This window comes from Kitasatospora sp. NPDC032757 (assembly GCF_055579305.1).
Map to the genome: position 1 here is coordinate 1 of NZ_JBVINN010000045.1, position 54,638 is coordinate 54,638.

Consider the following 54,638-nt stretch of genomic DNA (forward strand, 5'->3'; position numbering starts at 1 on the left):
GAACGGCAACTGCATCTGCCCCGAACCGAACAGCTCACCGACCACCTTCATCCCGGCCAGCAACGTCCCGTTGACGATCTCCAACGCCGGACGGAACGCCAACGCCTCGTCCAGATCCCCCTCCAGGCCACCCCGCTCGCCGTCGACGATCCGGCGCCGCAACCGCTCCTCCAACGGCAGCGCGGCCAGCTCCTGCGCCTTGGACGCCCTCACCGACGCCGAGGAGACGCCCTCGAAGAGCCGGAGCAGCCTCTGCAACGGGTCATAGCCCTCACTCCGGCGGTCGTAGACCAGATCGAGCGCCACCTCACGCTGCTCCTCGGGGATCCGCGCCATCGGCAGGATCTTGGAGGCGTGCACGATCGCCGAGTCCAGCCCGGCCTCCACACACTCGTTCAGGAACACCGAGTTGATCACCACACGGGCCGCCGGGCTCAACCCGAAGGAGATGTTGGACAGGCCCAGGGTGGTCTGCACGTCCGGGTGGCGGCGCTTGAGCTCGCGGATCGCCTCGATCGTCTCGATGCCGTCCCGGCGGGACTCCTCCTGCCCGGTGCCCAGGGTGAACGCCAGGCAGTCGACCAGGATCGACCCCTCGTCGATGCCGTACTCACCGGTCAGCTGCGCGATCAGCCGCTCGGCGATGGCCACCTTGGCCTCGGCGGTGCGGGCCTGCCCCTCCTCGTCGATGGTCAGCGCGACCAGGCCGGCGCCGTGCTCGCGGGCCAGCGACGCGATCCGGCCGAAGCGGCTGTCCGGACCGTCACCGTCCTCGTAGTTCACCGAGTTCAGCAACGCCCGGCCACCCAGCGCCTCCAGCCCCGCCCGCAACACCTCCGGCTCCGTGGAATCCAGCACAATCGGCAGCGTCGACGCGGTGGCCAGCCGCCCGGCGATCTCCCGCATGTCGGCGACGCCGTCGCGGCCGACGTAGTCCACACACAGGTCCAGCAGGTGCGAGCCGTCCCGGATCTGCTCACGGGCGATCTCCACGCAGGCCTGCCAGTCCCCGGCCAGCATCGACTCACGGAACTTCTTCGACCCATTGGCATTCGTCCGCTCACCGATCGCCAGATACGACGTGTCCTGACGGAACGGCACCGCCTGGTACAACGACGCCGCCGACGGCTCCGGACGCGGATCACGGCCGACCACCGGACGGCCCTGCACGCGCTCCACCACCTGCCGCAGATGCTCGGGCGTGGTGCCGCAGCAGCCGCCGACCAGCGACAGCCCGTACTCGCGGGTGAACACGTCGTGGGCGTCGGCCAGCTCGGACGGGGAGAGCGGATAGTGCGCGCCGTCCCTGCCCAGCACCGGCAGACCCGCGTTCGGCATGCACGACAGACCGACCCTCGCGTTCTTCGCCAGGTAGCGCAGATGCTCGCTCATCTCCGCCGGGCCGGTCGCGCAGTTCAAACCGATGTAGTCGACACCGAGCGGCTCCAGCGCCGCCAGCGCCGCACCGATCTCCGAGCCGAGCAGCATCGTGCCGGTCGTCTCCACCGTCACCTGCACCAGCACCGGCAGATCCAGACCCGCCTCCGCCAACGCCCGCTTGCAACCCAGAACAGCCGCCTTGGTCTGCAGCAGGTCCTGACTCGTCTCCACCAGCAGCGCATCCGCACCACCCGCGATCAGGCCGGCCGCGTTCTGCCGGAAGCCGTCGCGCAGCACCCCGTACGGGGCGTGGCCGAGCGTCGGCAGCTTGGTACCGGGGCCGATCGAACCCAGCACCCAGCGGGTGCGGCCGTCGGCGGCGTACGCGTCCGCCGTCTCGCGGGCGATCCGGGCGCCGGACTCGGACAGCTCGAAGACCCGCTCGGAGATGTCGTACTCCCCCAGCGCCGAGAAGTTGGCGCCGAAGGTGTTGGTCTCCACACAGTCCACACCCACCGCGAAATACGCGTCATGGACCGAACGCACGATGTCGGGCCGCGTCACATTCAGGACCTCGTTGCAGCCCTCCAGGTCCTGGAAGTCCTCCAACGACGGATCCTGCGCCTGGAGCATCGTGCCCATCGCACCGTCGGCCACCACCACCCGGGTGGCAAGCGCCTCACGCAACGCATCTGCGCGACTCTGCTGCTGTGCCGTTCCGTTCCGCGGCGTCATCAGGCGCCGACCGGGGTGTCGTCGGTGCGGCCGATCAGCTCCGCGGCCGAGACGCGGTACTCCTGGGTGCCGACCGTCTGCAACACCTCGGTGGCGAGGGCGCAGCCGAGGCGGGCCGCGCGGGGCATCGGCCACCGGCGGGCGAGGCCGGCCAGGAATCCGGCCCGGAAGGCGTCGCCGACACCGGTGGGGTCGGCGACGTGGTCGGTGGGCACGGCGGGGACGAGCAGCGGTGCCGCGTCGCTCCGGAGGATGCGGACGCCGTCGGCACCGAGTGTGGTGATCCAGGTGCCGACCTCCTCGAGGATCTGCCGCTCCGTCCAGCCCGCGGTCTGCTGGAGCAGTGCGGCCTCGTACTCGTTGGTGAAGAGCAGGTCCGCGCCCTGGACGAGGTGGCGGACCGCTGCCCGGTCGAGCCGGGCGAGTTGCTGGGACGGATCGGCCGCGAAGGAGAGGCCGAGGGTGCGGCACTCCTCGGTGCGGCGGATCATCGCCTGGGGGTCGTCGGGGGCGATGACGACGAGGTCGAGCCCGCCGACGCGGTCCACGACGGGGGCGAGGCGGATGCCACGGGCCTCGCTCATCGCCCCCGCGTAGAACGTGGCGATCTGGTTCTGGTCGGCGTCGGTGGTGCAGACGAATCGCGCGGTGTGCCTGGTCCGGCTGATCAGCACGGACTCGGTGTCGACGCCGGCGGCCTGCAACCAGGCGCCGTAGTCGGCGAAGTCGGCACCGGCCGCGCCGACCAGGACGGGACGCAGGCCCAGGCTTCCCAGCCCGAAGGCGATGTTGGCCGCGACCCCGCCGCGCCGGACCTCGAGGTCGTCGGCGAGGAAGGAGAGCGACACCTTGGACAGCTGGCCCTCGATCAACTGGTCCGCGAACCGCCCTGGGTAGACCATCAGATGGTCGGTGGCGATCGAACCGCTGACAGCGATACGCACGGCGGTGCCTCCTCGGGGCAACGGTGGGGCGACGGGTTCGGCGGGGCTCGGTTCGGCGGGGCTCAGGCCAGGGCGACGGCCCGCAGCTTCTCCACCCGGTCGGCGCGCTCCCAGGTGAAGTCGGGCAGTTCCCGGCCGAAGTGGCCGTACGCGGCGGTCTGGGCGTAGATGGGCCGCAGCAGGTCGAGGTCGCGGATGATCGCGGCCGGTCGCAGGTCGAAGACCTCGCTGACGGCGTCCTGGATCCTGGCCACCGGAACGGTCTCGGTGCCGAAGGTCTCCACGAACAGGCCGACCGGCTCGGCCTTGCCGATCGCGTACGCGACCTGCACCTCGGCGCGGCGGGCGAGGCCGGCGGCGACGATGTTCTTGGCCACCCAGCGCATCGCGTACGCGGCCGAGCGGTCCACCTTGGACGGGTCCTTGCCGGAGAAGGCGCCGCCGCCGTGGCGTGCGTAGCCCCCGTAGGTGTCGACGATGATCTTGCGGCCGGTCAGGCCGGCGTCGCCCATCGGGCCGCCGATCTCGAACCGCCCGGTGGGGTTGACCAGCAGCCGGTAGTCGCTGGTGTCCAGGGCCAGGCCGGCCAGCACCGGTTCGACGACGAACTCGCGGATGTCGGGGGCGAGCAGCGAGTCGAGGTCGATGTCGGCGGCGTGCTGGGTGGAGACCACCACGGTGTCGAGGCGGACGGCGCGGTCGCCGTCGTACTCGATGGTCACCTGGGTCTTGCCGTCGGGGCGCAGGTAGGGGACGGTGCCGTCCTTGCGGACCTGGGTGAGGCGCTGGGCGAGCCGGTGGGCCAGCGAGATCGGCAGCGGCAGCAGCTCGGGCGTGTCGTCGCAGGCGTAGCCGAACATCAGGCCCTGGTCGCCGGCGCCCTGTCGGTCGAGTTCGTCGGCCTCCTCCTGACCGGCCCCCTCGACGCGGGTCTCGTAGGCGCTGTCCACGCCCTGCGCGATGTCGGGCGACTGGGAGCCGATGGAGACCGAGACGCCGCAGGAGGCGCCGTCGAAGCCCTTGGCGGAGGAGTCGTAGCCGATCTCCAGGACGGCCTCCCGGACCAGGGCGGCGATGTCGGCGTAGGCGCTGGTGGTGACCTCACCGGCGATGTGCACCTGGCCGGTGGTGATCAGCGTCTCGACGGCGACCCGGGACGTCGGGTCCTCCCGTAGGAGGGCGTCGAGGATGGTGTCGCTGATCCGGTCCGCGATCTTGTCGGGGTGGCCCTCGGTCACGGACTCCGAGGTGAAGAGACGGCGGGACACGCTTCCTCCGAAGGGTCGGCTGCCATGGGCTGGCGGGGCCCGCACAGCCTGGGAGGGCGTTCTTCAGCTCGGCTCGAGCCCGGCTGGAAGGGCCGCCGCGGGCAGGGGCCTCGAGCCGGACCTGAGCGGTGCGGCGCATCGTGCGGGTGTCCCGTACACGGCGGTGAGGAGAGGTGTCCATGGCGACGACGACGGGCCGGCCGGCCTTCCGGGTGCTGGTGATCGGCGGTGGGATCGGCGGTCTCAGCCTGGCGCAACGGCTGCGGCAGGCCGGGGTGGACGTCCGGGTGTACGAGCGCGACGAGTCGGCGGACGGCCGCCGGCAGGGCTACCGGCTGCGGATCAGCCCGGAGGGCGAGGCCGCGCTGCGGGCCTGCCTGCCGGCCCGGCTCACGGAGCTGGTGGCGGCGACGGCCAACACCCGGGACGATGCCGGGCTGGCCGCCTACGACGAGCAGCTGACGGAGCAGTGGGCGCCGAGGTTCGAGGATCCGCGGGCGGACCGGGCCGACAAGATCGACGCCGTGGACCGGGTGACCCTGCGCCGGATCCTGCTGGCCGGACTGGCGGACACCGTCCACTTCGGCAAGAACTTCGAGCGGCTCGCGCACACGCCCGACGGCCGGGTGACGGCCTACTTCGCGGACGGCACCGAGGCCACCGGCGACGTGCTGGTGGCGGCCGACGGCACCAACTCCCGGGTCCGGGCGCAGCTGCGGCCGGGGGACGCTCCCCAGGACCTCGGCATCCGGACGGTGTTCTCCCGGATCCCCCGGGACGCGGCGATCGCGGCCGGCCTGCCGGCGGCGCTGCAGGACCGGTTCTCCTATGTGATCGGCACCGACGGCCATCACCTCGGCCTGATGCCGATGCTGTTCCGCGAGCGCCCCTCCGCCGCCGCCGCGAGGCTGGCGCCCGAGGCGGAGCTGGCGGACGGCGAGGACTACTACATGTCCGTGTTCAACGTGCACCAGCAGGACCTCGGCCTGTCGGAGGAGGAGTTCTTCGCGCTGGACGGCGAGGAGCTGTGCGCGCTGGTCGTCGAGCGCACCCGGGCCTGGCACCCGGACCTCCGCGGGATCTTCGGCTTCGCCCAGCCGGAGACGACGTTCGCCGTCGCGCTGCGCGCCACCCGCCCGGTGGAGGCCTGGGAGACCGGCCCGGTGGTCCCGTTGGGCGACGCGGTGCACGCGATGCCGCCGTCCGGGGGCGTAGGGGCGAACACGGCGCTGCGGGACGCGCAGGCGCTCGGCGCGCTGCTGGCCGAGGTGGCGGCGGGCCGGCGGGAGCTGGCGGACGCGGTGGCGGAGTACCAGAAGGGGATGATCGAGTACGCCACGGAGGGGGTCGAGATGTCGCTGAGGATCGCCGACTGGTCGATCAAGAAGGCCGCGGGCTGATCCGGGGCCGGACGACGCGGGAGGGGTGGGCCGGACGATCCGGCCCACCCCTCCCGTTCTATCCGGCCCGCCGGTCGCTCCCGGTCAGGACACCGTGCCCTCGTAGGCGCCGATGTTCGGCGCGGCGTCGGAGGGCACCGGGGCGCCGCCGCAGTCCCGTCCGCCGTTGAGGGCGATCCGGACGCCGGCGCGGACGGCCGGGGACCCGCACGTCAGCCGGTAGCCCTGCGGGCCCGTGCCGGGCGCGGCGAACAGCGGGTCGGCCTTGACCGCGTGGAGGTCGCCGGCGGGGACCTGGTCGATGTTGAAGTACAGGTTGTGGTCGAAGGTGCTCACCGGGTCCGTGATGGTCGAACCGCCCGGCCGGCCGTAGAAGATGTTGTTGCGGTAGGAGACCACGGACTGGCCGTAGTTGCCGATCAGCGCCTTGGCGACGGAGGAGTACACCACGTTGTTGTAGAAGGAGAGGTTGGTCATGGTGACGCCGCAGCCGTTGAAGACCACCGGGAAGACGGCGCCGTTGTAGACGGCGTCGTGGTCGTTCTGGCTGATGTTGTAGCGGACGGTCACGCCGTCGCTGAACTGGCCCGGGGCGGTGCAGAAGGCGAGGAAGCCGCCGCCGTTGTCGTGGCTGTAGTTGTACTGGTAGACGACGTCCTGGTTCGAGCCGTCCGCGTCGAAGGCCATCATCGGCGGCGAGCTGGCGCCGTGCGAGACGTCGTTGTACTCCATCACGGAGTGGTCCGCGTTCCACACCCAGACGCCGGAGTGGTAGGCCGTGGCCCGCAGGCCGAACCCGTCGACGACGTTGTGGTCGATCAGCGGGGAGACGGCGTTCTGGACCACTATGCCGTCCCCGCCCATGTCGGCCAGGCGGTTGCCGGTGACCCGGACGTTGGTCATCGGCACGAAGTGGTTGGTGCCGGTCGGGAAGAGGTCCCGCTTGGACCACTGGGAGACGGTGGCGATGCCGTAGCCCTCGGTGGTGGTGACGGTGCTGTTCGCGACCCGGATGCCGTCGAAGGTGGTGGGCGTGGTCGAGCCGGCCGCCTTGAAGACGATGCCGCCGCTGGCCTCGTCGATCGGACCGGTGCTGTCGATGCTGGTCACGTCGTGGACGTTGACGTTCTCGACGACGTAGTGGCTGCCGGTGCCGTAGTCGGTCAGCAGCACGTAGATGCCGGTGCGGACGGTACCGTCCTGGGCGGCCTTGTTGGAGACGTCGAGGTTGCGGATCTCCCAGCCCTGGCTGTTCTGCAGGAAGACCGCGGCGCGGGCGCCGCCGCCGGTGATCGCGGCGCGGGCGGTACCACCGTACGAGCCGATGGTGACCGGCCGGTCCGCGGTGCCGGAGCCGAGCGGGGCCAGCTGCCCGGCGCAGGTGGTGCCGCTGCGCAGCAGGATCGAGTCGCCGGGCCGGAAGGTGGCGCCGTTGACCTTGGCGAGGCTGTGCCAGGCGGCGGCGGCGGTGGTGCCCGCGGCCGCGTCGTTGCCCGCCGCGCAGTCGACGTAGTACTGGTGGCCGGTGGTGTCCGCGTGGGCGGCCGGCGCGGCGACGACGGCGGGGGCGGCCGCGAGGGCCAGACCCACGACCGCTCTGAGGGTGCCACCGAGGAAGCCGGGGCGCCCTGGCGGCCGGCCGCGCCGGACGCCGGTCCGGTCTCCGGCCAGCGGGTTGCGGATGCTCATGACTGTTCCTTCCGATCGGGAAAACGCGGGACCGCCGGCGGTTTTCCGGCCGGCGGCGCTGCCTGCGAGGATGTGAGGGACCGCCCGACGCGCGCTCGGGCGGCGCTCGAGCGCGCGTCGGGCGCGGGTGGGGCCGGCCGTCAGCGGCCGCCCGCGGGGTGGATGACCTGCCCGCTGATGTTCCCGTTGGCCGCCGAACCGAGGAAGACGATCAGCCGGGCGACCTCGTCGGCGGTGCTCAGCCGGCCGCTCGGGGTCTCGGCGACGGCCTTCTCCAGCAGCGCCGGGTCGACCGCCTCGAGGCTCTCGGTGATGGTGCCGCCGGGCGCGACCACGTTGGCGAGTACGCCGTCACCGGTCCACATCAGGCCGCGCACGAAGCCGTGCAGGGAGGCCTTGGCCGCGCTGTAGATCTCCGAGCCCGGATTGCCGTGCATCGCGGTGACGGAGGAGAGCAGCACGATCCGGCCGAAGCCGCGTTCGCGCATCCCGCCGAGTGCCTGGCGGACCGTCCACAGGTGACCCTCGACGTTCTCCCGGTACCGGCCGAGCCAGAAGTCCATCGGGAACTCCTGGTAGGGCACCATGTCCTCGGGATTCATCCACACCCAGGTCTGGGCGTTGGCGACCAGGACGTCGACCCCGCCCCAGGCCTCCTCGACGGCGGCGACCGTCTCCGCGATCGACTGCGGGTCGGCCAGGTCGTAATGGTGGGCGGACGCCCGGTCGGCGCCGCCGAGTTCCTCGACCAGCTTGTCGGCGGCCTCCTTGGACTTCAGGTAGGTGACCGCGACCCGCGCCCCCTCCGCGGCGAACGCCTTCGCCGTTGCCCGGCCTATCCCCCTGGTGGCGCCGGTGACCAGCACCCGCTTGTCCGCCAACCCCAGATCCATGACATGTCCCCTCGTGCTCTGGCGGCGTGGCCCCACAGCCCCGCCGGCACCCCACCCTCGGCAAGGGCGCTCGAACACCGCTCGGGACTCGGTGGAGCGCGGCTCGAGCGGGTCGCCGGCCGTACTCCCCCTCGTGGGTTCCTCGAGTGCTTCTGGAGCGGTCGGGCGCACTGTTCGCGCCGTCCGGCCGTTCCTCGTCGAAAGGCACCACGATGGCCACCTCCGCACCGCCCCTGACCACCGCGCCCGCCCCGGACCGGCTCCGCTGGTACGCCCTGGCGGCGATCCTCACCACCCACTGCATGGACCTGCTCGACGGCATGATGGTGAACACCGTCGCGCCGTCGATCCGCACCGGACTGCACGGCAGTTACGCGGACCTCCAGTGGATGGCCGCCGGCTACACCCTCGCCTTCGCCTCGCTGCTGATCACCGGCGGGCGGCTCGGGGACGTCCTCGGCCGCAGACGGATGCTGCTGGTCGGCACCGTCGGCTTCACCCTCGCCTCGCTGCTGGCCGCCTTCTCGGTCAACCCGCAGATGATCATCACCGCCCGGATCCTCCAGGGAGGCTTCGCCGCGGTGATGGTCCCGCAGGGGCTCGGCATCATGCGCGACCTCTTCCCCGGCCGTGAACTGCCCAAGGCCATCGGCATGATGGGCCCGGTCGTGGGTATCGCCGCGATCGTCGCGCCGGTGCTCGGCGGCGCCCTGGCCACCGGGGACCTCTTCGGTCTCGGCTGGCGCACGGTCTTCTTCATCAACGTGCCGCTCGGCGTCCTCGCGACCGTCGGCACCCTGCGGTACGTCCCCGCCGGGCAGCCCGTCGAACGGGCCGGGCTGCGCCGGCTGGACGGCGTCGGCACGGTGCTGGCCGCCGGGGCGATGGTCCTGGTGGCCTACCCGCTGATGCAGGGCCGCGGCGAGTCGTGGCCCGCCTGGTGCTTCGTCAGCATGGCGTCCGCGCTGCCGGTCCTGGCCCTGCTCGGGCTGCACCAGCTCCGGCGGGCCCGGGCCGGGCGGGTCCCGCTGATCGAGCCGGCCCTGGTGCGCAACGGTCGGTTCGTCGCCGCCCTGCTGGTCGGGATGTTCTACTACATGGCGCTCAGCGGCATGATGTTCGCCCTGCTGGTCCAGTTGCAGACCGCGCACGGCTTCTCGTCGCTGGGCGCCGGACTGGCGATGGTGCCGTGGACGCTCGCCTCGGCGGTCGGCTCGGCGCTGGCCGGCACGGTGCTGGCACGCCGCTGGGACGGCCTGCGCACGCTCCAGGGCGGGCTGGCGCTGCTGGCCGTCGGAGCGGTCGGGGTGATCGCCGTGGTGTCGGCCGGGCCGGACGTCTCCGGCTGGCAGCTGGCGGTTCCGCTGGTGCTGCTCGGGCTCGGCATGGGCGGGGTCCTGACCCCGTACTACAACCTGGCGCTCACCATGGTCGCGGTGCCGGAGACCGGTGCCGCGTCCGGACTGCTCAACTCGGTGCAGCAGTTGGGCAACAGCATCGGGTACGCGCTGCTGGGCACGGTCTTCTTCAGCTACCTGACGGAGGACCCGGCCAGTGCCGACGACGCGCTGCGGGTGACGTTCTGGCTCGCCGCCGGCCTGCTGGTGGCGGCCGGGGCGGCGGCCTTCCTGATGCGCGGACGGACGCTGCGGGCGCCGCGGGCGGGGCTCAAGGCCCAGCCCGAGGTGCCGGCGTAACGGGCCGGGCCCGGGCCCTCCGTGGGGAGGACCCGGGCCCGGCCGGCGCCGGCCGCGCGGTCGGCGCAGCGCGGGGCGGTCAGCGCAGCGCGGGGCGGCTCATCCCGCCGTCGATGGTGTAGTCGGCGCCGGTGATGCTGGGGACCGCGCCGGAGGCGAACAGCACCACCAGGGTGGCGATCTCCTCCGGCTCGATGATCCGGCCGGTGGCCAGCCCGGTCATCCTGGGCACCGCCTCGATGAACTGCTCCGGGGTGAGCCCGGCCTTCTCGGCCGTCGCCGGGTTGGTCCAGACCCTGGTGCGCACCGGGCCGGGCGAGATGGTGTTGACCCGGACGCCGCGCGGGGTGAACTCGGCGGCCAGCGACTTGCCGACGCTGGCGAGCGCGGCCTTGGCGGCCGAGTAGTGGCCGAGCCGCGGGTCGGCCAGGGTGGCGTTCACCGAGCCGATGTTGACCACCGCCCCCCGGCGCTCGACCAGGCTGGGCAGGGCCTCCCTGGTGGTCCGCACGGCGGTGAGGACGTTCAGCCCGAACGCTTCGAGCCAGGTGTCGTCGTCGATGTCGAGGAAGCCGTCGGCCAGCTTCACCCCGCCGCCGACGTTGTTGACCAGGATGTCGATGCCGCCGAACTCGGCGAGCGCGTGCTTCACCAGACGCCGCCCGCCGTCCTCGGTGGCGAGGTCCACGGCGAGCGTGTGGGGTGTGGCGTCGAGCAGCTCCGGACCGACGGTCCGGGAGCCGCCGAGCACGTCCGCGCCGGCGGCTGCCAGGGCCCGGACGCAGGCCAGCCCGATCCCGCTGCCGGCACCGGTGACGACGGCCTTGCGGCCGGTCAGGTCGAATCGCATGGGGTCTCCTACGAGGTGGGTCGGCGTTGTTCGGCGAAGAAGCGGCCGCTCGGGCCGGCGGCCGGGAGGTCGGCCAGGTCGGCGATGAACCGGGCCGCCTCCTCGGGCAGTTGCTGCTGACCGGGCATCATCCGGGTCCGGACCCGCCCGGGGTTGACGGCGTCGACCCGCACACCGGTGCCCTCGGTGTGGCCGGCCAGCAGCGTGGTCAGCCCGTTGAGGGCGCTCTTGGAGAGCGAGTAGCCGGGGGCGCCCGCGAACAGCCGGCCGCCGAACTCGGCGGTCGTGCCGCTGGAGAGCACCAGCACCTGGCCCCGGCCCCGGCGGACCATCGCCGGGACGAACGCCTGGACCACCCGCCAGGTGCCCAGCAGGTTGACCCGCAGGGTCTGTTCGACCAGGTCCAGCGGGACGCTCAGCGGGTCGGTGCGGGCGTCCAGCAGCACCCCGGCGTTGCAGATCAGCAGGTCGACCGGGCCGGCCGCCGCGGCGGCGCGCTCGACGCTCTCCGGGTCGGTGGTGTCCAGGGCCTGCCAGCGGGTGCCCAGCTCGGCGGCGGTCGCGCGGGCGTCCTCGGCGGAGCGGGCGGTCAGCACCACGTCGGTGCCCCGCCGGTGGAGTTCGGCGGCGACGGCCCGGCCGATGCCCCGGTTGGCGCCGGTGATCAGCGCGGTGCGGCGCGCGGGGCCGTCCGGTCCGGCGGTCACGGCTTCACGTCCATGTCACGGTCTCCAGTCCCCGCCGGGTCAGCGGAAGCGCAGCGGCAGGTACTTGACGCTGTTCATGAAGTTGGTCGCCGGCCGGACGGGGTCGGCGGTGAGTTCCAGGCGGGGCAGCAGGTCGACCACGCCGTCCAGGAACTGGCGCAGCTCCATCGCCGCCAGGCCGTTGCCGATGCAGACGTGCGGGCCGCCGCCGCCGAAGCTCACGTGCTGGTTGGGGGTGCGGCCGACGTCGAAGCGGTCCGGGTCGGCGAAGACCCTCTCGTCGCGGTTGGCGGAGCTGTACCAGAGCACCACCGTGTCGCCGGCCGCGACGGGCTGCCCGGCGATCTCGGTGTCGGTGACAACCCGGCGGGCGAAGTGGGTCACCGGGGTGACCCAGCGCAGCACCTCGTTGGCGGCCGACGGCACCAGGCTCCGGTCCGCGCGCAGCCTGGCGAGTTCGCCGGGTGCCTCCAGCAGGGCGAGGACCGCGCCGGTGACGGAGCAGTAGGTGGTTTCGATGCCCGCGGTGATCAGTGTGGAGGCGAAGAGGCCGACCTCGTCGGCGGTGAGCCGGTCGGGCAGGCCGAGCCGGTCGGCGCCCTGGAGCCGGGCCGCGAGCAGCAGCGAGAGGCAGTCGTCGGCGGGGTGCGCGGCGCGGTGACGGGCGAAGTCCAGCAGGTACTCGTGGATCAGCTGGAACGGGTTGCCCCCGCCGCCGTCCGCCTCGCCCCCGCCGGCTTCGCCCTCGCCCTCGCCCTCGTCGCCGAGGTTGACCGTGCGCCGGGCCCAGCCGAGCATCATGGCGCGGTCCCGGTGGGGGATGTCCAGCAGTTCGAGCAGCACCTCGAAGGGCAGCCGCAGTGCGATCGTCTCGGCGAGGTCGAAGGTGCCCTGCTCGCGGGCCTCGGCGAGCAGGCTGTCGACGATGCCCCGGACCGGCCCTTCCAGGGCGGCCAGCCGGGCGGGGGCGAAGGCCTTGAAGGTGAGTTTGCGGATCCTGGTGTGGTCGGGGCTGTCGAGGAAGGTGATGATCGGCGGGCTGGGGTCGACCTTGCGGATCGAGGTCATGGTGGTGGGGCTGGAGGAGAAGGTCCTGGCGTCCCTGGAGACGGCGGCGACCTCGCCGTGGCGCACCACGTGCCAGAGCGGTTCGCCGTCGGTGTCGACGCCCTTGACCAGGCCTTCGGTCTGCCGCAGCCGGCGGAAGTACGCGTGCGGGACGCCGTCGGCGAAGGAGGCCGGATCCATCAGGTCGAGGTCCTGGGCGGTCATCGGGCTGCCTTTCCGGCGAGACGTGCCGGCGCGCCGGCGCAGCAGTCGGCGAACGCGATCTCGTGCCCGACGCCCTCGGCGAAGTGGTCGATGAGCAGGCGGCGCTGCGCCGGGGTGGCGGCGGCGCCGGCGCGGTCGGCGAGGTCGCGGAACGCCTGGACGGCGTACCGGTAGGACTCGCCGGGGTGGTAGGCGGTGATCCACGGCAGGTAGCGGGTGCCGGGCTCGGCGTGGTCGCGCAGATGGTCGGAGACCTCGGCGTTGAACCAGACCATGGGCAGCAGGGCGCCGAGGCCCGCGTGGAAGGAGTGCGCGGCGGAGGTGGTGAAGAAGGCGGCGTGCGCGGCCACGGCGGGTTCGGCGGGGCCGTCCCCGCCCGGGGCGGGCAGCCGCAGCTCGTCCGCGAGCGCGCCGTAGGCGGCGCGCAGCCCGTCCCGGGCCTCCAGGGTGCCGAGGACGGACTGCGCGAGCAGCGCGGTGTCCGCGTCGTCCCGGGCGGACGCGGCGCAGCGGGCGAGTGCGCGGGCGTAGGCGGGCAGCAGGTGGCCGGTGTCCTGGCGGACGAAGCGGGCCAGGGCCTCGGCGGGCAGGGTGCCGCGCCGCAGGCCGGTCCAGAACGGATGGTCCAGCACCCGGCGCAGGGCCGGTGCGCTGATCTCGGCGAGTTCCCGGTGCAGCATCGCTCTCCCTCTCGGCGTCGTCGGCCCTCGGGTGGGGACGCTAGGCAGACGCGCTCGAAGGAGCCTGGGGCCCGCCTCGACGGCGGGTGGTGCGCGGCGGGTCAGTCGAGGTCGGCGGCGGGGCCGGCGAGTGCGGTGAGCTCCTCCCAGGACCAGGTGAGCCGGCCCGCCTCGATGTCCTCGACGACGGCGGTGAGCCAGGCGAGTTCGGCGGCGGCCATGGTGCGCTGGTAGTCGGTCTCCAGCAGGACGACCCGGCCGAGTCCGTCGTCGCTCTCCTCGGCGAGGGTGGCCTCCAGCTGCTCCAGGGTGCGGGTGACGGCCCGGACGCGGCGTTCCAGGACGGCGCGGGTCTCGTCCGGGGTGAGCATCAGCGCGAACGAGAGCGCGACGGGGAACTGCGGGAACTCCTGCTTGGGGGTGCCGAGCATGTCGAGCAGCCAGGCCCGGGTGGTCTCCCGGCCGGCCTCGGTGACCTTGTAGAGGGTGCGTTCCGCGTACTGCTGGTCGCGTCCGACCTCGTGCACCTCGACCAGGCCGGCGGCCTGGAGCCGCTCGATGGTCCGGTAGATGCCGGCCCGCTGGTTGACGTTGACGACCTGGTCCTTGCCCCACTGCTTGATCAGCCGCTGCATGCCGTAGGGGTGCAGCGGCTGGTAGTGCAGCAGCGACAGGACGGTCAGGGCGAGCGGGGAGCTGCGGAGTGCGGTGTCGGCCATGGGCGCATCGTACGGCCGCGCCACCGTCCCCCGGCAACTAGTCATCGCAGAACCAGTTGACATGGAACTAGTTGCACTGCAACTATGAAGAAGTCAGCACGGAAGCTCACCCGGACAGGAAGGACCCACCGAGATGACCGCCACCGAGCGCATCCTCGCCGACCACACCGTGACCAAGCGGCTGGGCAACTGGACCGGCGCGGACAGCTTCGACGTCCGCGGCCGCGACGCCAGCATCGTCCTCGACCTCCGCTCCCCGGACGTCCCGGACGACCTCCAGTTCCACCTCGACCTGCACCGGACCACCGTCAAGCTGCTGGTCTCCGACGGCGACACCCTCGACCACTGGGACGTGACCTGGCCCGCCAAGGGCCGGCTCAAGGACGCCCAGGGCCCGACCGGCAAGACCGGCCGCCGGATCCACCTGTACGGCACCGCCGTCAACAGCGAGATCCGGGTCCACCGCGGCGGCGTCGCGATCGTCTCGGCGATGCTCTCCCGGGAGTACCTGGACGACGCGCTGGCCGCCCGCCGCGAGGGCCGGCACACCACCGTCGACGACCCGTCGCGCGCGGTCTGACGGCATGCCGAAGGCCGGCCCGTGGCGGGAGGGGATGCCACGGACCGGCCTCGAATCGGCGTGCGGAACTGCCTGGGGAACGGCGGAACGGCGTTGCGGAACTGCCTGCGGAACAGCGGAACGGCCGGAGGGAACGGCGTACTACCAGGTGACGGGAAGCTCGTGCGCCCCGTGGAACACCTTGGACTCGCCGGCCGTGCGGACCTTCTCGGCCGGCACCGCGAGCCGCAGGTCCGGCAGCCGGCGCAGCAGCGCGCGGAACGCCAGCTTCATCTCCACCCGCGCCAGCTGGGCGCCCAGGCACTGGTGGACGCCGTGGCCGAACGCCAGGTGCGGCGCCTGCGCCCGGGTCAGGTCCAGCCGGTCGGGGTCCGGGTACTGCTCCGGATCCCGGTTGGCGGCGGCCAGCGAGACGATCAGCGTCTCGCCGGCCCGGACGGTCCGGCCCCCCACCTCGAGGTCGGCGCGCGCCGTCCGGGTCAGCCCGAACTGGACGATCGTCAGGTAGCGCAGCAACTCCTCCACCGCGCCGTCCAGCAAGGACTCGTCACTGCGCAGCAGCTCCGCCTGCTCCGGGTGGCTCAGCAGCGCGAACGCCCCGAGGCCGAGCATGTTGGCCGTCGTCTCCAGCCCGGCGATCAGCAGCAGGGCCGCGATGCCCACCACCTCGTCGTCCTCGAGCGGGGTGTCACCGTGCAGCAGATCGCTCAGGATGTCGTCGCGACGGTCGGACCGCCGCTCGCGGACCAGGTCGGCCAGCCCGCCGTAGAGGCCGTCCCGGGCCTCCCGCAGCGGATCCTCGGCGACGTCGAGCGAGAGCATGGTGAGGATCCACCGCTGGTAGTCCGGCCGCTGGTGCTCCGGAATGCCCAGCATGCCGGTGATCACCCGGGTCGGAACGGGCTGGGCGAACCACTCGACCAGGTCGGCGGGCGCGCCGTGCGCGATCATCGCGTCCAGCTGCTCGTCGATGATCCGTTCCAGTTCCGGGGTGATCTCGCGGCACCGCTTGCGGGTGAAGTAGCGGCTCACCAGGCGCCGGTAGCGACTCTGCTCCGGCGGGTCCAGCGCCGAGAAAACCCCGGGCGGGACGTCCAGTTCATCCTCGGGGAGCGGCAGTTCGGTGGCCGGCGTGACCTGGATCAGTGGCGGACTGGTCCTCGGGTCGGCGAGCGCGGCGCGGACGTCGTCGTACCGGGTGGCCAGCCAGCCGACCCGGCCGCCGGGCAGCCGGAGCCGGCTCACCGGCCGCTCGGCGCGCAGCCTCGCGTACTCCTCGGGCGGGTCGAACGGGCACCCCCGCCGCGACGGCAGGGTCATCGGGTCGGGAAGCGGTCTCTCCATCAGCACACCTGTGTCTCGAATCGGCCGGCTCAAGGGGCCGGACGCGTCTCAAGGGCCTCGTCCGGTCGGCCCGCCGTCAGACCGGCCGGTACTCCAGCAGCGCGACGTCGCCGGGGACCGGCTCGTTGGCGCGCGCGAACCCGGCCGCACCGGCGATCCGGTCCCACTCCGCCAGACCCCGCTCGCGGCCGCCGAGCACGGCCAGCGACTCGACGTCGATCAGCTTGCCCACGTCCCACTCCCCCGGGCCGCGCAGCAGGTTCTCCACGATCAGCAGCCGGGCGTCGCCCTCGCCGACGGCGGCGCGGACGGAACGCAGGATCAGCTCGGCCTTGGCGTTGTCCCAGTTGTGCAGGGTGTTCTTGATGAAGTAGGCGTCACAGCCGCCCGGCACCTCCACGAAGAAGTCCGTCGGCACCACGCTGATCCGGTCGCCCACCCCCGATCCGTCCAGCACCTCCTTGGCCTCGGCGACGGTGTGCGGCTGGTCGGCCAGCACACCGGTGGTGCCGGGGAAGCGCCGGAGCAGCTCGACCAGGAAGTGGCCGCGGCCGCCGCCCACGTCGGCGATCCGGCGGAACCGGCCGAAGTCGAACTCGTCGAAGATCCGGTCGGTGCCCGGGTAGCGGTTCTGCAGCATCGCCCGGTCCAGCACCGCGGCCTTGTCCGGATTGGCCTGGGTGTACTCGTAGAACGGCGCTCCGAAGGCCTCGACGAACGCGGCCTCGCCCGTCCGCAGGGAGTGCGCGACGTTCTCGTACGGGCGCCAGAGCATCGGGTCCGAGGCGAACAGGAACATGTCCCGGATACCGCCCTCGGCGTCCGAGACCAGGCCCTCGGAGACCGGCCGCAGCGCGAACCGGCCCTCCCGGTCCTCGTCCAGGACACCGGCGGCGGCGACGGCCCGCAGGACGCGGTAGAGCGCGTCGGCGTCGGTGCCGGTGGCCGCGCTCAGCTCGGCCGCCGTGCGCGGGCCGCCGGCCAGCGCGTCCGGCACGCCGACCTCGACGATCGCGCGCAGCGCGCCGATCGCCCACTTCGCATAGATGAATCCGAGTACCTGCTGGCGCGGTGGCAGGCCCTGGTCGAACCAGCCGGCCATGCCCGGGGTCTCGGGTGTGCTGCCCTGCGCGTTCATCGTCGTACACCTCTCGGTCGGCGCTCCGGCCGCCCCAGAGTCCGGCCGCCCGCTCGAAGCGGCGTCGCGCAGCGGTCGAGCGCCGGACGGGTCCACCGGCGGTCGAGGGGTTCTCGAAGCGCCGCCCGCACGCTGCCGGGGCTACCCCTACCGACGGAAGGAGACGCCCGTGTGCGGTATCACCGGCTGGGTGGACTTCGGGCAGGACCTCGCACAGCGGCGGCCCGTACTACGGGCGATGACCGCGGCGCTGGCCGACCGTGGTGTCGACGGCGAAGGCCTCTGGCTGGGCGGCGCCGCCGCCCTCGGTCACACCCGTACGGCCGTCATCGACCTCGACGGCGGCGCGCAGCCGCTGGCCGCCGAGGAGGACGGCCGGACGGCCGCCGTGATCGTCCACAACGGCGAGATCTACAACTTCCGGCAGCTGCGCGACGAACTGACGGCCCGCGGCCGCCGGTTCCGCACCCGCTCCGACACCGAGGTGGCCCTCCAGGCGTACCTGGAGTGGGGGCCCTCCTTCGCCGAACGGCTGGAGGGCATCTTCGCGTTCGCCATCTGGGACGTACGCCGGAACGAACTGGTGCTGGTCCGGGACCGGTTGGGCGTCAAGCCGCTCTTCTACGCCGAACTGCCCCAGGGCGTGCTGTTCGGCTCCGAGCCGAAGGCGCTGCTGGCGCACCCGCAGATCCGCCCCGTGGTGGACGGCGACGGGCTGCGCGAGCTGTTCTCGGTCGCCAAGCAGCCCGGCCGGGCGGTCTTCCGCGACATGCGGGAGCTGCTCCCCGGCCACACCCTGACGATCGGCCGCGGCGGCGCCCGGCTGCGCCCCTACTGGACGCTGACCGCCCGCCCGCACACCGACGACCTCAAGGACACCGTCGCCACCGTGCGCGACCTGCTGCACGACATCGTGTCGCGCGAACTGGTCGCCGACGTGCCGCTGTGCACCGCGCTCTCCGGCGGCCTGGACTCCAGCACCGTCACCGCGATCGCGGCCGGCCTGCGCCGGGACCGGGACGGCGAGCGCACGCGCACCTTCGTGACCACCTTCGACGACTACGTCGAGCGATTCCAACGCGACGACGTCCGCTTCTCCCCGGACGAGCCCTACGCGATCGAGGTCGCCCGGCACGTCGACTCCGACCACGTCAACATCCGGCTGGACCCGAAGACCCTGATGGACCGCCGGACCAGGCTCGACGTGGTGCTGGCCCAGGACGGCCCCTCCACCCTCGGGGACATGGACACCTCCAACTACCTCACCTCGCGCGAGATCAAGCGGCACTCCACGGTGGCGCTGGTCGGCGAGGTGGCCGACGAGATCTTCGGCGGCTACAACTGGATGTTCAAGCCCGAGTGCATCGCCGCCGACACGTTCCCGTGGGTGGTCAACGAGGGCCTGCACCCCAGCAACCGGGGCGGCCAGGGCCGTGACCTCTTCGGCACCGGCTTCCTCGACAAGCTGGACATGGCCGGCCACTACGCCGACACCTACCGCGAGGCGGCCGCACAGGCCCCGCACCAGGACGGCGAGAGCCCCGAGGAACACCGGATGCGCACCATCGGCTACCTCACCCTGACCCGGTGGCTGCCGATGCTGCTGGACCGCGGCGACCGGCTCTCCATGGCGAACGGCCTGGAACTGCGGGTGCCCTACGCCGACCACCGGCTGGTCGAGTACCTCTACAACACGCCGTGGAGCCTCAAGACCCACGACGGCCGGGAGAAGTCCCTCCTGCGGGACGTCGCCCGCGACCTGCTGCCCGTCTCGGTCCTGGAGCGCAAGAAGAGCCCGTGGCCGGTCACCCAGGACCCGGCGTACACCCGGATGCTGCACGCCGAACTGGCCGCGCTGGTCGCCGACGACAGCGCGCCGATCCTGCCCTACCTCAACCTCGACGCGGTGCGGCGCACCCTGGCCGCGCCCGGTGAGGCGCACGACTGGCCGAGCCGGATGCACCTGGAGATGGCGCTGCAGTTCAACACCTGGCTCACGCACTACGACATCGAGCTGGCGCTCTGAATGGAGACCGAGATGACCGACCCCGCCGGCGGCCCGATCGCCGACGAACGCCTGGACCCGCGGATCGCGCACGCCCAGGAGGTGTACACCAAGGGCAAGCTGGCCATCTACGACAAGTGGGTGCTCGGTCTGTTCTGCTCGGCGGTCTGGCGCTGCCCGGCGCACGTGATGCGCCGGCTGTACGACACCGAGGCCGGCCGGCGGCACCTGGACATCGGCCCCGGCACCGGCTACTTCGTGGACCGCTGCGAGTTCCCCGTCCCCGACCCGGAGATCACCCTGCTCGACCTGAGCGAGGAGTGCCTGACCATGTCGGCCCAGCGGCTGGCCCGCTACCGGCCGCGGACCTGCCAGGCCAACCTGATGAACCGGCTGCCGCTGCCCAAGGGGCACTTCGACTCGGCGGCGATGAACCTGGTCTTCCACACCATCCCCGGCGGCTGGGACACCAAGGGCGTCATCCTCGGGCACGTCGCCGAGACGCTGCGGCCCGGCGGGGTGCTCTTCGGCACCACCGTGCTCGCCGAGGGGGTGCCGATGAACCGCTTCACCCACAAGCTGCTGCTGGAACAGCACCGGCGCGGCAACTTCCAGAACCAGGGCGACGACCCGCAGGGCCTGGAGCGCCAGCTCGCCAAGTACTTCCCGGACTACACGGTGCGGATCCGGGGCGCGGTCGCGGTCTTCAAGGGCATCGCCGGCTGACGGCGCCCACGCCGAAGGCGCCGGCCCCCGGAAGGGGACCGGCGCCTTCGGCGTCCGCCGGGCCGGATCAGGCCTTGGCGGACAGCACCTCGCGCAGCGCACCGGCCAGCGCGGCCGCCGGATCGGCCGGCAGCTCCTCGCTGCGCCAGGCCACGTACCCGTCGGGGCGGACCAGCACCGCGCCGCCGTGCCCGAGCCGGTAGCGGGCGGCCCAGTTGGCCTCGACGTCGACCAGGTCGGCACCGGCCGAGGCGGGACCGACCCGGTAGGCCCGCACCGGGACGGACGTGTGCGCCGACGCCTCCGCCGCCGCCCGCGTCCACTCGTTCCCGGCCGGGCCGGTGACCAGCGTGAACGCGTCGTGGAAGAGGTCGTGCACGCCGATCCGGCGGCCCTCGTGGTCCAGCCACAGGTGCGGTGCCCGGGAGCCGGGCCGCGCCCGCTGCTCCACCTGCTCGCCGATCACACCGGTGTGCTCGGCCCCCAGCGTCGCCGAGGAGCTGTACAGCTGCGCCAGGATGCACAGCGTCGGCTCCAGCGGGTCCTCCTGCGGGGTGGGCCCGAAGCGGGACTCCTGGCTGCGCACCGTGAGGTCCGCCAGTTCGACCGCCACCGCGCGCCGCTCGGCCTCGTAGCTGTCGAGCAGCGCGTCACCGGCCTGGCCCTTGACCACCGCGGCGAGCTTCCAGGCCAGGTTGTGCGCGTCCTGGACGGCCGAGTTGGCGCCCAGCGCGCCGGCCGGCGGCCAGACGTGCGCGGCGTCGCCGACCAGGAAGACCCGGCCCGCCCGGTAGGCGTCGGCGACCGCCACCGCCTCCTCCCAGGCGGCCTTGTCCAGCACCTCGACCGGCTGGTCCCGGCCGATCAGCGCCTTCGCGGCCTCGGCGCACCGCTCGACGGTGTAGTCCTCCGGGGACTCCACCGCCGGGTCGTAGGTGAGCGCCACGCCCCACTGGCCGGGCACCGCGTGCGTCACGAAGCCGCCCGACGCGCCCGCCCCGCCGATGATCCAGAACAGCGCGGTCTTCGTCATCAGGTCCGACAGGTCGGCCTTGATCACGAAGGAGACGTAGGAGCGGATCGCTCCGCGGCCGGAGCGGGCGATGCCCACCTGCTCCCGGATGGTGCCCCGGTAACCGTCGCAGGCGACCAGGTACTGGGCCCGCACCGTGCGCCGGTCGCCGGTCGCCCGGTCCTCGACCACCGCGGTGACGCCCTCGTCGTCCTGCTCGATCTCCACGCACTGGGTGTAGTGCCGGATCTCGGCGCCCTTCTCCCGGGCGGCGCCGGCCAGCACCGGCTCCACGGTGCTCTGGTCGGCCATGCCGAACTCGCCCGCGGTGAACTCGGGCAGCGCCCGCGGCGAGTCCTGCTGCATGATCCAGTTCCACTCGGAACTCAGGTTCGCGCAGCGCACCACGCCGGAGTCGGCGTCGAACGGCCGGCCGGCCTCCTTGACCAGCGGCTCGATGCCGAGCGGACGGTAGATCTCCATGGTGCGCGGGTTGATGCCGCGCGCACGGCCCTGGACGGCGACGCCAGCGTGCCGGTCGACCAGGAGGGAGCGCACGCCGTGGTGCGACAGGAACAGCGAGGTCGCCAGACCCGCGTACCCGCCGCCGACGATCAGTACGGGCACGGTGTCGTCGTAAGAGCTCACGTTCGTCATTTCCTTTCCGATGGGATTTCGGCCCAGCTCTGCAACTGCCAGGCCGCCTCGCAGAAGGCCAGCTCGTAGCGCGCGCCGTGCAGAAAGCTGTCCACGAGGACGGACACCTCGGCGCCGGACGCCCGGCGGCCGAAGTCGTCGATCACCCCCAGGTAGGCCTCCACGTAGCCGTGGAAACCGTCCTCCGGGCAGTACTGGTCGATCCACTCGGCGTAGCGGGCCCCGGGGACCGCCCGCGCCCGCAGATCGAGGCACACCTTCTGGTGGAACCAGATCATCGGCAGCAGACCGCCGAGGCCGGCGGCGTACGAGGCCGTCGAGACGGAGGTCAGGAACGACGTCTGCGCCAGCGTCGCCGGTCCGATGCCGCGCACCGGCCCGAAGCCCCCGAACCGCTCGGCGAGCGCGGTCAGTTCGCGGTCCATCCGGGTGAGCGACCCGAAGGTCGCGGCGGCGGCCCCGGCGAGCAGCTCACCCGCTCCGGCCGGCTCCGCCAGGGCTGCCGTCCGCGCCAGCGCCCGCGCGTACGCGGGCACGGCCCAGTGGAAGTCCTGCTCGGCGAAGTGCCACAGGACGGCCGGCGGGAGGCTCCCCTCCCGCAGCCCGGCCCAGAACGGATGCTCCACCACCTGCGTGACCAAGGGCTCGGCGCAGCGCCACAGTTGCTCCCGCAACGCCACCGGCACCGCCCCCGTCGTACCGCTCTCGCCAGCCGTCAGCGGATTCGTACCAGTCATCGTCAACCTCGAAACTCGACCATGGCGCTAGAGCGCCGCTTGAGCGGTCCTCGAGCCGCGCCGGGAGCCCCGCCCCGGCGGGGCGCGCCACCGGGCCGGCGGACCGCGGGACACCCGGGCGGTGCGGTCAACGGGTCGTGAACGCCGCCCGGTGGCGCGCCAGCCAGGCGTCGAAGGTGCCCGGCGGCCGGCCGGTGAGGTCCTGGACGGTGGGCAGCGGCGTGCCGCCCCGGGCCGGGTCCGGATCGGCCAGCGCGTCCAGCAGCCCGTCCGCGAAGGCGGGCGGCAGGCCGCCGCCGGTCATCGCCTCGAAGGCGGCCCGCCGGGGCGCCTCGACGTACCGCAGCGGGTGCCCGAGCAGCGCGGAGAGCCGCTCCGCCTGCTGCGGCGCGGTCAGGGCCTGCGGCCCGGTGAGCCGGTAGACCCGGCCGCCGTGGCCGGCGGTGGTCAGGCAGACCACCGCCGCCGCCGCGACGTCCGCCGGGTCGACGACCGCCCTCGGGACACCGCCGTACGTCTGGTGGACGGCCCGTTCGGCCAGCACCGAGCCCCGCCACTGCAGGACGTTGGACATGAAGCCGGCCGCGCGCAGCGCCGTCCACTCGGCGCCCGTCCGGGCGAAGTCCCGTTCGGCCGTGGCGTGGGCGAGCCCGTAGGAGCCCGCCGCCGGGCGGTCCGCCGCCACCGAGGAGAGCTTGACCACCCGGCGGACCGGGCGGCGGCGCAGTTCGGCGGCGAGCAGGGCCTCGTGGCGCGGGGCGTCCGGCCCGGCCGTCAGGACGAAGAGGGCGTCGACGCCGTCGAGCGCCGCCCGCACCGACTCCGGCCGGTCCAGGTCCCCCTCGGCCACCTCCACGCCGGGGCCCAGGCCCGCCCGGGCGGCGTCGCGAGTGAAGGCCCGGACGGGCCGCCCGGCGGCGGCCAGGCCGGCCGTCACCAGCCGGCCCACCGTGCCGGTCGCACCGGTGACCAGGATCATCGCGGTTCGCCTCCCGCCACGGGCGTCCGCCCCGGGACCGCCGGCGGGTGCCACCCGCCGACCGCGGCCAGGCCCCGCTGGCTCTCCCGGGGCTCGGCGCGGCGCAGGCCCGCGTTGCGCCGGAGCAGCCGCCAGCGGCTCTCGGTGAGTTTGAACTCGCCCATCCGGCGGGAGGATTCGGCGATCGACTGGGACCGCGGGCGGCGCTGCGCGTCGTACTCCGCCAGCGCCGCACCGGGATCGTCGGCGCCGGCGAGCAGCGCGCTGAGCACGGCCGCGTCCTCCAGCGCCTGGCAGGCGCCCTGGCCGAGGTCGGAGGTCATCGCGTGGGCCGCGTCGCCGAGCAGGGCGACCCGCCCGCGGACGTAGCCGGGCAGCGGCCGGGCGAGTTCGAAGACGTCGTGGTGGAGCACCCGGCCGGGCGGGGTGGCCCTGATGAGCCGCGGGATCGGCCGGTGCCAGGAGCCGAAGCGCCGGGCCACCTCCGCGTGGTTGTCCGGGTAGCGGGCTCCCTCGGGGGTGTTGGCGACGGCGAACCAGTAGACGCGGTCCGGGCCGAGCGGCATCCGGCCGAACTCCAGGCCGCGCCCCCAGGTGCTGCCGCCCGGCTCACCGCCGCCGTCCACGCCCTCCGCGATGCCGCGCCAGACGCTGTGCCCGCTGTAGACGGGCGGCGGCACCTGCGGCCAGAGCTCGGCGCGGATCCGGCTGAACGCCCCGTCGGCGGCGATCACCACGTCGCCGGCGGCGGTCCGTTCGCCGTGCGGGGTGCGGTAGACGGCGGCGGCGCCGTCCCCGAGGCCGACCACGCCGGTGACCTCCGCGCCGGTGTGCAGCGCGCCGTCCGGGAGGGCCGCGCGCAGTGCGCCGTGCAGCTCGGGCCTGGTCAGCACGGCCAGCGAGAGGCCGTGCTCCCGCAGGAAGTCCGGGTCGGCGGGCGGCTGGAGGCGGCGCCCGGAAGCGAGCCGCAGGCCCTCGCCGCCGGGCGCCATGGTGGCCGCCGTGCGCAGGACGTCCCCGGCGCCGAGTGCGGTCAGGGCGCGCTGGGCGTTGCTGAGCAGGGAGAGCCCCGCGCCCGACTCACGCGGCTCGGGGGCGCGTTCCAGGACGGTGACGTGCCATCCGGCCCGGTGGAGGCCGACGGCGGCGGCGAGGCCGCCGATGCCGCCGCCGACCACGACCGCGGTGCGGCCGGTCCGGGCGGACGTCACCGCAGGACCGCCTCGGCGAGCAGGTCGAGCTGCCCCGGGTCCGCGGTGACGGGGAGCAGGAACAGTTCGTCGCAGCCGGCGGCGGTGTAGCCGTCGACGACGGCGCGCAGGGTCTCGGCCTCGGTGATCGCACCGGCCGCGAGGTGCTCGGCGAGCTTGCCCATGTAGGCGTAGTAACCGAGCATGTGCTCGCGGGCGTGCTCCTTGCCGCCGGGCCCGAGCGCCACGTAGCAGTTGGCGCCCATCCGGGGCGTGCCGGTGCGGCCCTCCTCGTCCCAGAGCGCGCGGAAGCCGGCCACCTGGTCGGCGAAGCGCTGCGGCGGGCCGCCGGGCGAGATCCAGCCGATGGCGTGGCGGGCGGCGCGGCGAAGGCCGGCCGGCGAGTGGCCGCCGCCCCAGAGCGGGATGTCGCCGTTGACCGGGCGGGGGCCGACGCCGGGGGTGGGGCCCTTGCCCGCCCAGATCTCGCGGAGCTCGTCGAGCATGGTGTCCAGCCGGCGGCCGCGGGTGGTGAAGTCGGTGCCGGTGGCGGCGTAGTCGTCCTCGCGCATGCCGGCCGAGACGCCGAGCACCAGGCGGCCCTCGGAGATCCGGTCCAGGCTGGCGAGCTGCTTGGCGAGTTCGACGGAGCTGGGCCGGTAGGCGGGCAGCAGGATGGCGGTGACCAGCTTGATCCGGGTGGTGACCGCCGCGGCGGCGGAGAGCGCCACCAGCGGGTCGTAGCTGTCGTACACCACGCGGTCGGTGACGGTCAGGCTGGAGAAGCCGAGGCTGTCGGCGCGGCGCGCGTACTCGACCAGTTGGCTTCCGGCGGCGCCGGGCACGCCGGTCGGCAGGCAAACCCCGATGTCCACTGTTGTTCTCCTCTGGCTGTGGGCGGGCGGGTCAGTCGTCCCGGTCCGCGCTGCGGTAGGCGTGCATGGCGTCGGCCATCCGCTGTCTGCGGGCCGGCACCCTGGCGGTGAGGGCGAGTTGGGCGCGAAGCCCGGCGAGCACCAGGCGGCCGAGGTAGGGGCGGTGGATCGGCTGGTCCCCGCCGGTCTGCCGTTTGGAGGCCAGTACGGCGTCGAAGCCGTACCGGATCATCCTGGTCTCGTAGCCGCGGACGGCGTCGTGCAGGCTGAGCCGGCCGTCGCGGAAGGCGGTGAGCTCACGGGTGAGCAGGGCGGCGTCGCGCAGCGCGGTGTTGGCGCCGACGCCCTGGCCGGGCGTCATGGTGTGGATGGCGTCGCCGAGCAGGGTGACGTTGCCGGTGGGCCACTGCGGGACCGGCACCGAGGTGCGGATGTTGATGGGGAAGCAGGTGCTCGGGTCGGCGCGGCGGAACAGCTCGCGCAGGTCCGGGTGCCAGCCGCGGGTCATCTCCAGGACGAGGCCGATCAGCTCCTTGCCGTCGAGCGTGAGCACGTCGGCGGGGAACTTGTCGGTCGCGGCCCAGAAGCCCCAGTTGAGGTAGTCCCGGGTGTTGTCGAAGAGCAGCCCCGGCCACTGGGCGACGAGTTCGGCGTCGTTGCCGCCGATCCCGTCCTTGGGCCGGCCCTCGCGGTCCCAGGGGAACTCCATGGTGTGCAGGATGCAGGTGTGGCCCTTGGGGGCGAGGACCAGGCCGATGCCCTGGCGGACCGGCTCCGGGAGCAGGGCCAGCGTCTCCGGGGTGGCGGGCACCTTGGCGGCGATCGAGATGATCCCGGCGTCCTCCACCCGGGCGTGCGGCAGGAACTGCCGGCGCACCCGGGAGCCCGCGCCGTCGGCGGCGACCAGGAGGTCCCCGGTGTCCTCGTCGCCGCCCTCGAAGTGGGCGGTGATCCGGCCGTCCGGCCGCTGCTCGTAGCGGGTGAAGGCGTGGTCGAAGGTGACCACGTCCTCCATGCCGGTGAAGAGCACCTGACGCAGCGTCATCCGGCTGACCGAGCGCTCGCCGCTCTCCTCGTCGACGGCGGGACGCACCGGCAGGTCGATGCTGGTGCGCAGCTTCTCGGTGAGCATCACGAAGTGGCCCGGCGGACGGGCGCAGGTGGCCTTGAAGGTCTCGTACAGCTCGGGGGCCAGCAGCCGCTTCAGTGCGGTGCTGCCGTCCGGGCCGATGCCGACCCGGTAGCCGTGCAGGCCGGCCGAGCGGGTGCGGTCGCGTTCGTGGACGGCGACCTCGAAGCCCGCCCGGCGCAGGCCGTGGGCCAGTGCCATGCCGCCGGTTCCGGCGCCGATGACCAGGACCTTGAACGGTGCCGCGGTCACCTCGCCCCACCGCCCCCGGGGCCCGTTCCGTCCTCGTCGTCCACGCCGGGCCCCTCGACCCGGATCGAGCGGGTCGGGCAGCCGCGCCGTGCGCGCAGCAGCTCCCGGCGCAGCCCGTCCGGCGGCGTCCCGTCCAGGACCACGACACGGCCCTCGGCGTCCTGGTCGAACACCTCGGGGAGCCGGTAGACGCACAGGCTGCTGGTGACGCAGCTCTCCCGGTCGGCGGTGACCCTCAGCGTGCCCATCGCCGTCACCAGCTGACCGGGATCTCGGTGTACCCGGCGAGGAAGCCGCCCTCGGGGCGCTTCAGGTCCTCGCCGGGCACCGCGAGCCGCAGTCCGGGGAAGCGCCGCAGCAGCGCCTCGGTGGCCTCCTGGAGCTCCATCCGGGCGAGCGCGGCGCCGGCGCAGAAGTGGATGCCGGCGCCGAACGTCAGGTGGTGGTTGTCGGTGCGGCGGATGTCGAGGGTGAGCGGGTCCTCGAACTCCTCGGCGTCCATGTTGGCCTCCTGCGAGAGCAGCACGGTGGAGTCCTTGGGGATGACCGTGCCGTCGAGCAGTTCGATGTCCTCCTCGGCGTAGCGCAGGGTGCCGAGCGAGGTGCCCATCATCTGGTAGCGGAGCAGCTCCTCGACGGCGGAGGGCACCAGCGACAGGTCGGCCTTGAGGTCGGCGGTGACCTCGGGCCGGTGCAGCAGGACGGCCATCCCCGTGCCCAGCTGGGAGGCGGTGGTGACGTAGCCGGCGATGAGCAGGGTCTTGACCCAGTGCTGGAGCTGGTAGTCGGTGAGCTTCTCCGGGTCCTCGCGGCTGATCTCGATCAGCTCGCTGATCAGGTCGTCCCCGGGGGCGCTGCGCTTGGCCTCGATCAGCTCGGAGAGGTAGTCCCAGTACTGCCGGCGGCACTCGTCGACCTGGTCCTCCGGCAGCCGGGAGACGGAGAGGAAGCCGTCGATCAGGCGGCGGAACTTCGCGCGGTCCTGCGGGGGGACGCCGAGCATGTGGCAGATGACGAGGATCGGCAGCGGGTAGGCGAACGCCTCCATCAGCTCGGCCGGCCGCGGCCCGGCCTCCATGCCGTCCAGCAGCTCGGCGACGATCTGCTTCACCACCGGGCGCAGGGCCTCCAGCCGCCGGGCGCTGAACGCGCGCATCACCACGGCGCGTTCGGTGAGGTAGCGGGGCGGGTCGTTGTCGATGTTGGGGTCGCCGAACAGGTCGTTGCTGGCGGAGACCCGGGAGGCCCGGCCGAAGGTGTTGCGGCTGAGCCGCACGTCCGCGAAGAGCCGTCGGACGTCCTTGTAGCGGGTGACCAGCAGGGCGGGCTCGCCGCTGGGCAGCTCGATCTCCAGCAGCGGCCGCTCGCGCAAGGTCGTCCACGACGCCGGGATCTCCGGTGCCGGGGCCCACGCAAGGGGATACCCGACGGGGCACGACTCGGTCATGGCTGAACCGCCCTCTCCTGCACGATTGTTCGGACCGGGCCAGCGTGCTGACAGGCCCTGGGGGGAGGCTCGAACGCCGGTCAAGCGGCGAGGTGACCGGGGGTGCTCCGACGGCGGCCCAGCGGCGGTCGAGCGGTCCTCCATCGGGCGCTGCCAGATTCCGGCCGGTATCTCCGAACGGAATCCAAGGGAGCGCTATGACCAGCCAGATCCCCACCCAGCCGGCGACCGCGGCGGAGTACCTGCCGCTGGCCTTCGGGTTCGCCCTGCACCAGATCGGCGCCACGGTGTCGAGTCTCGGCGTCCTGGCCGCGGTCGCCGAGCGGCCCCGTACGGCCGAGGAGCTGATCGAGGCCACCGGCGCCCACCCGCGCAGCCTGCGCCGGTTGCTGCACGCCGCCGTCAAGGCCGGGCTCCTCGCCCTGGACGGCGACGGCTACCGGGCCACCGCGGTGGCCGCGCACTTCGGCCCCCTCTCCGACATGCACTCCGCGCCGCCGGTGTGGCGGGCCTGGGAGGTGCTGGAGGAGTCGGTGCGCACCGGCCGGTCGGCCTTCGACATCGCCAACGGCGCGCCGCTGTTCGACCACTTCAAGACCGATCCGAAGCTGGCCGCCACCTTCCACGCCGCGATGACCGGCGGCAGCGACGTGCAGTCCCCGGCGATCGTCGACCACTTCGACTTCTCCCGGTTCGAGCACGCGGTGGACGTCGGCGGCGGGCGCGGGACCCTGCTGGCCGCCGTGCTGGGTGCCAACGCCGGTCTGCGCGGCACCGTGTTCGACACCGCGAACGGCGTGGTGGAGACCGCCGGGGTGCTCGCCGAGGCCGGCCTGCAGAGCCGCTACGGGATCACCGTCGGCTCGTTCTTCGAGTCCGTCCCCGCGGGCGGCGACGTCTACCTGCTGAAGAACATCCTGCACGACTGGAACGACGAGGAGTCGGTGCGGATCCTGGGCAACATCCGCGAGGTGCTGCCGGAGGGCGGCCGGGTCGTGGTGTTCTCCTCGGTCCTCTCCGAGGGCGGCGCGGACGAGGACCCGGCCGACGCGCTGGGCGCGGCCATCTCCGACATCGAGATGCTGGTGATGACCACCGGCCGGGAGCGCACCCTGGCCGAGTACCGGGCCCTGTTCGAGGCCGCCGGGCTGGAGCTGACCGCCGCCACCCCGCTGCCCTGCCCGTACCAGTACCACGCGCTGGAGGCCGCGCCCGCCGCGTCCTGACGGCCTCCCGGCGCCGCCCCACGCCGCGCCCCGCCCCTCACCGGGCGGGGCGCGGCCGTGCCGGGCGGCGGCCGGGCTGCTCGACCGCCGCCCTAGCCGGTCCTGCCAGCATCGCCCCGGTTGCGGGAGCCCCCGGAATCCGGCCCACGGCCCCTCCGGCGCCGACACCCGTGGGCCCGGCCAGCGGCGCCGGCGGAGGGACCACATGACGACTGCTTCCGAGGACGCCGAGGGCCTCGACCCGAGGCGCTGGCGCGCGGCGGTCTTCGTACTGGCCGCGATGGCGCTGGACCTGATCGACACCTCCATCGTGGTGGTGGCGCTGCCCGGGCTGCGGGACCGTCTGCACGCGGACGGCGCCGAGCTGCAGTGGGTGGTGGAGGCGTACACCCTGAGCTTCGCGCTCTGCCTGGTGACGGCCGGGCGGATCGGGGACCTGCTGGGCCGCAAGCGGGTCCTGCTGACCGGCATCGTGGTGTTCGTGGCCGCCTCGGTGGCCTGCGGCCTGGCGGCGGACCCGGCCATGCTGATCGCCTCGCGGGCGGTGCAGGGCGTGGGCGGCTCACTGGTGGTGACGCAGGGCCTGTCGACCTTTCAGGTGGCCTTCCCGGAGCGCGAACGGGCCCGGGTCTTCGGCCTGTTCGGCGCGCTCTCGGGGCTCGCGACGGTGCTCGGGCCGGTGCTCGGCGGGCTGCTGATCAACGCGGACCTCTTCGGCCTGTCCTGGCGGCCGATCTTCCTGATCAACGTGCCGGTCGGGCTGGTGGCCCTGCTGGGCGTCGCCCGCAACACCCGGGAGTCCCGGGCCCCGGACGCCCGCCGGCTGGACGTGCCGGGTGTGCTGCTGGTGACGGCAGCGCTGCTGGCGGTGCTCTACCCGCTGGTCGAGGGCCGGGAACTCGGCTGGCCCGGCTGGACGTTCGCCGCGATGGCCGGCTCCGTTCCGCTGTTCGTGCTGTTCGCCCGGTACGAGCGGGCCAAGCAGCGCCGGGACGGCTTCGCCCTCGTCCAGCCGGCGCTGTTCGCCGGCCGGCAGTTCACGGTGGGGCTGGTGCTGCTGCTCTTCTTCTTCGCCGGGGTCGCCGGGTTCTTCTTCCCGTTCACCTTCTACCTGCAGAGCGGCCTGGGGTTCTCCGCGGCCGGCGCCGGTCTGGCGCTGGTGCCGTACTCGCTCGGTGCGATGGCCACCTCCTCGTTCTCCCCGCTGGCGGTGAAGCGGCTGGGCCGCTCGGTGCTGAGCGGCGGCATCGTGGTGATGATCGCCGGCACCGTGGCGCTGCTGCTGACGGTCGGCCACTACGGCGCCGCCGTCTCCACGCCGGTGCTGGCGCCGTGGCTGGCCCTGACCGGGCTCGGGATGGGTCTGGTGGCCTCGCCGATGATCGGCCTGGTGCTGTCGGACGTCCCGCCCGAGGACGCCGGCTCCGCCTCCGGCATCCTCAACACCGTCAACCAGCTGGGCGCCGCGGCCGGGGTCGCGGTGCTCGGGGTGCTGTTCTTCGGGCTGCTCGGCGGCTCGGACCCGGCGGGCGCCGGAGCGGTGCGGTCCGCGTGGGCGCTCTCCCGGGTGCTCTGGTACGAGACCGGCATCCTCGCGGTGGCCCTGGCGCTGACCCTGCTGCTGCCGTCGGCGCCGGACGGCCCCCGCGGGGCCGACGCCGTGCCCGACGGCCTCCCGGAGCCGGCCGGAGCCCCGGGGGCGCCGTAGGCGCGCCCGCGGGACGGGGTGCCGCCCTGCCGAGGCCGGGTCGAGCCGTCCTCCATCCGGTCCTGCGAGATTCCCGTGCTCAGACCCGTCCCGGACGACAGAGGAGACCTGGCCATGACAACAACCGCATGGGACGTCGGAACGGCGGGCGGCATCCTGCGCCTCGGCAACCGGTTCTGCGACGCCAAGGCGCTGCTGACCGCCGTCCGCCTCGACCTCTTCACCCTGCTGGACGAAGGCCCCGCGAGCACCGAGGAGCTGCGCGACCGGCTCGGGCTGCACGGCCGGGGCCTCGCCGACCTGCTCGACCTGCTCACCGCGCTCGGCCTGCTGCACCGCGACGCCGGCCGCCGCTACCGCAACGCCGAGGGCGCCGACCGCCACCTGGTGGCCGGCCGCCCCGGCTCCGTCACCGGCTTCCTGCGCGGCTCCGACCTCAACCTCTACCCGGTGTACGGGCAGCTCGCCGAGGCCCTGCGCACCGGGCGGCCGCAGGGGTACACCGACTACCTCGGCATGCTCGAGGACCCGGTCGCCACCGGCCACTTCGCCCGGATGATGGACGGCCTCACGCAGGGGCTCGGGGTCCGGCTGCTCGACGCCCTGGACGGCACCGCGTTCGGCTCGGTGCTGGACGTCGGCGGCTGCCGGGGCCACCTGCTCGGGCAGCTCCTCGCCGCCCGGCCCGCCCTGACGGGCCACGTGTTCGACCTGCCGCAGCTGGAACCGTTCTTCCACGCCTACCAGGCCGAACTCGGGCTCACCGGCCGGTCCGCCTTCCACGCCGGCGACTTCTTCACCGACCCGCTGCCCTCGGCGGACGTGGTGATCCTCGGCCACGTCCTGCACGACTGGGACCAGGGGCAGCGGCAGCTGCTGCTGGACAAGGCGTTCGACGCGGTGAACCCGGGCGGCACCCTGCTGGTCTACGACCGGATGCTCGGTGAGCGGGCGGACGACACCGAGAACCTCGTCGCCAGCCTCAACATGCTGCTGGTCACCGACGGCGGCGCCGAGTACACCGTCGCCGAACTCCGGGAGCAGGCCGGGGCGGCCGGCTTCACCGGGCTCACCCAGCGGCCGCTGGCCGACTTCGACACGCTCCTGGTCTGCCGCAGGCCGTAGGACGGTCCTGCCGGCCGGGGCCGCCCCGGCCGGCAGGACCCACACCGGCGCCACGACGCCGACGCGCCCCCGGTCCGCCGCAGCGGACCGGGGGCGCCGTCGTACCACCCGTCAGGACGCCTTGTGGCAGGCGACCAGGGTGTCGTAGTCACCGAGCGGGGTGACCTCGGTGCGGGCGAATCCCGCCCGGCCCGCGTACTCCACGATCTCGGCCGCCGGGTACTCCGAGCCGCCGTCGGTGACCAGCAGCATGTCCAGGCTGATCACCAGGTTCTCCGCGTGCTCCGGCTCGTCGTCCAGCATCCGGTCGTAGACCAGCAGGGTCCCGCCCGGGTTCACCGCGTCGAACGCCTTGTGCACCAGCAGGCTGCGCTGCTCCGGGTCCCAGTCGTGCAGGACGTGGCCGAGGATCACCACGTCCGCCGAGGGCAGCGGGTCGGTGAAGAAGCTGCCGCCGTGGAACTCCAGCCGGTCGGTGAGGCCGAGGCCGGCGATCAGCTCCTTGGCGAACGGCTCCATCTCCGGCAGGTCGAAGACCTTCCCCGACAGGTGCGGCCGGGCGCGGACGATCTGCGAGGCGAGGTTGCCCCGGGCGCCGCCCACGTCCACCACCGAGGCGTGGCCGGACCAGTCGTACGCCTCGATCAGCTGGGCGCCGAGCACGTTGGTGAAGGCGTCCATGCTGCCGATGAACTGGCGCAGGATCTCCGGGTTCTGGGTCACCTCGTCGTAGTGGCTGCCGGACTGCTGCTGCCCGGTGCGCAGCGCCTCCTCCAGCCGGCCCCAGGCCGGGTAGAGGTTGCGGCTGGAGCGCAGCAGGAAGCCGCCGACGTACTCCTCGCCGCCGCGCACCAGGTGCCGGGTGGTGCCGGGCGCGTTGCGGTAGCGGCCGTCCGGGCGCTCCAGGATCCGCAGGGCCACCAGCAGGTCGAGGAAGTCGCGCAGCCCGCGGCCGTGCAGCCCGAGCAGCTCCCTGACCTGGTCGGCGGAGGCGGTGCCGCCGGGCGCGTTGTGCAGCTGTGTGAACAGGTCCAGTTCCACAGCGGTCAGCAGAGCCTTGGCATCGCAGAACGCGTTGCCGAGGCGAAGAATCCCGGCGGCGGTGCCGACGTCCGGGGCCTTGGTCGTCATCGGTGAGACTCCTTCCTGGACGCCTGCCAGCCAGGCGGCCAACCTGTCGCGCTGTGACGCTGTCAGGCGGAGATGGAGCACCCCTCGAACGTCCCTGGAGGACGGCGGACGCATCCCGGTCCGACCGGGATGCCAGGAATCCTCGAGGCGGCGTCGGTACCCCTGACGCAGTGCCGCGGACCGACCCCCGTCACTGTCCATCCGTTCATGAGGGGACACGCATGTATGACGTGAACATCCCTGTGCTGATCGTGGGAGCGGGGCCGGTCGGCCTCTCCACCGCTCTTTTCAGCGGTCGCCACGGGATCCGCACGATGGTGCTGGAGAAGCGCGACGGCACGTCGCTGCTGCCGCGTGCCCCGGGTCTCCAGGCCCGCACGCTGGAACTGTTCCGGGCGGCCGGCATCAGCGCCGACATCCGGGCCCTGGAGATGGGCGACTCCCACCCGTACTTCGAGGGCGGGATCATCCAGACCAGGACCTTCGCCGAGATCGACGACGCCGTGGTGCTCGAGGCACCCTCGCTGGACGGGCCGACCGTCAGCCCGGAGCGGGTGATGGGCTGCGGGCAGGACCGCTACGAGAAGGTGCTGGTCGCCAAGGCCCGCGAGTTCGGCGCGGACGTCCGCTTCGGCACCCGGCTGATCGAGTTCAGCCAGGACGAGGAGGGTGTCACCGCCGTCGCCGAGTCCAACGCCACCGGCGAGCGCTTCACCATCCGCGCCCGGTACCTGGTCGGCGCGGACGGGGCCAACAGCAGCGTGCGCCGGCTGCTCGGGGTCGAGCGGGAGGGCCGCGGCACCGTCTTCAACGCGCTGAGCATCTACTTCAAGGCTCCGGAGCTGGAGACCCTGCTCAAGGGCCGCAAGTTCATCCTCTGCTACGCCAGTGTCAACGACACCCTGATGGGCCTGTCCCGGCTGCACGGCTGCGACCCGTACCTCGCGGCCCCGATCTACCACCCCGAACTCGGCGAGAAGCCCGAGGACTTCACCGACGAGCGCTGTGTGGAGATCGTCCGGACGGCGGCCGGCAAGGCCGACCTCGCGGTCGAGATCGTCGACAAGGTGCCGTGGCAGGGCGCCCAGCTGGTCGCCGAGCGGTTCCGCACCGGCCGGGTCTTCCTGGCCGGCGACGCCGCCCACCTCCACCCGCCGGCCGGCGGCTTCGGCGCCAACACCGGCATCCACGACGCCCACAACCTGGCGTGGAAGCTGGCCGCTTCGGTCAAGGGCTGGGCGGGCGACGCGCTGCTCGACACCTACGACGCCGAGCGTCGCGCGGTCGGCTCGGCGATGGCCGCCCAGGCGATGGTCCGCAACCGGATCCGGCACGGCTACGCCACCGACCAGGACCGGGCCGAGATGGTGGACGACATCATCATCACCCTCGGGTACCGGTACACCTCCACCTCGATCACCGGTGAGGGCACGGGGCCGGTGCTCACCCCCCGGCTGCAGCTCACCGGCGAACCCGGCACCCGGGCCCCGCACGTGTGGCTGGAGCGGGACGGCGAGATCATCTCCACCGTCGACCTGTTCTGGGACGCGTACGTGCTGCTCACCGACGCGAGCGGCGACGCGTGGGCGGAGGCCGCCCACCGCGCCGCCGGTGAGCTGGGCGTGCCCCTGCGGGTGCACCGGGTCGGCCCGGAGAGCGAACTGCGGCCCAAGGACCGCGACTTCGCCGAGGCGTACGGGATCGGCGCGGGCGGTGCGGTGCTGGTGCGGCCGGACGCCTTCGTGGCCTGGCGCACCGGCGGCCCGGCCGGCGCCGACGGCGCCGCGGCGCTCACCGGCGCCCTGCGCCGGGCGGCGGGGCTGACGGACTGACGGCACCCGTGCCGGAAGGGCGGCCCGCTCCTCGTCGAGAGGAGCGGGCCGCCCTTCCGGTGGTGCGTCAGAAGCTTCCGGTGGCGCGCCGGAAGCTCCCGCTGGCGCGTCAGAGCGCGGCGTCCGCCAGCAGGCCGACCTGCTTGAGATCCGCCGTGCAGGGCAGCAGGATCAGCTCGTCACAGCCGGCCTCCCGGTAGGCCTCGACGGCCTCCCGGATGCTCTGCGGCTCGACCAGCACCCCGGAGGCCGTCCGCTCCGCCTTCGGGCCGACGAACGAGTAGTACGAGCGCAGGTACGAGCCGGCCACGCGCGCGGCGTCCGGGCCCAGGTGGGCGTAGAGGATCGCCACCATCCGGGGGCGCTCGGCGCGGCCCTCGTCGGCCCAGACCTGCCGGGCCCGGCGGACCAGCTCCGCGTACGCCGTCACCGAGTTGCCGCCGGCGATCCAGCCGGTGCCGAACCGGGCCGAACGCCGCATCGCCCACTCCGAGTGCCCGCCGACCAGCAGCGGCACGCCCTCCGGGCGCACCGGCGCGGGCCCGATCCCGGGCACCCGGCCGCGGCCCGCCCAGATCTCCCGCAGCTCGGCGAGCTGGGCGTCCAGCCGGGCGCCCCGGTCGTGGAACCCGGTGCCGGTGGCCGCGAAGTCGTCCTCGCGCCCGCCCGCCGCGACGCCCAGGACGAGGCGGCCCTCCGAGATGGCGTCGATGGTGGCGGCCTGCTTGGCGAGCAGCGCGGTGTCGCTGCGGTAGCCGGCGATCAGGATGGTGGTCACCAGCCTGATCCGCTCGGTCACCGCCGCCGCGGCCGCGAGCGAGACCAGCGGCTCGAAGTTGTCGTACACCAGCCGGTCGAGCACCCCGAGGCTGGCGAAGCCGCACTCCTCGGCCCGCCGCGCCCACCGGGGCACCGCGGGACCGAAACTGTCGGGCACGGTGGTGGGCAGCCCCACTCCGATCTCCAAGGCTCTCTCCTTCGTCTTCGTCGTCGGTGCGGTGGTTCGGTGTCGGTGTGTCGGTGTCGGTGGTTCCGCGTAGCCGCCGCCGCGGCGGTACCGCTGTGGTGCCGGCGGACGGTCAGCGGACCCCCGCCGCACGGCGGTCGGCGAGTTCCTCCAGCTCCGCGACCAGCTCCGCCGGGGCTGGCCGCTCCCCGTTGAGTTCGGCCAGCCGGCCGGCCGCCGCCCGCTCCGGGGCGGAGTCCAGCAGCCGGCGCACCTCGTCCCGCAGCCGCTCCGGCCCGGCCTCGTCACGGCTGAGCACCTCGCCGCAGCCGGTGGCCAGCACCCGCGCCGAATGGCCCGCGTGGTCCGGGAGCTGCGGCACCAGCAGCAGCGGCACCCCGGCCGCCAGCGCGGTCAGCACCGTGCCCGCGCCGCCGTGCGACACCACCAGCGCGGCGTCGTCGAGCAACCGGCAGAGCGGGGTGTCCACGGTGACCGTGACGTCGCCCGGCAGTTCGCCGAGCAGCGGCAGCTGGGCGGCCGAGACGGCGAGCACGACCTCGGTGCCGCCGTCGCCGCCCGCCTCGTGCGCGGCCAGGGCGGCCTGCGGGGCGAGGAAGTGTGCCGGCGAGAGCTTCGCCATGGTGTGGCCCCAGGTCACCACCACCCGCCGACGGCCGGCGGCCGGGCCGGGCAGCGGGGTGCCGGTGCCCGGGCCGTTGAACGGCAGGTACCGCATCGGGAGCCGCCGGTAGTCCACCGGCACCTGGAACTCGTCCGGGCACGGGTCCACCGTGACGGCCCCGAACGGGTCGACCGGCCCGGCCACGCCGTTGCGCTCGGCCAGCGGCGCCAGCACCCCGGGCAGCACGCCCCGGGCCCGCAGCAGCAGGTCCGTGCCGTAGAGCAGCCGGACGGCGGGCACCCCGGCCGCCGCCGCGGCGATCGGGCCGGCCAGCGCGGTCGGCTCGAACACGACCAGGTCCGCCCGCCAGTCCCGGGCCAGCGCGGTGAGCCCGTCCACCATCGAGTCGGCGTGGGCGTGGAACATCTGCATCGCCCGCGGCCCGCGCCCGGCCGGCACCGCCGGAGCCACCGGCGCGGGCACCGCCTCGGAGGACAGGAGATAGCCGCGGACGAGTCCGGCCGCGTCCACGTCGTGCCCCACCCGGGCGGCCGGCAGACCGGTCCGGACGATCTCCTCGTACAGCTCCGGCTGACTGGCGATCAGCACCTCGTGGCCGGCCGCCCGGCAGGCCCAGGCCAGCGGCACCAGCCCGTACAGGTGCGAGGGCCACGCCCAGGTTGTGAACAGTACCCGCATCGATCCGCCCCACCCTCCTCGGGAACGACAGTCCATCTGCCGCCCCGAAACGTCCCCGACGCTCCTCACGCCCCGATCGCGCCCCACTCGAACCGGCGCCGAGCACCCCTCGGCCGCACCCCGCCCGCCCCTGCGCCGGTGGCGGGCCCGGCCGCTCCCCCGTACCGCGACCACCCCGGCGCCCGCCGCGCCGCCCCCTCCGAGCGGGCGTCGAGGGGGCGTCGAGGGGGCCGCGAGCCGGGCACGGGAGGGTGACCCGGCCGATGTCCGGCGGCGGAGAAGGAGAGGCAGCGATGGACCAGGGACTGCACGGCAAGCGGGTGCTCGTCACGGGCGGCACCAAGGGAATCGGACGGGAGACCGTGCTCGCCTTCGCCCGGGCCGGGGCGACGGTCGCGGCGTGCAGCCGGGGCAGCGGCGCCGAGGCCGACGCGCTCGCCGAGGATCTGAAGGAGACCGAGGGGAACCACCTGCTGGTCCAGGCCGACGTCACCACCAGGGCCGGCGTCACCGAGCTGGCCGAACACGTGCGGGCGACGCTCGGCGGCCTGGACGTGCTGGTCAACAACGTGGGCTCGGACGGCCAGGTCTGGTTCACCGACCTGCCCGAGGACGAGTGGTACCGGGTGATCGACCAGAACGTGACCTCGGCGTACCTCGTGACCCAGGCCGCCCTGCCGCTGCTGCGCGACGGCGGCTCGATCGTCAACGTCGGCTCGTCCGTCGCCCTGCGCGGCCGGGTCCGCGGCGTCCACTACACCACGGCGAAGGCGGCCCTGATCGGCTTCACCCGGGCGCTCTCCAAGGAGCTGGGCCCGCGCGGGATCCGGGTCAACACGGTGGCACCCGGCCTCACCGAGACCGAGCCGGGGGCCGGGCTGCCGCCCGAGGCGGTGGAGCGGATCGTCGGGATGACGGCGCTGGGCCGGATCTGCCAGCCCTCGGACGTCGCGGGCGCGGTGCTGTTCCTGGCCGGTGACACCTCCGCCTACATCAGCGGCGTGACCCTGAACGTCGACGGCGGCGTCTGAGACCGAGGCGGGCGGCCCCGGACCTCGCGTCCGGGGCCGCCCGCGTGCTCCGCCGCCGGCGGAAACCGGTCAGTCCACGGCCGCGGCCCGCAGGTCGTGGACGATCCGGGTGACCGTCATCCCGCCGCCGGCCCGCAGCGGCCCGAGCCGGCGCCGGTGCTCCACGTGCGCCTCGCTGAGCTCGAACTCACGGAAGCTCGCCTCGTCGGCCCAGTCGGTGAACACGTGGTAGACCTCGCCGCCGCCCTCCTCGGCGTCCCGTACCAGTACCTGCCCCCGGTTGGCCGGGTGGGCCGCGATGAGCGTGCCGATCTCCAGCCAGACCCGTTCGAACTCGCGCTCCCGGCCCGGAACGATGTCCATCCGCAGGATCACCCGGACCGGTCCGTCGTGCTGCGCCATCCCCGCCGCCTCTCTTCCGGTCGCCGGGCCGGGCGGCCCGGACCGGGCCAGTGTGGCCGGGCGCGCTCGAATCCCGGTCAATGGGGCCCGTCTTGAGCCGGACCCGATGCCCGGTGGCGATCCTCTGCCTCCAGCCACCGCAGCAGAGGAGTACGGGATGACCGAACATCCGCACGTTCCGGTCCTGATCACCGGAGGCAGTCTGGTGGGGCTCTGCACCGCGCTGTTCCTCGCCCGGCGGGGGGTGCCCTGCCTCGTGGTGGAGCAGCGCACCGGGCTCTCGTCGCATCCGCGCACCCGGGGCGTCAACCCGCGTTCGATGGAGCTCCTGCGGGAGGCGGGGCTGGAGGAGGAGCTGCGTGCGCTGCCGTCGGCGCGCGCGCTGGCCCGCAACAGCGGGATGCTGCTGGCGACGTCGCTGGCCGGCCGGCAGCTGGGCGCCTTCCAGGAGGAGTACTACCGCGAGGTGGCCTCCGACCTGAGCGCGCTGTCGCCGACCACCTGGTGCCTCTGCCACCAGAACGAGCTGGAGGCGGTGCTGCGTTCGGCGGCGGCCCGGGCCGGGGCCGGGTTCCGGTTCGGCTCCGAGCTGGTCGGGCTGGAACAGGACGACACCGGGGTGACGGCCCTGCTCCGGGACGGTGCGGGCCGCACCGCCCCGGTCCGGGCGGACTACCTGGTCGGGGCGGACGGGCCGCGCAGCACCGTCCGGCGGGAGCTGGGCATCCCGTTCGGCGGCACCGGGCAGCTCGGGCGCTTCGTCGCGATCCACTTCCGGGCCGACCTCTCCACCGAGCTGGGCGACCGCCGGTTCATCATGTGCTACACCTTCAACTCCCGTGTGCGCGGCGCGTTGATCCCGCTGGACAATGCGAGCGAGTGGCGCCTGGACGTCATCGTCGACCCGTCGGTCGCCGACGACGTGGCTGCCGCCTTCCCGCCGGAACGCTGCCTGGAGCTGATCCGGGCGGCCTCGGGCGTGGACGGCCTGGCGGCCGAGGTGCTCGGGGTCGTCCCGTGGGAGGCGGCGGCGAAGGTCGCGCTCCGCTTCGGCTCGGGCCGGGTGTTCCTGGCCGGGGACGCCGCCCACGTGATGCCGCCGAGCGGCGCGTTCGGCTCCAACACCGGGGTGCAGGACGCCCACAACCTGGCCTGGAAACTGGCGGCGGTGCTCGCCGGGCAGGCCGCGCCGGAGCTGCTGGACAGCTACGAGGCGGAGCGGCGGCCGGTCTGCGCGGCCACCGTGCGCCAGGCGGTGCTGCGCCAGCAGGACCGGCCCCGGGGCGGGGACCGCCACGGCCGGCGCGGGGTCCCGCCGGGGGTCGTGGAGGACGTCACGCTCTGGTTCGGCTGGCGCTACCCCTCGCTCGGGCTCCCGGCCGCGGCGCCGGACGGGCCGGTGACGGCGGACGGGGCGCCGGACGGACCGGTGACCGCGGACGGGGCGCCGGAGGTGTGGGCCGTCGACCCGCGCGGCCTGCCGGGAAGCCGGGCCCCGCACGTGCGGCTGAGGCGGCCCGGCACCGGGGAGCTCTCCGCCCTCGACCTCTTCGGCCGCTCGGCCGTGCTGCTCACCGGCGCCACCCCGGGCCGCTGGCCGGCCGCGGCACGGGCGGCCTCCCGGCTGCTCGGCGTCCCCCTGGCGGTGCACGGCATCGGCGGCGTGGGCGAACTGTCGGACCCGGACGGCACCTGGGCCAAGTCGTACGGGGTGAGCGAGGCGGGCGCGGTGCTGGTCCGGCCGGACGGGGTGGTGGCCTGGCGCTCCCCCGGTGTGCGGGAGGACGCGGAGCACGCACTGGGCGCGGCGCTGGCCCGCCTCTACGCCCGGAGCGCGTAGCGCCGGCGGGCGGGACGCACGGAACGGGCCCGCGCCGGCTCGGCGCGGGCCCGTCGGGGGATCGGCGGGACCGGGGCCACCGGGAGGACCGGTGGCCTGCCGGCCCGTCGGGGGCCCTCAGATGTGCTCGATCACGACCGAGGCGTCCTTGTCGCCGTCGCCGGCCTCCACGACGGCGGCGAAGCGGGCCCGGACGGTCTCCAGCACCGGCATCGCCACCCCCGCGTCGGCGGCGTCGGCGACGGCGAGGCGCAGGTCCTTCTCCATCAGCTCGGAGCGGAAGAAGGCCGGCCGGTAGCTGTTCTTGCGCATCAGTTCGGCCCGGAAGCGCATCACCTGGGAGCTGAAGCCGCTGCCCGCGATGGAGGCGAGCAGGCGGTCCCGGTCGAGGCCGGCCCGTTCGCCGTAGGTCACGGCCTCGGCGAGCGAGGCGACCTGGGCGCCGAGCAGCAGGTTGAGGATGAGCTTGGCGGTGGCGGCGGAGCCGGGGGCGCCGAGCGGGACGAGTTCGGAGCCGATGGTCTCCAGGACGGGCCGGACGGCCTCGACGTCGCGGTCCTCGCCGGAGAGGAACACCCGCAGCTGCCCCTCCCGTGCCTGGATCGGGTTGCCGACGACGCACGCCTCGACCCGCCGGAGCCCTCCGGCGGCCAGCCGGGCGGCGGCCTGCCGGGCGTACTCGGGCGAGACGGTGGAGGTGTCGATCACCAGGGCGCCGGGGGCCAGCACCGGGACCACCTCGCCGAACAGCACCTGCTCGACGGCGGCCTCGTCGCTGAGGCTCAGCAGCACGGTGCCGGCACCGGCGGCGGCCTCGGCCGCCGTCGCGGCCACCACCGCGCCCTCGGCGCGCAGCGACTCGGCCCGGCTCGCGGTCCGGTTGTGCACGGTCAGCGGGTGTCCGGACCGGAGCAGGCGGTGGGCCATGCCGCCGCCCATGCTGCCGAGTCCGATGAACGCCAGTCTCGCGCGGCTCATAGTGCTGCCTTCCTTCATCCGTCGTGCTGGTGGGAACGTGCGGGCAGAAGGCTGTCCCCGGCACCGGGGGTGAGCGCCGGGGACAGCGGTTCGGGGCGGCGGTCAGTACGCCGCGTCGACCTGGTAGATCGCGAAGGGGGTGCCGGTGCGGTTGTCCCGGAAGGGCCGCAGCGGCGCGGTGTCGTCGCGGTGGCCCGCACCGCGCTCCCACGCCTCGAACGCGGACCAGCTCTCCCAGCGGCTGACCACGACCAGCGAGGACGGGTCGTGGTCCTGCCGCAGCAGTTCGTTCCCGAGCATCCCGGGCACCGCGGCCAGTCGCCGGCTCACCTGGTGGTAGGCGGCCCGGACGGCCGCCAACTCCTCCTCGTCGCGCGCGATCTGGTACACCAGGACACGCACCTCAGGCATGGGCGGCCGCCCGGCCCCGGATGTGCGAGACCACCTCCATGGTGTGGAAGGACGCGCCGCTGCGGTACGGGTACAGCCGGGCCCGATGCTCCAGGTGGGCCTGGCTCTCCTCGAACTCACGGAAGCGCGGCTCGTCCAGCCAGTCGCTGACGATCCAGTAGACCCTGTCCTGGTGACTGTCCTTGGAAAGCCACTGGCCGAGGTTGGCGGGGTGGCCGGTGACGGCTTCGGTGCCGCGGTGCCACTCCTCGACGAACGCGGTCTCGGCCTCGGGCCAGATCTCCATCCGCAGCATGACCCGGAACGTCATCAGGAGATCCCCCCGTCCACGCTGACGGTCGAGCCGGTGACGTAGCGGGAGAGGTCGCTGGCGAGCCAGAGGACCGCGCCGGCCACCTCCTCCGGGGTGCCGAGCCGGCCGAGCGCGGTCTTGGCGCTGTACCGCTCGACCATCACCTGCTGCTGCTCCTGCGGCATCCGGTGCAGGTTCTCGGTCTCCACCACGCCGAGCGCGACCACGTTGAACCGGATGCCCCTGGCGCCGAACTCCTTGGCCAGCGAGCGGTTCAGCCCGACCAGCGCGGCCTTGGTGGCGGTGTAGTGGGAGCGCAGCGGGATGCCCGCGTCGACCGCCTTGGAGCCGATGCTCACCACCGAGGAGCCGCCGTGCAGCAGCGGCAGCGCGTGCTGGATCACCAGGTGCGCGGCGGTGACGTTGGTGGTGAAGACCCGCTGGAACTCCTCCAGCGGCAGCTCGGCGTACGGGATGTGGCTGATCGCCCCGGCGTTGTTGACGACCAGGTCGAGCCGGCCGTACGCCTCGCCGGCGCGCGCCACCAGGTCGGCGACCTCCTCGGGCCGGGTCACGTCGGCCCGCAGCACCAGGTGGTTGCCGCCGGTCTCCTTCAACTCGCGCTCCAGCGAGCCGACGTAGTCGCTCTGCTGCTGGTAGCAGGTCACGACATCGACGCCGGCCCGGGCGAGGGCGAGCACGATGCCCCGGCCGACGCCTCGGGTACCGCCGGTGACGAGGGCCTTCTTGCCCTCCAGGGCCAGATTCATGGTCTTCCTCCGTGTGGCTGTGGGGGTCGGTGGTCAGAGCAGGGCGGCCAGCGCTGCGCAGTTGGCGACGAAGGCGAGGATGGCGAGCAGGCTGCGCCTGCGGTTCCACGGCCCCCAGACCGCGCGCGGGTCGAGTTCGGCGAAGTTCTCCGGCAGGTTGTCCGGGTCGATGCCCTGGATCCACTTGTTGACCGGGACGTTCTTGGTGAGCGAGATGGCGATGGTGACGGCGGCGAGCGCCGCGGCCGCCAGGCAGAGCAGCCGGGCGGCGGTGCCGGAGCCGCCGGCGGCCAGCACCAGGTCACCGGCCAGGGTGCCGACCAGGCAGATCGGCATCAACGGGTCGTAGCGGGTGGCGAAGAACGCGTGGGCGTGCACGTAGCGGTCCGGTGGCAGCGCGGCCAGCAGCGGCCAGCCGCCGAGCTGGGTGCCCAGGAGCACCCCGGCGGCGAGGCCGTTGAGCAGTACCACCAGCGGGGCGAGCAGTGCGGTCACCGGAGGTCCCTTCCCGGGGTGTCAGGCGCGGGCGCGGGCGGCTGCCTCGACCTTGTCCTTGATCAGGTCCATCTGGACGGCGGTGTTGCGGTTGAGCCGGTCGGTCATGGCCGCGTCGTCGACCGGGGCCTGCGGCTTCATGTGGAAGTCCTGGATCCAGCGCATCCGGACGCCGGCCACCTCCTCGGTGTACTCCCAGCGGATGTCCATGTACTCGAACGGACCGGTCTCGACCCGGTGCGCCGTGACGGTGCGGGTCAGCGGGTCGGGGGTGCGCCGGGAGACCCAGCTCCACACCGCGCCGTTCTCGTCGGGGTGCATGGTGAGCCGGAAGGTGACGGTGGCGCCGTCGCGTTCGAGCACTTCGGCGGAGGCGTACTCGCTGAACAGCCGCGGCCAGTTCTCCAGGTCGTTGGTGATCTCCCAGACGGTCTCCAGGGGGGCGTCGATGACGATCGAGTTGTCGGTGTGACCGGCCATGGCGGGTCTCCTTCCGTCAGCGTCCGAGGATCAGGGCCGAGGCGAACCCGCCGTGGCCGCGGGCCAGCACCAGGGCGTGCCGGAGCGGGCCGGTCCGGGGTTCGTCGGTGACGAGGTCGAGGTCGCAGCCGGGGGCGAGCGCCTCGACCCCGGGGGTGTGGGGGATGACGCCGTCGCGCAGGGCGAGCAGTGCGGTGGCGACGTCCAGCGGCGCGCCGCCGCCGTAGAGCCGGCCGGTGAGCACCTTGGGGGCGGTGACCGGTACGGCGCGGGGGCCGAAGACCCCGCTGATCGCCCGGGCCTCGGCGAGGTCCTCGGCCGGGGTCCCCGCGGCGTCGGCGAAGACCACGTCGATGTCCCCGGCGGTGAGCCGGGCGTCGGCGAGCGCGGCCTCGACGGTGCGGCGCAGCGCGGGCGGGCGGCCGGAGCCGGGCGCGGGGTCGAAGCCGGCCGCGTAGCCGAGCACCCGTCCGTAGCGCTGTCCGGCGCCGCGCTCGTCGGCCGTGGCGGCCCGTTCCATGACGAGGATCGCACCGCCCTCGCCGGGCAGGTAGCCGGCTGCGGAGCGGTCGAACGGCAGGTAGGCGCGGGCCGGGTCGGGCACGGTGGAGAGCTTGCCGGTGGAGAGCTGGGCGGCGAACCCGTACGGGCAGAGCGAGGCGTCGGTGCCGCCGGTGACGACCAGCCGGGCGTCCCTGCGGGTGAGCCGGCGGGCCTGGCCGATGACGTCGAGCCCGCCCGCCTGTTCGGCGCAGAGCACGCCGCACGGGCCCCGCAGCTTGTGCCGGATGGAGATCTGGCCCGTCGTGGCGGCGTAGAACCAGGCGATCGACTGGTACGCGCCGACCCATTCGGGTTCGTGCTGGTAGAGCGCCTCCATCTCGTGCTGGCCGAACTCGGTACCACCGGAGGAGCTGGCGGTGACGACGGCCATCTCGTACTCGGGGAGCGCGGCCGGGTCGACGCCGGCGTCGGCGAGGGCGGCCTCGGAGGCGGCGAGCGCGAGGTGGGTCCAGTGGTCGGTCTGCGGGATGAGCCGGCTGGACACCGTGTCGGCGGCGCTGAAGCCGGTGACCTCGCCGGCGAACCGGACGGGGTAGGGCTCGGGGTCGAAGCGGGTGATCCGTTCGATGCCGGACTTGCCGGCCAGGACGGCGGCCCAGTGGGCCTCGACGCCGATGCCGGTGGGGGCGGTGATCCCGATGCCGGTGATCACCGGGGGCTGGTCGTCGGCGGGCATGGTCAGCTCCTCCCGTGGCCGGCCGCGCCGGGCCGGGCCAGGACCATCGCGCTCTGGAAGCCGCCGAATCCGCTGCCGACGGTGAGCACCACGTCGGTGCGGTGCTCACGGGCGGTCAGCGGGACGTAGTCCAGGTCGCAGTGCGGGTCGGCGTTGTGCAGGTTGGCGGTGGGCGGCACGACCTGCCGGTCCAGGGCCAGTGCGCAGGCGGCGACCTCGATCGAGCCGATCGCGCCGAGCGAGTGCCCGATCATCGACTTGATGGAGCTGACCGGGATGTCGTAGGCGTGGTCGCCGAGTGCGCGCTTGAACGCCGCGGTCTCGTGCCGGTCGTTCTGCTGGGTGCCGGAGCCGTGCGCGTTGATGTAGTCGACGGCGGTGGGGTCGAGCCGGGCCCGGTCGAGGGCGACCGAGATGGCCTCGGCCATCTCCCGGCCGTCCCGCTTGAGGCCGGTCATGTGGTGGGCGTTGCTGCGCCCGGCGCTGCCGGCGATCTCGCCGTACACGTGGGCGCCGCGCGCCTCGGCGGCGGCCTTCTCCTCCAGGACCAGGACGGCGGAGCCCTCGCCGAGCACGAAGCCGGCCCGGTCCCGGTCGAACGGCCGGGAGGCGTGTTCGGGGTCGTCGTTGTGGGCGGTGGTGGCCCGGATCGCGTCGAAGCAGGCGGCGCTGATCGGCGAGATCGGCGCGTCGGTGGCGCCGGCCAGCGCGACGTCGGCGCTCCCCTCCTCGATCAGCTGGACGGCGTGCGCGACGGCGTCGATGCCCGAGGTGCAGCCGGTGGAGACCAGCGAGACCGGGCCCTCGGCGCCGGCCGCCCAGGCGACCTCCACGGCGAGCGTGGACGGCACCATGTAGCCGTAGAGGTGCGGGACGCCGTAGGTGTGGTCGACGAGCCACTGCCGGCCGCGGTCGCTGAGGACGAGGTACTCCTCCTCCAGGCCCATGGTGCAGCCGACGGCGCTGCCCACGCCGACGGCGATCCGCTCCGGCCGGACGGTGGCCAGGTCGAGGCCGCTGTCGGCGATCGCCTCGCGGGCGGAGACGACGGCGAACTGGGCGGCCCGGTCCATCCGCCGGATCTCGCGGGCCTCCAGGCCGGCCGCGGCCGGGTCGAAGTCCACCTCGGCGGCGACCTTCGAGCGGAACCCGGCCGGGTCGAAGAGGCTGAGCCGCCGGGTGGCGGTGCGGCCCTCGGTGAGCAGCTGCCAGAACGCCTCCCGGCCGACCCCGCCGGGCGCCACCACGCCGATCCCCGTGATCACCGCCCGCCGTTCGGCGGTCATCGGGAACCGCCCACCTGCGGGTTGGCGGCCGCCGGGTGCTGGGCCGGCTCGGTGTCCACGTGGCCGAGTTCGGGGCGCGGCGCGAGCGGCGACAGGTGGAAGGCGCAGTTCGCGGTGGTCTCACCGGTGTTGACGAGCCGGTGCCGGACGCCGATCGGCACCAGCAGCGAGTCCCCGGCGCCGAGGGCGACCGTCTGGCCGTCCAGGGTCATCTCCAGCACGCCGGAGACGACGTGGATGAACTCCTCGGAGTAGGGGTGGTAGTGCTCGGTGACGTGGTCCCCGGGGGCGAGGCGCAGCACGCCGCCGAAGCCGGAGGTGCAGCCGACGGTCTTGGGGCTGAGGGTCACCCGGATGTCGCCGCCGCGCTTGACGTTGGCCTCGACCTGGTCGGCGGAGACCTTGACGGTGCGGGTGATGGTGGCGCGGTCGGTCTCGGTGGTCACTGGATCCGCCCCTCGTCCTTGGTCCACACGTAGAAGGGGGTCGCCATGGCGTCCTTGGGCTCCTTCCAGTTCGGGTCGTACGGGTTCACGCAGGCGGCCAGCCGGGTGTTGATCTCCTCGTAGAGCGGGTGGCTGCGGGCCCGGTAGAGATCGGGCGTGATGTCCTGGTCGGCCTCGACCAGGTGGAAGTAGAGGTCGTGGAACCGGAACAGGGTGCGCCGGGAGACACCGACCAGGTGGGGCAGTTCGGTGGCGTCCGAGTCGCCGAAGATGCCCGCGATGTCGTCCGCCTTGCCCGGCTGCAACTTCGCCACGATGAGGGTTCGGTGCATTGCTGTCCTCCTGCCGCTGGGTGCCCTTCCGACACGCCGGACTGTTGCAGCGGCAACTGGAGCCAGGCTCAAGAGGCCGTCCAGACAAGGGACTTGAGGAGAATACGAGCCGCCGGTGGTGGCCTTGGGGGGTTCACCGCCCACCGCACACGCAGGAGCCACCCATGCCGTTCGCCGCCATCACGTACGACATCAAGCCGGGCTTCGAGGCCGAACTCACCGAGATCTTCGGCAGTTTCCGCCGGGTGAGGTCGGACCGGGTCCGCACGGAGAGCGGTGAGGAGGCCGGCCGGATCCTGGCCACCGCCGTGTTCATCCGGGACGACACCCTGGTGCGGGTGATCGAGTACCAGGGTGATCTGGACGCGGTGGCCCGGCACATGGCCGGCCAGCCGGGGGTGCGCGAGGTGGAGCTCAGGCTCAAGCCCTACCTGAGCCGGCCCCGGGACACCGACACGGTCGAGGGGTTCGTGGCGACCTTCCGGCGCAGCCTGCTGCGGACGGTCGCGCAGATCTCGGTCCGGGACGCGGCGCCCGCGTCCTGACCGGGCGGCGCCGCGCCGCACCGGAACAAGGGCCGGGCCGGTCTCCCCGTGGGGAGGCCGGCCCGGCCCTTCTCCGCTCATCGTCCGAGTGCCGCGACGGTGTTGGCGATCAGTGCGGCCACCGCGAGGGTGGTGCGCAGCAGGTGCCAGCGCCGCCAGAGCGGGCGCGGGTCGGTCCAGTCGGCGGGGAGTCGCTGCGGGTCCTCGACCGCCTTGACCCGCCGGTTGATCGGGACGTTGCACAGGTGGGACACGGCCGAGACGCCCAGCAGCAGGACCGCCGCGGTCACGGCCGCGGCCCGGACGGCGGAGCCGCCGAGGACCGCCCAGAGGACGTCCGCCAGGGTGGATCCCAGCACGATGGCCGGCATGGTCGGATCCCAGTTCCGCCCGAGCAGCTGATGGGCGTACACGTAGGTGCTGGTGGGCATCGCGAAGAGCGCGGGGAGCACGCTCAGCGCGACGGCGAAGAGCACTCCGGCGGTGACTCCGCTGCCGAGCAGCGCGAGGACGCCCAGTGCCGTGGTCATGGTGGGGCCGCCTTTCCTCGGGTGACCGGGGCGGTCAGGCCCGGTTCGGGTGGGTGTCCACGGTGAGCTGGGAGATCGAGCGCATCAGCGCGTTGCGGAAGTACGCGGCGAAGCCCTCGGCGCTGGTGGTGTCCCGCTCCTCGGCGAGGTAGGGGGCGAGCTTCTCCTCCAGCAGGTGGACGCCCCGCTGGGCGGCCATGTGCCGGCCGACGGCGGCGAACTCACCCTCGTAGTGGATGACCCGGATCAGGACGTCGTCCTTGATGAAGACGCCGGTGCCGAGCAGCCGCCCGGCCTCGCTGCCGTCGGCGGCGGCGTAGTCGGGGGTGTCGACCCGCTGGAACGAGGCGAAGATCGCGGCGATCTCGTCCTCGTGGCCCGGCTTGACGCGGTAGGTGATGGCTGCGTACGGCATCAGGCGGCCCGCGTGGCGAGGCTGTGGTTGATCAGGTCGAGGAGCACCCGGGGGGTCTCGGCCGCGATCACCTCGTCGTCCGGGATCACGATCCCGCGCTCGCGCTTGAGCACTCCGGTGACCTGGAGCAGCGCCAGCGAGTCGTAGCCGAGTTCGAGGAACGGGACGTCGGTGACGTCGTCGGTGTCCAGGTCGTAGCCCTCGGCCTCGCCGGCGCAGTCGCGCAGCTTGCCGGTGAGCTCGGACAGGGAGAACTCGCTCATCGTATGCCTCTCTCGTGGGGTGGTGACGGTCGGTCAGATGGCGCGCAGCAGCCGGCCCGGGGTGACGGTGCCGACCAGGTCGAGGCCGGGGTCGGCGTCCAGCAGGGCGCTCTGGAGTTCGCGAAGCTCCGGGGACGGGTCCAGGCCGAGTTCGCGGCTGAGCACGGTGCGCAGCCGCTGGTAGGCCTCCAGGGCGGTGGAGCGGCGCCCGGAGCGGTAGAGGGCGATCATCAACTGGCCCTGGAGCCCCTCGTGCAGCGGGTATTGGGCGCAGAGGCCGGAGAGCTCCCCGACCAGTTCGTGGTGGCGGCCGAGCCTCAGGTCGGCCTCGATCCGGCGGCCGAGGATGCTCAGCCGGGACTCCTCCAGGGAGCGCGCCTCGGCCTCCAGCAGCAGCCCGCACTGGACGTCCACCAGGGCCGGCCCGCGCCAGAGTTCGAGCGCCTTGCGGAAGGTGGCGGAGGCGGTGACGTGGTCCCCGACGTCCATCGCCCGGTGTCCGCGGCGGCAGAGCAGGGCGAATTCGGTGCTGTCCAGGGTGCCGCCCTGGGTGTCCAGCAGGTAGCCGCCGGCCTCGGTGACCAGGACGCTCTTGGCGCCGAGCGGCAGGCCGACGGGGGCCGGCCCGTCCAGCGCGGCCGCGATGCAGCCGCGCAGCTGGAGGACGTAGGTCTGGAGGGTGGTCTGGACGCTGCGCGGGGGGTGTTCGCCCCAGACCTCCTCGATCAGTGCTTCCACCGACACCAGCCGGTCGGCCCGGCAGGCCAACAGGGCCAGGACCTTCCGTGGCTTGCCGGCCGTCGGAACGATGGACACCCCCGACTGGTCGACCCTCAGCGGGCCGAGCAGGCCGATATCCATATCGCCTCTCCCTTCAGAGTTGGGATGCTCTGTTCACTCACCGGCGCCGCGGAGGCCGCGGATGCCGTCCCGGGCGGTGCCGGCACCGAGAGGTTCGAACGTGCGTGGCGCTTCCCGGTGCTCGGCCGCGAGTACCGCCGACGGGTTGAGCAACTCGCCCAGCAGCCGCGGCAGTTCGCCGTCGCGGACGAAGAAGTGGCCGCCGGCCAGGGTGCGCAGGTGGAAGGCCGAGGTGGTCCACCGCTCCCAGGCGGCGACCGCCGTGGGGGTGGCGATCCTGTCCTCCGCCCCGGCGAACGCCCAGATCGGGCAGGGCAGCGGCGCGGTGGCGCCTTCCCTCAGCGCGCGGCCGAGAACGAGGTCGGCGCGGGTGGTGGCGAGCATCTCGCGCAGCCAGGCCGGGCGGGCGAGCAGTTCCTCGGGCACCCCGCCGAGGCCGGAGAGCAGGCCCAGCAGCCGGGTGTCGTCGGCGTCCGCGGCCGAGATCAGCGGGTTCGGCAGATGGGGAGCCATACAGGCGCCCACCAGGACCCCGGCGGGGGCCCGCCGCCCCGAGTCGATCCGGTGACCGGCGAACCGGTGGGCGACGAGCGCGCCGAGGCTGTGCCCGTAGAAGGCGTAGGGGCCCTCGTCGAGCAGCGGGCCGAGGTGTTCGTCGAGCTCCCGGAAGAGCCGGTCCACGTCGGTGATCCGGTCCTCGCCCAGCCTGGTCTCGCGGCCGGGCAGCCGGACCGGCACCACCGAGACCAGCGGCCCGATCCGGGCGGACCAGCCGGCGAAGGTCAGCGCGCCGGCCCCGGCGTGGTGGAAGCAGATCAGCCGAAGGGGTGCCCCGGGCCGCGGTCCGGCTGCTACGTACTGGTTCACGCGGCCTCCATCGCTCCAGCTGCACCACCGGACGGCGGTGCCCGACGATGGTGGCCAGCGGCTCTGGAAGGTCGCTGGACGTGGGCTGGAGCGGCGACGGAAGGCCCGGAGCCCCGCGGGGCCCGCCCCCGGACCCACCGTGCCGCCGGGCGGACGGGGGTCCGGGGGCGGGCCCCGGGGTCTGCGGCGGGCTCAGCCCACCAGCCGGCCGCCGCGCAGCAGCGGGGCGGCGGCCTCCGGCCCGTACTCGTCGAGCGGTTCGCCCCGCAGGATGGCCCGCTGGAGCAGCTGGAGCTGTCCCGACGGCTCCAGCCCGAGCTCGTCGATCAGGGTGTCGCGCAGCTTCTGGTACACCTCCAGCGCGCGCGGAGCCCGCCCGGCACGGTACAGGGCGACGATGAGGTGGGCGTGCAGCGCCTCGTCCAGCGGGTGGTGGCCGGTGAGTGCCGACAGTTCGCCGATCACCTCGTGGTGGCGGCCGAGCCGCAGGTCGGCGCGGATGCGCCGCTCCAGGACGCCGATCCGGCACTCCTCCAGCCGGGTGGCCTCGATGGCGAGCTGGTGGCCGTGCCGGACGTCGACCAGCACCGGTCCGCGCCAGAGCGCGGAGGCCGCGCCCAGCAGGCTGGAGGCGGCCTCCATGTCCCCGACCGCGAAGGCCGCGTGGCCGGCCGCGGTCAGCCGGTCGAACTCGTGGGCGTCCACCGCGCCCGGCGGCACCTCCAGGACGTAGCCGCCGTGCCGGGTGGCGAGGGTCCGCTCGGCGCAGAGGGGCTCCCCGCTCTTCACCGCGGCCGCACGGAGCTTGCGGCGCAGCTGGAGGATGTACGTCTGGAGCGTGGTGGTGGCGCTGCGCGGCAGGTCGGCGCCCCACAGCTCCTCCATCAGCTGGGGAACGGAGACGATCCGGTTGGCGTTGAGCGCGAGCAGCGCCAGGATCTGGCGCGGCTTGGCCGCCGTCGGGACGATGGACAGACCCGAGGCGGCGGCGGTCAGCGGGCCGAGCACCTGAATTTCCATCCGAGGACTTCCCCCATCTCTCCGCGATGCCGGGCTGCGGGATGCGTCCGGTCATTCTGGATCGTGACACGAGGGAGAGCCGCCATGACAGTGAGATCTTCAGGAATCGGACAGGAAGTAACCGCCTTGACGTGCTGTGAGATTCTCACGGCCGCCGGGTGACGGCCGCACTGGTGGCGGGCCGGCCGCCGGGTGGATGATGGCAGGGTCAGCTCGGGGTGCGGGCGGCCGGTCCCCCGGTGAGTTCGGCGAGGAGGTCTCCCGCCACCCGCAGGGCGTCCACGCCGTCCCCGGTCTGGCCGAAGCCGGTGTCGCAGAGCGCGAGGCTGACGGTGTAGCGCTGTTGGATCACACAGGTGTGGAAGGCCCACTCGGCACCGGTGCCGGGGGAGCCGTCGGGCAGCCGGACCTCGCCGGCCTGCCGGTCCCGCGGTCCGAAGCCGAACTCGGTGAAGCGGAACCGCATGCCCTGGCCGATGGCCTTGCTGTAGGCCTCCTTGAGGGTCCAGAGCCGGACGAGCGCGCTGTTGCGCTCCTCCTCGGGCATGCGGTCCAGCTCCTCCTGCTCGTGGCGCGTGCACATCTGGGGTTCGGTGCCCAGGCCGGTCATCTGCCGGTCGGTGAGCTCGGCGTCCACGCCGATCCAGCCGCGCCGGGTGAGCCCGAGGACCAGCAGGTCCGCGGTGTGGCTCAGGCTCAGGTCCAGCTGCCCGAAGCCCCGCAGGTACGGGCGGCCGCCGAGCTTGTAGGCCAGCTCCAGGGCCTGCGGGGGCTCGCCGACGACGGCGCCGGCGGTGTGCTTGAGCATCATCCGGGAGGCGACGAACCGGGCCCGGACGGCCGGGTGCCGCATCCGCCGGAACCGCGCGTGGTCGGGCCCCAGTTGCTCCGGGAGCCGGGGGTCGGCGAGGTCCCCGGGCAGCCAGTCCTCCATCCGGGCGTGCACGAGGGCGCTGCCGTGCCGTTCCATCGCCTCGCGCAGTTCGTCCCACGGCCCGTCCGGCCCGCGGGCCTGGACCGGGTGGGCGAACACCCACCCGGTCCGTGCGTCGGGCGCCGGTTCCAGGGAGCGGGCCATCTCAGGCCGCCCCGGCCGGTGCCAGCCGCCGGTTCAGGTACTCCAGCAGCGTGCCGACGGTGTGCAGGCTGGGCAGCACCTCCGGTATGGAGAGCCCGCCGAGCTCGGGGAAGTGCTCCTCCAGCGAGGCCTTGAGGCTCATCAGCATCACCGAGTCGAAGCCGAGGTCGTCGGCCAGCTGGAGTTCCTCGTCCAGCTCGTCCTCGCAGGGGCCGCCCGGCTCGGGCTGGAGCAGGTCCGGTGTGAGCTCGTCGGCCGCGGCGAGCAGGACGGCCTGCAGGCGCAGCGTGACGGAGGCGGGCGCGGTGGTGGTCGGGGTGGTCATGAGCGGGCCGCCGGGCCGGACGGGCGGGCGGCGGCGAGGCCGCCGAGGTGGACGGCGAGCTCGTCGACGGTGGCGAAGCGGTAGACCGTGCCGGGATCGAGGCCGAGCGCGAAGAGCTCCTCGATCTCGCCGTACAGGGCGAGGGCGACGACCGCGTCCAGGCCGTACTCGGTCAGCGGCACGTCGGGCTCGACGGGGGCGTCGCCCGGCAGGTGGTCGCGGAGCCGGGCGGTGAGCCAGCCGTACAGCTCGTACTCGGTGCCGTCGACCGCGGTGATCACCAGCGACTGCCAGTCTGTCGTTCCGGTTGTCATCAGCTGTCCCCGTCTCCTCGGAGGGTGGGCGTGCCACCGGCCAGTGGCGTGTCGTACAGGTCGTAGCTGCGGCGCCCGCGGTAGCGCCGCAGGACTTCGGCGAGCAGCGGTCCGTCGTGGTCCGCGGCGCTCTTCGGGGTGGCGGTGCCGAGCCGGCGCAGCAGCCTGGTGAGGGCCGCGGCGATCCAGCCGGTGCCCGCCAGGAACCCCTGCCCCGCCTCCCGCTGCCCGCGCCAGACACCGAGGCAGGCGGCGGCGGTGAGCAGCAGGGCGTACCGGTCCGCGAGGGCGTGGCCGCGTGGGTCGGCGAGGGCGGGGCGGCCGTCCCGGTCGAGTGCGGCGCAGCCGTCGCGCAGGGCGGCCAGCTCGTCGACGAACAGCCGTGCCAGCGCGGCGAGTTCCGGGTCGGGCGCCTCGCGCTCCAGGGCGGCGGCGGAGGCGGGCAGGGAACCGGCGAGCGGGTCGCCGGTGGCCGCCGGGCCGATCAGGCCGAGGTCCAGCGGCGGGAGTCCGCCCGCCTCCAGCCGGAAGAGCGCGTCCGGCGCCCCGCCCTCGGTGAACCACGACTGCGCCGCCAGTCGCGGCAGTTGGGGGACGACGGTGGCCCGGCAGGCGGCCGAACCGGCCGCGCCGAGGCCGATCATCGGGAGATCGCGGACGTTCTTCGGGAACTCCCCGTACGCTCCGGCCGGATCGTGGAACTCGGCGCCGAGCAGGGTGGAGAGCTCGTACGCGGTGTCGGTGAGCAGTTGCGGCAGCAGGTACTTGACGGCCGCCGCGTAGAGCGCGGTCCCGGCCGGGGCCAGGTGGGCCGCGCGGG

Annotated in this window: 56 protein-coding genes (1 of these 56 running past the window's edge); 12 read left to right on the plus strand and 44 right to left on the minus strand. The window is 73.7% G+C overall.

Features of this window, described 5'->3' with window-relative positions; genetic code table 11:
- From ACZ5WK_RS33565 to metK, 3 genes are all read right to left on the minus strand, one after another.
- Positions 1-2,115: homocysteine S-methyltransferase family protein (locus tag ACZ5WK_RS33565; RefSeq protein WP_465553234.1), on the minus strand; the 2,115-nt coding region annotated here is incomplete at its 3' end.
- Positions 2,115-3,059 (minus strand): carbohydrate kinase family protein, encoded by a 945-nt coding sequence (locus ACZ5WK_RS33570; RefSeq protein ID WP_465553236.1) that lies wholly within the window; start codon positions 3,057-3,059, stop codon positions 2,115-2,117. The genes ACZ5WK_RS33565 and ACZ5WK_RS33570, both read right to left, overlap by 1 nt.
- Before the next feature lie 62 nt (positions 3,060-3,121).
- A complete protein-coding gene (metK, locus tag ACZ5WK_RS33575) occupies positions 3,122-4,327 on the minus strand; it encodes a methionine adenosyltransferase (protein WP_465553238.1) in 1,206 nt (401 codons plus the stop codon).
- A gap of 179 nt (positions 4,328-4,506) precedes the next feature.
- Between metK and ACZ5WK_RS33580 the strand changes: the two genes are divergently transcribed.
- Complete coding sequence (locus tag ACZ5WK_RS33580) at positions 4,507-5,727, plus strand: FAD-dependent oxidoreductase (protein ID WP_465553240.1); 1,221 nt, start codon at positions 4,507-4,509, stop codon at positions 5,725-5,727.
- Positions 5,728-5,811: 84 nt separating this feature from the next.
- Here ACZ5WK_RS33580 and ACZ5WK_RS33585 read toward each other — a convergent pair whose 3' ends face one another.
- Both ACZ5WK_RS33585 and ACZ5WK_RS33590 read right to left on the minus strand, forming a co-directional pair.
- Entirely contained in the window at positions 5,812-7,416 is a 1,605-nt protein-coding gene (locus tag ACZ5WK_RS33585) for a right-handed parallel beta-helix repeat-containing protein (RefSeq protein WP_465553242.1), read from the minus strand.
- 140 nt (positions 7,417-7,556) lie between these two features.
- Positions 7,557-8,309, minus strand: coding sequence for an SDR family NAD(P)-dependent oxidoreductase (locus ACZ5WK_RS33590; RefSeq protein WP_465553244.1), 753 nt, complete (start codon positions 8,307-8,309; stop codon positions 7,557-7,559).
- A 212-nt stretch (positions 8,310-8,521) separates the two neighbouring features.
- Between ACZ5WK_RS33590 and ACZ5WK_RS33595 the strand changes: the two genes are divergently transcribed.
- Positions 8,522-10,006, plus strand: coding sequence for an MFS transporter (locus ACZ5WK_RS33595; protein ID WP_465553246.1), 1,485 nt, complete (start codon positions 8,522-8,524; stop codon positions 10,004-10,006).
- 79 nt (positions 10,007-10,085) lie between these two features.
- On the opposite strand, the gene ACZ5WK_RS33600 is transcribed toward ACZ5WK_RS33595, so the two are convergent.
- The 5 genes from ACZ5WK_RS33600 to ACZ5WK_RS33620 all read right to left on the minus strand — a co-directional run bounded on the left by ACZ5WK_RS33600 (position 10,086) and on the right by ACZ5WK_RS33620 (position 14,234).
- Positions 10,086-10,856, minus strand: coding sequence for an SDR family NAD(P)-dependent oxidoreductase (locus ACZ5WK_RS33600; protein ID WP_465553248.1), 771 nt, complete (start codon positions 10,854-10,856; stop codon positions 10,086-10,088).
- Between the two features lie 8 nt (positions 10,857-10,864).
- Positions 10,865-11,563: an SDR family NAD(P)-dependent oxidoreductase gene (locus ACZ5WK_RS33605; protein WP_465553250.1), complete on the minus strand. Its 699-nt coding sequence runs from the start codon at positions 11,561-11,563 to the stop codon at positions 10,865-10,867.
- A gap of 39 nt (positions 11,564-11,602) precedes the next feature.
- The gene (locus ACZ5WK_RS33610; RefSeq protein ID WP_465553252.1) at positions 11,603-12,835 is read right to left on the minus strand and encodes a cytochrome P450; all 1,233 of its coding nucleotides are present in this window, start codon (positions 12,833-12,835) and stop codon (positions 11,603-11,605) included.
- A complete protein-coding gene (locus tag ACZ5WK_RS33615; RefSeq protein ID WP_465553254.1) occupies positions 12,832-13,515 on the minus strand; it encodes a TenA family protein in 684 nt (227 codons plus the stop codon). Before ACZ5WK_RS33615 ends, ACZ5WK_RS33610 begins: the two co-directional genes overlap by 4 nt.
- A gap of 101 nt (positions 13,516-13,616) precedes the next feature.
- Entirely contained in the window at positions 13,617-14,234 is a 618-nt protein-coding gene (locus tag ACZ5WK_RS33620) for a PadR family transcriptional regulator (RefSeq protein WP_465553256.1), read from the minus strand.
- 133 nt (positions 14,235-14,367) lie between these two features.
- Between ACZ5WK_RS33620 and ACZ5WK_RS33625 the strand changes: the two genes are divergently transcribed.
- Positions 14,368-14,814, plus strand: coding sequence for a hypothetical protein (locus ACZ5WK_RS33625; RefSeq protein ID WP_396325725.1), 447 nt, complete (start codon positions 14,368-14,370; stop codon positions 14,812-14,814).
- A 141-nt stretch (positions 14,815-14,955) separates the two neighbouring features.
- Here ACZ5WK_RS33625 and ACZ5WK_RS33630 read toward each other — a convergent pair whose 3' ends face one another.
- Together ACZ5WK_RS33630 and ACZ5WK_RS33635 are read right to left on the minus strand one after the other, a co-directional pair.
- Positions 14,956-16,158, minus strand: a complete 1,203-nt coding sequence (locus ACZ5WK_RS33630) for a cytochrome P450 (RefSeq protein WP_465553259.1) — start codon at positions 16,156-16,158, stop codon at positions 14,956-14,958.
- A 76-nt stretch (positions 16,159-16,234) separates the two neighbouring features.
- Positions 16,235-17,296 carry a methyltransferase gene (locus ACZ5WK_RS33635; RefSeq protein WP_465553261.1) on the minus strand — a complete coding sequence of 354 codons (1,062 nt, stop codon included), beginning with the start codon at positions 17,294-17,296 and terminating at the stop codon, positions 16,235-16,237.
- 169 nt (positions 17,297-17,465) lie between these two features.
- Between ACZ5WK_RS33635 and asnB the strand changes: the two genes are divergently transcribed.
- On the plus strand, positions 17,466-19,322 hold the full coding sequence (asnB, locus tag ACZ5WK_RS33640; protein WP_465553263.1) for an asparagine synthase (glutamine-hydrolyzing): 1,857 nt from the start codon (positions 17,466-17,468) through the stop codon (positions 19,320-19,322).
- Positions 19,323-19,334: 12 nt separating this feature from the next.
- A complete protein-coding gene (locus tag ACZ5WK_RS33645) occupies positions 19,335-20,027 on the plus strand; it encodes a class I SAM-dependent methyltransferase (RefSeq protein ID WP_396325721.1) in 693 nt (230 codons plus the stop codon).
- A gap of 67 nt (positions 20,028-20,094) precedes the next feature.
- Here ACZ5WK_RS33645 and ACZ5WK_RS33650 read toward each other — a convergent pair whose 3' ends face one another.
- From ACZ5WK_RS33650 to ACZ5WK_RS33685, 8 genes are all read right to left on the minus strand, one after another.
- Entirely contained in the window at positions 20,095-21,687 is a 1,593-nt protein-coding gene (locus ACZ5WK_RS33650) for an FAD-dependent monooxygenase (protein WP_465553266.1), read from the minus strand.
- Positions 21,688-21,692: 5 nt separating this feature from the next.
- Positions 21,693-22,433 carry a TenA family protein gene (locus tag ACZ5WK_RS33655; protein WP_465553268.1) on the minus strand — a complete coding sequence of 247 codons (741 nt, stop codon included), beginning with the start codon at positions 22,431-22,433 and terminating at the stop codon, positions 21,693-21,695.
- 127 nt (positions 22,434-22,560) lie between these two features.
- Positions 22,561-23,412 (minus strand): NAD(P)H-binding protein, encoded by an 852-nt coding sequence (locus ACZ5WK_RS33660; protein ID WP_465553270.1) that lies wholly within the window; start codon positions 23,410-23,412, stop codon positions 22,561-22,563.
- On the minus strand, positions 23,409-24,623 hold the full coding sequence (locus ACZ5WK_RS33665) for an FAD-dependent monooxygenase (RefSeq protein ID WP_465553272.1): 1,215 nt from the start codon (positions 24,621-24,623) through the stop codon (positions 23,409-23,411). Before ACZ5WK_RS33665 ends, ACZ5WK_RS33660 begins: the two co-directional genes overlap by 4 nt.
- Positions 24,620-25,477: an LLM class flavin-dependent oxidoreductase gene (locus ACZ5WK_RS33670; protein WP_465553274.1), complete on the minus strand. Its 858-nt coding sequence runs from the start codon at positions 25,475-25,477 to the stop codon at positions 24,620-24,622. Before ACZ5WK_RS33670 ends, ACZ5WK_RS33665 begins: the two co-directional genes overlap by 4 nt.
- A gap of 31 nt (positions 25,478-25,508) precedes the next feature.
- Positions 25,509-26,858: an FAD-dependent oxidoreductase gene (locus ACZ5WK_RS33675; protein ID WP_465553276.1), complete on the minus strand. Its 1,350-nt coding sequence runs from the start codon at positions 26,856-26,858 to the stop codon at positions 25,509-25,511.
- Complete coding sequence (locus ACZ5WK_RS33680) at positions 26,855-27,106, minus strand: ferredoxin (protein ID WP_465553278.1); 252 nt, start codon at positions 27,104-27,106, stop codon at positions 26,855-26,857. Before ACZ5WK_RS33680 ends, ACZ5WK_RS33675 begins: the two co-directional genes overlap by 4 nt.
- A 5-nt stretch (positions 27,107-27,111) precedes the next feature.
- Entirely contained in the window at positions 27,112-28,230 is a 1,119-nt protein-coding gene (locus ACZ5WK_RS33685; protein ID WP_465553280.1) for a cytochrome P450, read from the minus strand.
- Between the two features lie 272 nt (positions 28,231-28,502).
- Here ACZ5WK_RS33685 and ACZ5WK_RS33690 point away from each other — a divergent pair, with 272 nt between their 5' ends.
- The 3 genes from ACZ5WK_RS33690 (at position 28,503) to ACZ5WK_RS33700 (ending at position 32,364) form a co-directional block, all read left to right on the plus strand.
- Entirely contained in the window at positions 28,503-29,531 is a 1,029-nt protein-coding gene (locus ACZ5WK_RS33690) for a methyltransferase (RefSeq protein WP_465553282.1), read from the plus strand.
- Positions 29,532-29,736: 205 nt separating this feature from the next.
- A complete protein-coding gene (locus tag ACZ5WK_RS33695) occupies positions 29,737-31,239 on the plus strand; it encodes an MFS transporter (RefSeq protein ID WP_465553284.1) in 1,503 nt (500 codons plus the stop codon).
- A gap of 114 nt (positions 31,240-31,353) precedes the next feature.
- Complete coding sequence (locus tag ACZ5WK_RS33700; protein WP_465553286.1) at positions 31,354-32,364, plus strand: methyltransferase; 1,011 nt, start codon at positions 31,354-31,356, stop codon at positions 32,362-32,364.
- A 111-nt stretch (positions 32,365-32,475) separates the two neighbouring features.
- Here ACZ5WK_RS33700 and ACZ5WK_RS33705 read toward each other — a convergent pair whose 3' ends face one another.
- Positions 32,476-33,495 carry a methyltransferase gene (locus ACZ5WK_RS33705; protein WP_465553288.1) on the minus strand — a complete coding sequence of 340 codons (1,020 nt, stop codon included), beginning with the start codon at positions 33,493-33,495 and terminating at the stop codon, positions 32,476-32,478.
- A gap of 221 nt (positions 33,496-33,716) precedes the next feature.
- On the opposite strand from ACZ5WK_RS33705, the gene ACZ5WK_RS33710 reads away from it, so the two are divergent.
- A complete protein-coding gene (locus tag ACZ5WK_RS33710; RefSeq protein ID WP_465553290.1) occupies positions 33,717-35,327 on the plus strand; it encodes an FAD-dependent monooxygenase in 1,611 nt (536 codons plus the stop codon).
- Positions 35,328-35,436: 109 nt separating this feature from the next.
- On the opposite strand, the gene ACZ5WK_RS33715 is transcribed toward ACZ5WK_RS33710, so the two are convergent.
- Complete coding sequence (locus tag ACZ5WK_RS33715; RefSeq protein WP_396325707.1) at positions 35,437-36,294, minus strand: LLM class flavin-dependent oxidoreductase; 858 nt, start codon at positions 36,292-36,294, stop codon at positions 35,437-35,439.
- A 112-nt stretch (positions 36,295-36,406) separates the two neighbouring features.
- On the minus strand, positions 36,407-37,597 hold the full coding sequence (locus tag ACZ5WK_RS33720; protein WP_465553292.1) for a nucleotide disphospho-sugar-binding domain-containing protein: 1,191 nt from the start codon (positions 37,595-37,597) through the stop codon (positions 36,407-36,409).
- A gap of 293 nt (positions 37,598-37,890) precedes the next feature.
- On the opposite strand from ACZ5WK_RS33720, the gene ACZ5WK_RS33725 reads away from it, so the two are divergent.
- A complete protein-coding gene (locus tag ACZ5WK_RS33725; protein WP_465553294.1) occupies positions 37,891-38,628 on the plus strand; it encodes an SDR family NAD(P)-dependent oxidoreductase in 738 nt (245 codons plus the stop codon).
- A gap of 69 nt (positions 38,629-38,697) precedes the next feature.
- Here the strand turns inward: ACZ5WK_RS33725 and ACZ5WK_RS33730 are convergent, their stop codons facing one another.
- On the minus strand, positions 38,698-39,030 hold the full coding sequence (locus ACZ5WK_RS33730; RefSeq protein WP_465553296.1) for an antibiotic biosynthesis monooxygenase family protein: 333 nt from the start codon (positions 39,028-39,030) through the stop codon (positions 38,698-38,700).
- Between the two features lie 157 nt (positions 39,031-39,187).
- Between ACZ5WK_RS33730 and ACZ5WK_RS33735 the strand changes: the two genes are divergently transcribed.
- Entirely contained in the window at positions 39,188-40,870 is a 1,683-nt protein-coding gene (locus tag ACZ5WK_RS33735) for an FAD-dependent monooxygenase (protein WP_465553298.1), read from the plus strand.
- Positions 40,871-40,987: 117 nt separating this feature from the next.
- Here ACZ5WK_RS33735 and ACZ5WK_RS33740 read toward each other — a convergent pair whose 3' ends face one another.
- The 10 genes from ACZ5WK_RS33740 to ACZ5WK_RS33785 form a co-directional block, all read right to left on the minus strand.
- The gene (locus ACZ5WK_RS33740; RefSeq protein ID WP_465553301.1) at positions 40,988-41,848 is read right to left on the minus strand and encodes an NAD(P)-dependent oxidoreductase; all 861 of its coding nucleotides are present in this window, start codon (positions 41,846-41,848) and stop codon (positions 40,988-40,990) included.
- A 102-nt stretch (positions 41,849-41,950) separates the two neighbouring features.
- Positions 41,951-42,259: an antibiotic biosynthesis monooxygenase family protein gene (locus ACZ5WK_RS33745; protein ID WP_465553303.1), complete on the minus strand. Its 309-nt coding sequence runs from the start codon at positions 42,257-42,259 to the stop codon at positions 41,951-41,953.
- Positions 42,252-42,569, minus strand: a complete 318-nt coding sequence (locus ACZ5WK_RS33750) for an antibiotic biosynthesis monooxygenase family protein (protein WP_396323596.1) — start codon at positions 42,567-42,569, stop codon at positions 42,252-42,254. The genes ACZ5WK_RS33745 and ACZ5WK_RS33750 overlap by 8 nt, the downstream gene beginning before the upstream one ends.
- On the minus strand, positions 42,569-43,321 hold the full coding sequence (locus ACZ5WK_RS33755) for an SDR family NAD(P)-dependent oxidoreductase (RefSeq protein ID WP_465553306.1): 753 nt from the start codon (positions 43,319-43,321) through the stop codon (positions 42,569-42,571). The genes ACZ5WK_RS33750 and ACZ5WK_RS33755 overlap by 1 nt, the downstream gene beginning before the upstream one ends.
- A 33-nt stretch (positions 43,322-43,354) precedes the next feature.
- Complete coding sequence (locus ACZ5WK_RS33760) at positions 43,355-43,816, minus strand: anthrone oxygenase family protein (protein WP_465553308.1); 462 nt, start codon at positions 43,814-43,816, stop codon at positions 43,355-43,357.
- Positions 43,817-43,837: 21 nt separating this feature from the next.
- Positions 43,838-44,296, minus strand: a complete 459-nt coding sequence (locus ACZ5WK_RS33765) for an SRPBCC family protein (protein ID WP_465553310.1) — start codon at positions 44,294-44,296, stop codon at positions 43,838-43,840.
- A 16-nt stretch (positions 44,297-44,312) separates the two neighbouring features.
- Entirely contained in the window at positions 44,313-45,536 is a 1,224-nt protein-coding gene (locus tag ACZ5WK_RS33770) for a ketosynthase chain-length factor (protein WP_396323600.1), read from the minus strand.
- Positions 45,537-45,538: 2 nt separating this feature from the next.
- On the minus strand, positions 45,539-46,822 hold the full coding sequence (locus ACZ5WK_RS33775) for a beta-ketoacyl-[acyl-carrier-protein] synthase family protein (protein ID WP_465553312.1): 1,284 nt from the start codon (positions 46,820-46,822) through the stop codon (positions 45,539-45,541).
- Positions 46,819-47,268 carry a cupin domain-containing protein gene (locus ACZ5WK_RS33780; protein WP_465553314.1) on the minus strand — a complete coding sequence of 150 codons (450 nt, stop codon included), beginning with the start codon at positions 47,266-47,268 and terminating at the stop codon, positions 46,819-46,821. The genes ACZ5WK_RS33775 and ACZ5WK_RS33780 overlap by 4 nt, the downstream gene beginning before the upstream one ends.
- Complete coding sequence (locus tag ACZ5WK_RS33785; RefSeq protein ID WP_396323603.1) at positions 47,265-47,600, minus strand: TcmI family type II polyketide cyclase; 336 nt, start codon at positions 47,598-47,600, stop codon at positions 47,265-47,267. The genes ACZ5WK_RS33780 and ACZ5WK_RS33785 overlap by 4 nt, the downstream gene beginning before the upstream one ends.
- A 164-nt stretch (positions 47,601-47,764) precedes the next feature.
- Between ACZ5WK_RS33785 and ACZ5WK_RS33790 the strand changes: the two genes are divergently transcribed.
- Entirely contained in the window at positions 47,765-48,145 is a 381-nt protein-coding gene (locus ACZ5WK_RS33790) for a SchA/CurD-like domain-containing protein (RefSeq protein WP_465553317.1), read from the plus strand.
- A gap of 77 nt (positions 48,146-48,222) precedes the next feature.
- Here the strand turns inward: ACZ5WK_RS33790 and ACZ5WK_RS33795 are convergent, their stop codons facing one another.
- The 10 genes from ACZ5WK_RS33795 to ACZ5WK_RS33840 all read right to left on the minus strand — a co-directional run.
- A complete protein-coding gene (locus tag ACZ5WK_RS33795; RefSeq protein WP_465553319.1) occupies positions 48,223-48,675 on the minus strand; it encodes an anthrone oxygenase family protein in 453 nt (150 codons plus the stop codon).
- Positions 48,676-48,709: 34 nt separating this feature from the next.
- Positions 48,710-49,090: a SchA/CurD-like domain-containing protein gene (locus tag ACZ5WK_RS33800; RefSeq protein ID WP_396323606.1), complete on the minus strand. Its 381-nt coding sequence runs from the start codon at positions 49,088-49,090 to the stop codon at positions 48,710-48,712.
- Positions 49,090-49,353 carry an acyl carrier protein gene (locus tag ACZ5WK_RS33805; RefSeq protein WP_396323607.1) on the minus strand — a complete coding sequence of 88 codons (264 nt, stop codon included), beginning with the start codon at positions 49,351-49,353 and terminating at the stop codon, positions 49,090-49,092. Before ACZ5WK_RS33805 ends, ACZ5WK_RS33800 begins: the two co-directional genes overlap by 1 nt.
- 33 nt (positions 49,354-49,386) lie before the next feature.
- On the minus strand, positions 49,387-50,214 hold the full coding sequence (locus ACZ5WK_RS33810; RefSeq protein ID WP_396323608.1) for an AfsR/SARP family transcriptional regulator: 828 nt from the start codon (positions 50,212-50,214) through the stop codon (positions 49,387-49,389).
- A gap of 33 nt (positions 50,215-50,247) precedes the next feature.
- Positions 50,248-51,081 carry a thioesterase II family protein gene (locus ACZ5WK_RS33815; protein WP_465553322.1) on the minus strand — a complete coding sequence of 278 codons (834 nt, stop codon included), beginning with the start codon at positions 51,079-51,081 and terminating at the stop codon, positions 50,248-50,250.
- A 192-nt stretch (positions 51,082-51,273) separates the two neighbouring features.
- On the minus strand, positions 51,274-52,101 hold the full coding sequence (locus tag ACZ5WK_RS33820) for an AfsR/SARP family transcriptional regulator (protein ID WP_465553324.1): 828 nt from the start codon (positions 52,099-52,101) through the stop codon (positions 51,274-51,276).
- A 208-nt stretch (positions 52,102-52,309) separates the two neighbouring features.
- Positions 52,310-53,179, minus strand: a complete 870-nt coding sequence (locus ACZ5WK_RS33825) for a 4'-phosphopantetheinyl transferase family protein (RefSeq protein WP_465553326.1) — start codon at positions 53,177-53,179, stop codon at positions 52,310-52,312.
- Position 53,180: 1 nt separating this feature from the next.
- Complete coding sequence (locus ACZ5WK_RS33830; protein ID WP_465553328.1) at positions 53,181-53,504, minus strand: acyl carrier protein; 324 nt, start codon at positions 53,502-53,504, stop codon at positions 53,181-53,183.
- Entirely contained in the window at positions 53,501-53,818 is a 318-nt protein-coding gene (locus ACZ5WK_RS33835; RefSeq protein ID WP_396323613.1) for an acyl carrier protein, read from the minus strand. The genes ACZ5WK_RS33830 and ACZ5WK_RS33835 overlap by 4 nt, the downstream gene beginning before the upstream one ends.
- A protein-coding gene (locus ACZ5WK_RS33840) for an acyl-CoA dehydrogenase (protein ID WP_465553331.1) crosses the window boundary here: on the minus strand, positions 53,818-54,638 show its 3' portion. Its footprint extends 1,024 nt past the window's final position; only the last 821 of its 1,845 coding nucleotides appear in the window; its start codon lies beyond the right edge, outside the window; the stop codon is at positions 53,818-53,820. The genes ACZ5WK_RS33835 and ACZ5WK_RS33840 overlap by 1 nt, the downstream gene beginning before the upstream one ends.

Coding starts and splice junctions, on each gene's coding strand:
- ACZ5WK_RS33745 (WP_465553303.1), bottom strand. CDS start 42,259: ATGCCTGAGGTGCGTGTCCTGGTGTACCAGATCGCGCGCGACGAGGAG.
- ACZ5WK_RS33585 (WP_465553242.1), bottom strand. CDS start 7,416: ATGAGCATCCGCAACCCGCTGGCCGGAGACCGGACCGGCGTCCGGCGC.
- ACZ5WK_RS33755 (WP_465553306.1), bottom strand. CDS start 43,321: ATGAATCTGGCCCTGGAGGGCAAGAAGGCCCTCGTCACCGGCGGTACC.
- ACZ5WK_RS33730 (WP_465553296.1), bottom strand. CDS start 39,030: ATGGCGCAGCACGACGGACCGGTCCGGGTGATCCTGCGGATGGACATC.
- ACZ5WK_RS33800 (WP_396323606.1), bottom strand. CDS start 49,090: ATGCCGTACGCAGCCATCACCTACCGCGTCAAGCCGGGCCACGAGGAC.
- ACZ5WK_RS33810 (WP_396323608.1), bottom strand. CDS start 50,214: ATGGATATCGGCCTGCTCGGCCCGCTGAGGGTCGACCAGTCGGGGGTG.
- ACZ5WK_RS33820 (WP_465553324.1), bottom strand. CDS start 52,101: ATGGAAATTCAGGTGCTCGGCCCGCTGACCGCCGCCGCCTCGGGTCTG.
- ACZ5WK_RS33615 (WP_465553254.1), bottom strand. CDS start 13,515: ATGCTGCACCGGGAACTCGCCGAGATCAGCGCACCGGCCCTGCGCCGG.
- ACZ5WK_RS33825 (WP_465553326.1), bottom strand. CDS start 53,179: ATGGCCCGCTCCCTGGAACCGGCGCCCGACGCACGGACCGGGTGGGTG.
- ACZ5WK_RS33625 (WP_396325725.1), top strand. CDS start 14,368: ATGACCGCCACCGAGCGCATCCTCGCCGACCACACCGTGACCAAGCGG.
- ACZ5WK_RS33740 (WP_465553301.1), bottom strand. CDS start 41,848: ATGAGCCGCGCGAGACTGGCGTTCATCGGACTCGGCAGCATGGGCGGC.
- ACZ5WK_RS33785 (WP_396323603.1), bottom strand. CDS start 47,600: ATGCACCGAACCCTCATCGTGGCGAAGTTGCAGCCGGGCAAGGCGGAC.
- ACZ5WK_RS33790 (WP_465553317.1), top strand. CDS start 47,765: ATGCCGTTCGCCGCCATCACGTACGACATCAAGCCGGGCTTCGAGGCC.
- ACZ5WK_RS33805 (WP_396323607.1), bottom strand. CDS start 49,353: ATGAGCGAGTTCTCCCTGTCCGAGCTCACCGGCAAGCTGCGCGACTGC.
- ACZ5WK_RS33830 (WP_465553328.1), bottom strand. CDS start 53,504: ATGACCACCCCGACCACCACCGCGCCCGCCTCCGTCACGCTGCGCCTG.
- ACZ5WK_RS33735 (WP_465553298.1), top strand. CDS start 39,188: ATGACCGAACATCCGCACGTTCCGGTCCTGATCACCGGAGGCAGTCTG.
- ACZ5WK_RS33710 (WP_465553290.1), top strand. CDS start 33,717: ATGTATGACGTGAACATCCCTGTGCTGATCGTGGGAGCGGGGCCGGTC.
- ACZ5WK_RS33720 (WP_465553292.1), bottom strand. CDS start 37,597: ATGCGGGTACTGTTCACAACCTGGGCGTGGCCCTCGCACCTGTACGGG.
- ACZ5WK_RS33590 (WP_465553244.1), bottom strand. CDS start 8,309: ATGGATCTGGGGTTGGCGGACAAGCGGGTGCTGGTCACCGGCGCCACC.
- ACZ5WK_RS33630 (WP_465553259.1), bottom strand. CDS start 16,158: ATGGAGAGACCGCTTCCCGACCCGATGACCCTGCCGTCGCGGCGGGGG.
- ACZ5WK_RS33705 (WP_465553288.1), bottom strand. CDS start 33,495: ATGACGACCAAGGCCCCGGACGTCGGCACCGCCGCCGGGATTCTTCGC.
- ACZ5WK_RS33660 (WP_465553270.1), bottom strand. CDS start 23,412: ATGATCCTGGTCACCGGTGCGACCGGCACGGTGGGCCGGCTGGTGACG.
- ACZ5WK_RS33580 (WP_465553240.1), top strand. CDS start 4,507: ATGGCGACGACGACGGGCCGGCCGGCCTTCCGGGTGCTGGTGATCGGC.
- ACZ5WK_RS33645 (WP_396325721.1), top strand. CDS start 19,335: ATGACCGACCCCGCCGGCGGCCCGATCGCCGACGAACGCCTGGACCCG.
- ACZ5WK_RS33725 (WP_465553294.1), top strand. CDS start 37,891: ATGGACCAGGGACTGCACGGCAAGCGGGTGCTCGTCACGGGCGGCACC.
- ACZ5WK_RS33635 (WP_465553261.1), bottom strand. CDS start 17,296: ATGAACGCGCAGGGCAGCACACCCGAGACCCCGGGCATGGCCGGCTGG.
- ACZ5WK_RS33695 (WP_465553284.1), top strand. CDS start 29,737: ATGACGACTGCTTCCGAGGACGCCGAGGGCCTCGACCCGAGGCGCTGG.
- ACZ5WK_RS33750 (WP_396323596.1), bottom strand. CDS start 42,569: ATGACGTTCCGGGTCATGCTGCGGATGGAGATCTGGCCCGAGGCCGAG.
- ACZ5WK_RS33620 (WP_465553256.1), bottom strand. CDS start 14,234: ATGGCCGACACCGCACTCCGCAGCTCCCCGCTCGCCCTGACCGTCCTG.
- ACZ5WK_RS33595 (WP_465553246.1), top strand. CDS start 8,522: ATGGCCACCTCCGCACCGCCCCTGACCACCGCGCCCGCCCCGGACCGG.
- ACZ5WK_RS33610 (WP_465553252.1), bottom strand. CDS start 12,835: ATGACCGCCCAGGACCTCGACCTGATGGATCCGGCCTCCTTCGCCGAC.
- ACZ5WK_RS33700 (WP_465553286.1), top strand. CDS start 31,354: ATGACAACAACCGCATGGGACGTCGGAACGGCGGGCGGCATCCTGCGC.
- ACZ5WK_RS33770 (WP_396323600.1), bottom strand. CDS start 45,536: ATGCCCGCCGACGACCAGCCCCCGGTGATCACCGGCATCGGGATCACC.
- ACZ5WK_RS33680 (WP_465553278.1), bottom strand. CDS start 27,106: ATGGGCACGCTGAGGGTCACCGCCGACCGGGAGAGCTGCGTCACCAGC.
- ACZ5WK_RS33835 (WP_396323613.1), bottom strand. CDS start 53,818: ATGACAACCGGAACGACAGACTGGCAGTCGCTGGTGATCACCGCGGTC.
- ACZ5WK_RS33795 (WP_465553319.1), bottom strand. CDS start 48,675: ATGACCACGGCACTGGGCGTCCTCGCGCTGCTCGGCAGCGGAGTCACC.
- ACZ5WK_RS33775 (WP_465553312.1), bottom strand. CDS start 46,822: ATGACCGCCGAACGGCGGGCGGTGATCACGGGGATCGGCGTGGTGGCG.
- ACZ5WK_RS33600 (WP_465553248.1), bottom strand. CDS start 10,856: ATGCGATTCGACCTGACCGGCCGCAAGGCCGTCGTCACCGGTGCCGGC.
- ACZ5WK_RS33690 (WP_465553282.1), top strand. CDS start 28,503: ATGACCAGCCAGATCCCCACCCAGCCGGCGACCGCGGCGGAGTACCTG.
- ACZ5WK_RS33765 (WP_465553310.1), bottom strand. CDS start 44,296: ATGGCCGGTCACACCGACAACTCGATCGTCATCGACGCCCCCCTGGAG.
- ACZ5WK_RS33655 (WP_465553268.1), bottom strand. CDS start 22,433: ATGACTGGTACGAATCCGCTGACGGCTGGCGAGAGCGGTACGACGGGG.